Origin of the sequence: Aequorivita sinensis, assembly GCF_006346335.1 — a bacterium.
GTDB classification, from domain to species: domain Bacteria; phylum Bacteroidota; class Bacteroidia; order Flavobacteriales; family Flavobacteriaceae; genus Aequorivita; species Aequorivita sinensis.
In genome coordinates this window covers 346,029-403,699 of sequence record NZ_VDMC01000001.1, presented here as the reverse complement: position 1 = coordinate 403,699, position 57,671 = coordinate 346,029, and the positions used below count along the sequence as shown (strand labels likewise).

54 protein-coding genes (2 of these 54 cut by a window edge) are annotated in these 57,671 nt (G+C 35.0%); 31 read left to right on the top strand and 23 right to left on the bottom strand.

Annotated features, from left to right (window positions below):
• Positions 1–1,285 carry the beginning of a sensor histidine kinase gene (locus FHP04_RS01850; RefSeq protein WP_139854133.1) on the bottom strand. Its footprint begins 1,580 nt before the window's first position, so 1,285 of the gene's 2,865 nt are visible here — the first part of the coding sequence; its start codon is at positions 1,283–1,285; its stop codon lies off the left edge, out of view.
• Positions 1,286–1,332: 47 nt separating this feature from the next.
• On the opposite strand from FHP04_RS01850, the gene radA reads away from it, so the two are divergent.
• The 5 genes from radA to FHP04_RS01825 all read left to right on the top strand — a co-directional run bounded on the left by radA (position 1,333) and on the right by FHP04_RS01825 (position 6,860).
• Positions 1,333–2,694 carry a DNA repair protein RadA gene (gene radA / locus FHP04_RS01845; protein WP_139854132.1) on the top strand — a complete coding sequence of 454 codons (1,362 nt, stop codon included), beginning with the start codon at positions 1,333–1,335 and terminating at the stop codon, positions 2,692–2,694.
• Positions 2,695–2,797: 103 nt separating this feature from the next.
• Positions 2,798–3,934, top strand: a complete 1,137-nt coding sequence (locus FHP04_RS01840; RefSeq protein ID WP_139854131.1) for a M23 family metallopeptidase — start codon at positions 2,798–2,800, stop codon at positions 3,932–3,934.
• Between the two features lie 67 nt (positions 3,935–4,001).
• Positions 4,002–5,366, top strand: coding sequence for an acyl-CoA dehydrogenase family protein (locus tag FHP04_RS01835; protein ID WP_139854130.1), 1,365 nt, complete (start codon positions 4,002–4,004; stop codon positions 5,364–5,366).
• Positions 5,367–5,451: 85 nt separating this feature from the next.
• Positions 5,452–6,306: a cupin-like domain-containing protein gene (locus tag FHP04_RS01830; protein WP_139854129.1), complete on the top strand. Its 855-nt coding sequence runs from the start codon at positions 5,452–5,454 to the stop codon at positions 6,304–6,306.
• 38 nt (positions 6,307–6,344) lie between these two features.
• Entirely contained in the window at positions 6,345–6,860 is a 516-nt protein-coding gene (locus FHP04_RS01825; protein WP_139854128.1) for a DUF6646 family protein, read from the top strand.
• A gap of 3 nt (positions 6,861–6,863) precedes the next feature.
• On the opposite strand, the gene FHP04_RS01820 is transcribed toward FHP04_RS01825, so the two are convergent.
• The 4 genes from FHP04_RS01820 to FHP04_RS01810 form a co-directional block, all read right to left on the bottom strand.
• Positions 6,864–7,343: a regulatory protein RecX gene (locus FHP04_RS01820; RefSeq protein WP_139854127.1), complete on the bottom strand. Its 480-nt coding sequence runs from the start codon at positions 7,341–7,343 to the stop codon at positions 6,864–6,866.
• Between the two features lie 197 nt (positions 7,344–7,540).
• Positions 7,541–9,085, bottom strand: coding sequence for an Rne/Rng family ribonuclease (locus tag FHP04_RS01815; protein WP_139854126.1), 1,545 nt, complete (start codon positions 9,083–9,085; stop codon positions 7,541–7,543).
• A gap of 215 nt (positions 9,086–9,300) precedes the next feature.
• On the bottom strand, positions 9,301–9,435 hold the full coding sequence (locus FHP04_RS14765) for a hypothetical protein (protein ID WP_260402674.1): 135 nt from the start codon (positions 9,433–9,435) through the stop codon (positions 9,301–9,303).
• Positions 9,436–9,460: 25 nt separating this feature from the next.
• A complete protein-coding gene (locus FHP04_RS01810) occupies positions 9,461–9,751 on the bottom strand; it encodes an HU family DNA-binding protein (protein ID WP_139854125.1) in 291 nt (96 codons plus the stop codon).
• A 129-nt stretch (positions 9,752–9,880) separates the two neighbouring features.
• Between FHP04_RS01810 and mutY the strand changes: the two genes are divergently transcribed.
• From mutY to gldD, 4 genes are all read left to right on the top strand, one after another.
• Positions 9,881–10,945 (top strand): A/G-specific adenine glycosylase, encoded by a 1,065-nt coding sequence (gene mutY, locus FHP04_RS01805; protein WP_139854124.1) that lies wholly within the window; start codon positions 9,881–9,883, stop codon positions 10,943–10,945.
• A 112-nt stretch (positions 10,946–11,057) separates the two neighbouring features.
• Positions 11,058–11,513 carry a single-stranded DNA-binding protein gene (locus FHP04_RS01800; RefSeq protein WP_139854123.1) on the top strand — a complete coding sequence of 152 codons (456 nt, stop codon included), beginning with the start codon at positions 11,058–11,060 and terminating at the stop codon, positions 11,511–11,513.
• 21 nt (positions 11,514–11,534) lie between these two features.
• Entirely contained in the window at positions 11,535–12,857 is a 1,323-nt protein-coding gene (locus FHP04_RS01795; RefSeq protein ID WP_139854122.1) for a gliding motility-associated protein GldE, read from the top strand.
• On the top strand, positions 12,850–13,407 hold the full coding sequence (gene gldD, locus FHP04_RS01790) for a gliding motility lipoprotein GldD (protein ID WP_139854416.1): 558 nt from the start codon (positions 12,850–12,852) through the stop codon (positions 13,405–13,407). The genes FHP04_RS01795 and gldD overlap by 8 nt, the downstream gene beginning before the upstream one ends.
• Positions 13,408–13,486: 79 nt before the next feature.
• Here the strand turns inward: gldD and FHP04_RS01785 are convergent, their stop codons facing one another.
• Both FHP04_RS01785 and FHP04_RS01780 read right to left on the bottom strand, forming a co-directional pair.
• Positions 13,487–15,541, bottom strand: a complete 2,055-nt coding sequence (locus FHP04_RS01785) for a M16 family metallopeptidase (RefSeq protein ID WP_139854121.1) — start codon at positions 15,539–15,541, stop codon at positions 13,487–13,489.
• Positions 15,542–15,562: 21 nt separating this feature from the next.
• Entirely contained in the window at positions 15,563–16,879 is a 1,317-nt protein-coding gene (locus tag FHP04_RS01780) for a M16 family metallopeptidase (RefSeq protein ID WP_139854120.1), read from the bottom strand.
• A gap of 280 nt (positions 16,880–17,159) precedes the next feature.
• On the opposite strand from FHP04_RS01780, the gene FHP04_RS01775 reads away from it, so the two are divergent.
• From FHP04_RS01775 to rpmA, 3 genes are all read left to right on the top strand, one after another.
• Positions 17,160–17,618, top strand: coding sequence for a DUF4199 domain-containing protein (locus FHP04_RS01775; RefSeq protein ID WP_139854119.1), 459 nt, complete (start codon positions 17,160–17,162; stop codon positions 17,616–17,618).
• Positions 17,619–17,885: 267 nt separating this feature from the next.
• Positions 17,886–18,551, top strand: a complete 666-nt coding sequence (rplU, locus tag FHP04_RS01770) for a 50S ribosomal protein L21 (protein ID WP_139854118.1) — start codon at positions 17,886–17,888, stop codon at positions 18,549–18,551.
• A 35-nt stretch (positions 18,552–18,586) separates the two neighbouring features.
• Entirely contained in the window at positions 18,587–18,850 is a 264-nt protein-coding gene (gene rpmA / locus FHP04_RS01765; protein ID WP_139854117.1) for a 50S ribosomal protein L27, read from the top strand.
• A 55-nt stretch (positions 18,851–18,905) separates the two neighbouring features.
• On the opposite strand, the gene FHP04_RS01760 is transcribed toward rpmA, so the two are convergent.
• From FHP04_RS01760 to FHP04_RS01740, 5 genes are all read right to left on the bottom strand, one after another.
• Positions 18,906–19,538: a transglutaminase domain-containing protein gene (locus FHP04_RS01760; RefSeq protein WP_158319103.1), complete on the bottom strand. Its 633-nt coding sequence runs from the start codon at positions 19,536–19,538 to the stop codon at positions 18,906–18,908.
• Between the two features lie 178 nt (positions 19,539–19,716).
• Positions 19,717–20,463, bottom strand: a complete 747-nt coding sequence (locus FHP04_RS01755; protein ID WP_139854115.1) for a succinate dehydrogenase/fumarate reductase iron-sulfur subunit — start codon at positions 20,461–20,463, stop codon at positions 19,717–19,719.
• Positions 20,464–20,466: 3 nt separating this feature from the next.
• Positions 20,467–22,470 (bottom strand): fumarate reductase/succinate dehydrogenase flavoprotein subunit, encoded by a 2,004-nt coding sequence (locus FHP04_RS01750; protein ID WP_139854114.1) that lies wholly within the window; start codon positions 22,468–22,470, stop codon positions 20,467–20,469.
• Positions 22,471–22,490: 20 nt separating this feature from the next.
• Positions 22,491–23,147, bottom strand: a complete 657-nt coding sequence (locus FHP04_RS01745) for a succinate dehydrogenase cytochrome b subunit (protein ID WP_139854113.1) — start codon at positions 23,145–23,147, stop codon at positions 22,491–22,493.
• Positions 23,148–23,337: 190 nt separating this feature from the next.
• Positions 23,338–24,513, bottom strand: a complete 1,176-nt coding sequence (locus FHP04_RS01740; RefSeq protein ID WP_139854112.1) for a dicarboxylate/amino acid:cation symporter — start codon at positions 24,511–24,513, stop codon at positions 23,338–23,340.
• Positions 24,514–24,661: 148 nt separating this feature from the next.
• Between FHP04_RS01740 and FHP04_RS01735 the strand changes: the two genes are divergently transcribed.
• The 4 genes from FHP04_RS01735 (at position 24,662) to FHP04_RS01720 (ending at position 27,917) form a co-directional block, all read left to right on the top strand.
• Positions 24,662–25,159 carry a GreA/GreB family elongation factor gene (locus FHP04_RS01735; protein ID WP_139854111.1) on the top strand — a complete coding sequence of 166 codons (498 nt, stop codon included), beginning with the start codon at positions 24,662–24,664 and terminating at the stop codon, positions 25,157–25,159.
• 194 nt (positions 25,160–25,353) lie between these two features.
• The gene (locus tag FHP04_RS01730) at positions 25,354–26,646 is read left to right on the top strand and encodes an aminopeptidase P family protein (protein ID WP_139854110.1); all 1,293 of its coding nucleotides are present in this window, start codon (positions 25,354–25,356) and stop codon (positions 26,644–26,646) included.
• A gap of 109 nt (positions 26,647–26,755) precedes the next feature.
• Positions 26,756–27,070: a DUF3784 domain-containing protein gene (locus FHP04_RS01725; RefSeq protein ID WP_139854109.1), complete on the top strand. Its 315-nt coding sequence runs from the start codon at positions 26,756–26,758 to the stop codon at positions 27,068–27,070.
• 70 nt (positions 27,071–27,140) lie between these two features.
• Positions 27,141–27,917, top strand: coding sequence for an alpha/beta fold hydrolase (locus FHP04_RS01720; protein WP_139854108.1), 777 nt, complete (start codon positions 27,141–27,143; stop codon positions 27,915–27,917).
• Positions 27,918–27,922: 5 nt separating this feature from the next.
• On the opposite strand, the gene thiL is transcribed toward FHP04_RS01720, so the two are convergent.
• On the bottom strand, positions 27,923–28,978 hold the full coding sequence (gene thiL / locus FHP04_RS01715) for a thiamine-phosphate kinase (protein ID WP_139854107.1): 1,056 nt from the start codon (positions 28,976–28,978) through the stop codon (positions 27,923–27,925).
• 189 nt (positions 28,979–29,167) lie between these two features.
• Between thiL and FHP04_RS01710 the strand changes: the two genes are divergently transcribed.
• From FHP04_RS01710 to FHP04_RS01660, 11 genes are all read left to right on the top strand, one after another.
• Positions 29,168–29,497 (top strand): HesB/IscA family protein, encoded by a 330-nt coding sequence (locus FHP04_RS01710; protein ID WP_139854106.1) that lies wholly within the window; start codon positions 29,168–29,170, stop codon positions 29,495–29,497.
• Between the two features lie 105 nt (positions 29,498–29,602).
• Positions 29,603–31,048, top strand: coding sequence for a Fe-S cluster assembly protein SufB (gene sufB, locus FHP04_RS01705; protein ID WP_139854105.1), 1,446 nt, complete (start codon positions 29,603–29,605; stop codon positions 31,046–31,048).
• Positions 31,049–31,066: 18 nt separating this feature from the next.
• On the top strand, positions 31,067–31,471 hold the full coding sequence (locus FHP04_RS01700) for a hypothetical protein (RefSeq protein ID WP_139854104.1): 405 nt from the start codon (positions 31,067–31,069) through the stop codon (positions 31,469–31,471).
• 1 nt (position 31,472) lies between these two features.
• Positions 31,473–32,222 (top strand): Fe-S cluster assembly ATPase SufC, encoded by a 750-nt coding sequence (gene sufC, locus FHP04_RS01695; protein ID WP_139854103.1) that lies wholly within the window; start codon positions 31,473–31,475, stop codon positions 32,220–32,222.
• A gap of 78 nt (positions 32,223–32,300) precedes the next feature.
• The gene (sufD, locus tag FHP04_RS01690) at positions 32,301–33,614 is read left to right on the top strand and encodes a Fe-S cluster assembly protein SufD (RefSeq protein WP_139854102.1); all 1,314 of its coding nucleotides are present in this window, start codon (positions 32,301–32,303) and stop codon (positions 33,612–33,614) included.
• Positions 33,615–33,667: 53 nt separating this feature from the next.
• A complete protein-coding gene (locus FHP04_RS01685; protein WP_139854101.1) occupies positions 33,668–34,882 on the top strand; it encodes an aminotransferase class V-fold PLP-dependent enzyme in 1,215 nt (404 codons plus the stop codon).
• A gap of 87 nt (positions 34,883–34,969) precedes the next feature.
• Positions 34,970–35,416 carry an META domain-containing protein gene (locus tag FHP04_RS01680; RefSeq protein WP_139854100.1) on the top strand — a complete coding sequence of 149 codons (447 nt, stop codon included), beginning with the start codon at positions 34,970–34,972 and terminating at the stop codon, positions 35,414–35,416.
• Between the two features lie 2 nt (positions 35,417–35,418).
• Positions 35,419–35,844, top strand: a complete 426-nt coding sequence (locus FHP04_RS01675) for a SufE family protein (protein ID WP_139854099.1) — start codon at positions 35,419–35,421, stop codon at positions 35,842–35,844.
• A 4-nt stretch (positions 35,845–35,848) separates the two neighbouring features.
• Positions 35,849–36,172 (top strand): SUF system Fe-S cluster assembly protein, encoded by a 324-nt coding sequence (locus FHP04_RS01670; protein WP_139854098.1) that lies wholly within the window; start codon positions 35,849–35,851, stop codon positions 36,170–36,172.
• A gap of 37 nt (positions 36,173–36,209) precedes the next feature.
• On the top strand, positions 36,210–36,713 hold the full coding sequence (locus FHP04_RS01665) for a DUF2480 family protein (protein WP_139854097.1): 504 nt from the start codon (positions 36,210–36,212) through the stop codon (positions 36,711–36,713).
• A 113-nt stretch (positions 36,714–36,826) separates the two neighbouring features.
• Positions 36,827–37,750: a DUF3078 domain-containing protein gene (locus FHP04_RS01660; RefSeq protein ID WP_139854096.1), complete on the top strand. Its 924-nt coding sequence runs from the start codon at positions 36,827–36,829 to the stop codon at positions 37,748–37,750.
• Between the two features lie 87 nt (positions 37,751–37,837).
• On the opposite strand, the gene hflX is transcribed toward FHP04_RS01660, so the two are convergent.
• Positions 37,838–39,049, bottom strand: a complete 1,212-nt coding sequence (hflX, locus tag FHP04_RS01655) for a GTPase HflX (RefSeq protein WP_139854095.1) — start codon at positions 39,047–39,049, stop codon at positions 37,838–37,840.
• A 387-nt stretch (positions 39,050–39,436) separates the two neighbouring features.
• On the opposite strand from hflX, the gene FHP04_RS01650 reads away from it, so the two are divergent.
• From FHP04_RS01650 to FHP04_RS01640, 3 genes are read left to right on the top strand one after another with little or no spacing between them, the layout of a single operon-like run.
• Entirely contained in the window at positions 39,437–41,383 is a 1,947-nt protein-coding gene (locus FHP04_RS01650) for a gliding motility-associated C-terminal domain-containing protein (RefSeq protein WP_139854094.1), read from the top strand.
• 39 nt (positions 41,384–41,422) lie between these two features.
• A complete protein-coding gene (locus FHP04_RS01645; protein WP_139854093.1) occupies positions 41,423–42,340 on the top strand; it encodes a PorP/SprF family type IX secretion system membrane protein in 918 nt (305 codons plus the stop codon).
• Between the two features lie 22 nt (positions 42,341–42,362).
• Positions 42,363–44,255: an OmpA family protein gene (locus FHP04_RS01640; RefSeq protein WP_139854092.1), complete on the top strand. Its 1,893-nt coding sequence runs from the start codon at positions 42,363–42,365 to the stop codon at positions 44,253–44,255.
• A gap of 70 nt (positions 44,256–44,325) precedes the next feature.
• On the opposite strand, the gene FHP04_RS01635 is transcribed toward FHP04_RS01640, so the two are convergent.
• From FHP04_RS01635 to FHP04_RS01625, 3 genes are all read right to left on the bottom strand, one after another.
• Positions 44,326–44,814: a GNAT family N-acetyltransferase gene (locus FHP04_RS01635; protein ID WP_139854091.1), complete on the bottom strand. Its 489-nt coding sequence runs from the start codon at positions 44,812–44,814 to the stop codon at positions 44,326–44,328.
• 79 nt (positions 44,815–44,893) lie between these two features.
• A complete protein-coding gene (locus FHP04_RS01630) occupies positions 44,894–46,279 on the bottom strand; it encodes a DUF5689 domain-containing protein (protein ID WP_139854090.1) in 1,386 nt (461 codons plus the stop codon).
• A gap of 25 nt (positions 46,280–46,304) precedes the next feature.
• The gene (locus FHP04_RS01625; RefSeq protein WP_139854089.1) at positions 46,305–49,064 is read right to left on the bottom strand and encodes a TonB-dependent receptor; all 2,760 of its coding nucleotides are present in this window, start codon (positions 49,062–49,064) and stop codon (positions 46,305–46,307) included.
• Positions 49,065–49,186: 122 nt separating this feature from the next.
• Here FHP04_RS01625 and FHP04_RS01620 point away from each other — a divergent pair, with 122 nt between their 5' ends.
• On the top strand, positions 49,187–50,236 hold the full coding sequence (locus FHP04_RS01620) for an endonuclease/exonuclease/phosphatase family protein (protein WP_139854088.1): 1,050 nt from the start codon (positions 49,187–49,189) through the stop codon (positions 50,234–50,236).
• 75 nt (positions 50,237–50,311) lie between these two features.
• Here the strand turns inward: FHP04_RS01620 and FHP04_RS01615 are convergent, their stop codons facing one another.
• The 6 genes from FHP04_RS01615 to FHP04_RS01590 form a co-directional block, all read right to left on the bottom strand.
• A complete protein-coding gene (locus FHP04_RS01615) occupies positions 50,312–50,752 on the bottom strand; it encodes a hypothetical protein (RefSeq protein ID WP_139854087.1) in 441 nt (146 codons plus the stop codon).
• Positions 50,753–50,894: 142 nt separating this feature from the next.
• On the bottom strand, positions 50,895–53,528 hold the full coding sequence (locus FHP04_RS01610) for a TonB-dependent receptor (protein WP_139854086.1): 2,634 nt from the start codon (positions 53,526–53,528) through the stop codon (positions 50,895–50,897).
• Positions 53,529–53,709: 181 nt separating this feature from the next.
• Positions 53,710–54,933 carry a M23 family metallopeptidase gene (locus tag FHP04_RS01605; RefSeq protein ID WP_139854085.1) on the bottom strand — a complete coding sequence of 408 codons (1,224 nt, stop codon included), beginning with the start codon at positions 54,931–54,933 and terminating at the stop codon, positions 53,710–53,712.
• 121 nt (positions 54,934–55,054) lie between these two features.
• Positions 55,055–55,828, bottom strand: a complete 774-nt coding sequence (locus FHP04_RS01600) for a DUF3108 domain-containing protein (protein WP_139854084.1) — start codon at positions 55,826–55,828, stop codon at positions 55,055–55,057.
• Positions 55,829–55,930: 102 nt separating this feature from the next.
• Positions 55,931–57,091, bottom strand: a complete 1,161-nt coding sequence (hppD, locus tag FHP04_RS01595) for a 4-hydroxyphenylpyruvate dioxygenase (protein ID WP_139854083.1) — start codon at positions 57,089–57,091, stop codon at positions 55,931–55,933.
• Between the two features lie 126 nt (positions 57,092–57,217).
• Positions 57,218–57,671 carry the 3' portion of a homogentisate 1,2-dioxygenase gene (locus tag FHP04_RS01590; RefSeq protein WP_139854082.1) on the bottom strand. Its footprint extends 704 nt past the window's final position, so the window shows 454 of its 1,158 coding nt (coding positions 705–1,158); its start codon lies off the right edge, out of view; it ends in the stop codon at positions 57,218–57,220.

Below are 57,671 nucleotides of genomic sequence, written 5' to 3'. Positions count from 1 at the left end.
TGGCTTTAATCCTGCTAGTTTCAAAAAGCAGCGTACGATCTTCATCTTTATAGATTAAATTATAGACACCCGTGTCTATAACTTTTGGTTTTTTATTTTTGGAATACTCTTTTACATCCTGATTTGTAGAAGCTAACAAAGTGTTCTCAGGAGTTATAAACAAGTTGGTTACAGGTTTATTATCTGTAAAATAACGAACGTTTTCTGGACTCGTAACTGCTATCGCACCGGCATCAGTTGCAATAATTAACTCGTCGTCCCACTGCACAAAATCATTGACAAAGTTCGATGGCATCCCCTGTTCCTTATTGTAAATTTTAAACGAAGTATCCCGAAAACGAATTATTCCTTCTCCGTAAGAAGTCATCCAGTGGTTCCCTTCAGTGTCTTTAATAATACTGTAAATATACTTACTTGGCATTCCTTGCTTTTCGTTATATATGGTAATCTTACCTGATTTCTTATTAAAAACCCCAAAACCATTTCCTTCAAAAGCTAAATAAAGCTCATTTTCATTTTCTTCCAAAATATCATAAACGCGGTTTAAGTCAAATTCGTTAGGGTTGAAATTGTAATTAGTGATTTTGCCTTTATCTATTTTGTTTAGACTTCCGTATGTACCTAACCAAATAATTTTATCATCATCGATTAAGATGGAATAACAAATTTTATTTATTCCGTCTTTGTCACTATATATATTTTCAAGTTTGAGAGTGTCCAGCGTTAATTTGAAAACGCCATTGTTGGAAGAAGTAATAAAAATGGTATTATCGTCGTACCAAGCAGATTTTAATAGAGTAGCATTATTAGTTACATTGTAATTAATATCAAGTTTTTCCCACTTTCCATTTTTATAAGACGCTATGCCTCTTGCAAATACAATGTAAATTGTGCCATCCTTGGCTTCTAAGAAACTATTTGCACTTCCTAAAAATTTAGTCTCAAAAGTTTCACTAAGAACTACTTTTTCATCTTGAATTACACAAACACCTTTGTTTAGGGTTCCTACCCAAATTCTTTCCTTAGAATCTTCAAAAAGGCTAAAGCTTATATTTGAAGTTAGCCCGTTTTCAGTAGTATAGTTTTTAAAAGTTTTTCCATTAAAACAACTCACCCCTCCTATAGAGGAAATCCAAATTCTATCTTTCCTATCTTGAAGTATTGCGTGGGTCTCGTTGCTAATTAAACCATCTTCTACTTTGTAGTTTTTAAATTGAAGCTGCTGAGCAATACTACTCAACGAAAAAACACTTAATAAAAAAAGAGTGAGGAATAAGCGTTTCATTTATAGATGGTTTCTACAGTAAATATATTTAATTTAGCGGAATTATTATGGCTAAAACTAAAACAACATTTTTTTGTCAGAATTGTGGAGCACAATTTGCAAAGTGGCAGGGGCAATGTACTTCCTGTAAAGAATGGAATACAATTGCAGAAGAAGTAATCCAAAAAGCTGAAAAGTTAAGTTGGAAATCTTCTGAAACCACCGCTAAGCGAGTGGCAAAACCGCAACGTATTTCCGAAATTTCAACTCAAGCAGAAGCTAGATTAGATACTCAAAATAACGAGTTAAACAGAGTGTTAGGTGGCGGTTTGGTTCCAGGTTCATTAACGCTTTTAGGGGGAGAACCGGGAATAGGGAAAAGTACCTTAATGCTTCAAATTGCATTACAACTTCCCTATAAAACACTTTATGTTTCAGGAGAAGAAAGTGCGCAGCAAATTAAAATGAGAGCCGAGCGTATTCAACCAAGCTCAGAGAATTGTTTTATTTTAACCGAAACTAAAACACAAAATATCTTCAGAAATATAGAAGAAGTTGCTCCAGACATCGTGGTAATCGATTCTATACAGACTTTACATACAGATCATATTGAAAGTGCTGCAGGTAGTATTTCTCAAATTCGAGAAACTACTGCTGAACTTATAAGGTTCGCAAAAGAAACCGCTACACCAGTAATTTTAATTGGTCATATTACTAAAGATGGCAATATCGCTGGACCGAAAATATTGGAGCATATGGTGGATACCGTCCTGCAATTTGAAGGTGACAGAAACCATATTTATAGAATTCTTCGCGCAAATAAAAACCGTTTTGGAAGCACCAACGAATTAGGAATTTATGAAATGCAGGGCAGTGGTCTTCGCGAAGTGTCAAACCCTTCAGAAATTTTAATTTCTAAAAACGAAGAAGATTTAAGTGGAACTGCAATTTCTGCAACACTAGAAGGAATGCGTCCACTTATGATTGAAATTCAAGCTTTGGTTAGTAGTGCGGTATATGGTACGCCTCAACGTAGTGCAACGGGATATAATGCCAAGCGACTAAATATGATTCTTGCTGTTTTAGAGAAACGAGCCGGTTTTAAACTTGGCGCTAAAGATGTTTTTTTAAATGTAACAGGGGGCATAACAGTGGATGATCCAGCAATAGATTTAGCAGTTGTAGCAGCTGTACTTTCATCAAATATTGATATTGCAATAGACAAACGACTTTGCTTCGCTGCTGAGGTTGGTTTAGCAGGGGAGGTGCGTCCTGTAACTCGAGTAGAACAACGAATTTTAGAAGCAGAGAAACTTGGCTTTACTGCGATTGTTATCTCAAAATATTGTAAAATTCCAAAAAACAATTTCCATATAAATATTATTAAAGTGGCTAAAGTTCACGATGTGGTACACCATCTATTTGGTTGATGATATTCTTGAATGTGAATCGAATAAGCTCGCTAATTGTTTTAAAAAGTGTGCTCAAAGACGGGATGGCTTTTGGTAATTTTTCTATTAACTTAGTCTCGCAATGAATCAAAGAACATTTATTATCTTATTTTTTTTGGGATTACTACTTGCGGGTTGTAAGGAAGATGTTCAAGAGAAAGTAGAAATTTCTGAAAAACCTTTAAAACTCCCTGCGCGTTTAGCTTATGAGCAACAATTTTCTGAAAACGACTCAACTTTTATTCGTTGGAAGGAAGCTTTTCAAAAAGCTAAGCACGACAACCTTCAAATAACGCTTCCGTATTCTGAAAGTGGAGTTTATACCGAAGATGAATTAAATGTTTACAGTTATAACATTCAACTTAAAGAAGGGGAACGAATAGTTGTAGATCTTCAAAAACAAGTTGATTCCAGTTTAGTTTTTATTGACATTTTTGAAGTGAAGAAAGATTCTTTAAGACTGCTAAAAAGCGCTGAAGAATTTGAATCTATGTTTTCAAAAGAAATTGAAGAATCGGGTTTATACAAGCTAATTCTTCAGCCGCAATTAAACATGAAAGGCTCATTTCAGTTAAAAATATATTCTGAACCGCTATATCCATTTCCAGTTGTTGACGGGGTTAATAAAGATATTCAAGGGTTTTGGGCAGACCCACGGGATACGGGAAGTCGTTCCCACGAAGGAGTGGATATTTTTGCCGAGCGAGGAACACCAGTTATTGCAATTACAGATGGAACAATCTCTTCTACAGGAAATGGCGGGTTTGGTGGTTTACAAGTTTGGATAACCGATAAATTAAAGAAAAAGAGAATTTACTATGCCCATTTAGACAGCTTTATAGTTTCTGAAGGTGACAAAGTGAAAATTGGTGATACTATTGGTTTTGTTGGAAACACGGGTAATGCTATAGAGCTTCCTCCACATCTACATTTTGGAGTTTACAAGGAACAAGGTGCTGTAAACCCAATTTCATTTATAAAGAAAACCGAAATCCAAACCATTGATCAACCTTCAATAGTTAATCGAGCTGTGGTTAAAAGGCATATTGCTGAGGTTCGAAAAGGTCCTGCTTCCATTTTTCCACAATTAAGTGTGCTTCGAAAAAATGACACTATAAGCGTATTGGGAAAAAGCCAAGAATGGTTTCATATTCAGTCTTCAAAAGGTTTAAAAGGATATGTATACGAGAGGGAAGTTACTCCACTTTCATCAAATTAACTTTTATTTAGCCATTCACAAATTCACATATTGGTATCTTTAGGAGTCAACTCTTAAAAAAACCACTATGTCTATTTTTAAAAAAATAAAGCAAACAATAAGTTTAATGCAGGATATTGATCTTGATGCCTTGGGGAAACTTTCACAAAAAGTTGATTTACCAGAAATAATGAAAACTGTTGGGGAACTCGATGATAGGCAGTTGGCTGGCTTGATGAAAATGTTAAAACATAAAGGAGGCAAAAAGGGGCAACATAAATTACCTCCTATAGATGGGGATTTTTATGATTTGGCCTTAAAGTTAACACCAGAACAACGCGAGCTACAAATTAAAGTGCGCAATTTTATGGAAGATGAGATAAAGCCAATTGCAAATGAGTATTGGAATAAAGCTGAATTTCCGTTTCAGATTATTCCAAAAATGGCTGAACTAAACATCTGTGGAATAGCATACGAAGGTGTAGGGTCGCAAAATCACCCGTTTTTAATGGAAGGTATTATAGCCATGGAACTGGCTCGAGTTGATGTCTCCATCTCTACATTTTTTGGCGTCCACAGCGGCCTTGCAATGGGTTCGATTTATGTTTGCGGAAGTGAGGAGCAAAAACAAGAATGGTTGCCTAGAATGCAACGTATGGAGCTAATAGGGGCCTTTGGGCTTACAGAGCCAGAAGTTGGTTCGGCAGTGGCAGGTGGTTTAGGAACAACTTGTAGAAAAGAAGGGGATGATTGGGTTTTAAACGGACAAAAAAAGTGGATAGGCAATGCTACGTTTGCCGATGTTATTATTATTTGGGCGCGTGATGAAGCTTCAGACCAAGTAAAAGGTTTCTTAGTGCGTAAGGAAAACCCCGGTTTCAAGGCGGAGAAAATGGAGAACAAAATGGCGCTGCGTACCGTTCAAAATGCTATCATAACCCTAACCAATTGTCGAGTACCGGAAAGTGATAGATTACAGAAATGCGATTCGTTTAAAGACACGGCCAAGGTTTTGCGAATGACGAGAGCAGGAGTGGCTTGGCAAGCCGTAGGATGTGCACGTGGAGCTTACGAAGCTGCATTAAAATATACCAAAAAGAGGGAGCAATTTGGAAAGCCAATCGCTTCCTATCAATTAATTCAAAATCACTTAGTAGAAATGGTTGCCAATTTAACGGCAATGCAAACTATGTGTTTCCGACTTTCAGAATTGCAGGATGAAGGTTTATTAACAGATGAACACGCTTCCCTTGCAAAAGTGTTTTGTAGCATGCGAACTCGTGATGTTGTAAGTCGCGCTCGAGAGGTAATGGGCGGGAATGGAATTCTTCTAGAATACGACGTAGCTAGATTCGTGGCAGACGCCGAAGCAATTTACAGTTATGAAGGCACTAAAGAAATCAACACCCTAATTGTAGGTCGCGCAATTACGGGGTATAGCGCTTTTGTTTAATAATTTATTGATAAATGCTTAAAGTTATATTAACAATCTCCATAGGATGGCTCTAGATTAGTAAATTTGCACTAAGATTAAAGCTATGAAATTAAAGGAAATAGATAGGGTAAAGGCCATTACCAAAGAAGATTTTCTGAAGAATTACTTTAAACCCCAAAAACCAGTTGTAATTGAAAGGTTTATAGAGGATTGGCCAGCTTATACCAAATGGAATTTAGACTATATGGCCGAAGTAGCAGGGGACAAGACGGTGCCTTTGTATGATGATCGTCCCGTAAGTCATAAAGATGGGTTTAATGAGCCGCATGCGGAAATGAAAATGAAAGATTACGTAGCCCTTCTTAAAAAAGAACCTACTAAATACCGAATCTTTCTTTGGAATATTTTAAAAGAAGTTCCACAACTTCAGAAGGATTTTTCATACCCAGATTTTGGGTTGAAACTGATGAAAGGCTTGCCGATGCTCTTTTTCGGAGGGAAGGATTCCTATACCTTTATGCATTATGATATCGATTTGGCAAATATCTTCCATTTTCACTTTCAAGGTAAAAAGGAAGTAATTCTCTTTGACCAAACCCAGAATGATTACTTGTATAAAATCCCTCATTCTCTAATTACGAGAGAAGATATAGATTTTCACGATCCAGACTACACCAAGTGGCCCGCCTTAAAAAAAGCCGAGGGATATATTGCTAATTTAGAACACGGAAATGTGTTGTATATGCCGGAAGGGTATTGGCATTATATGCGTTATATAACACCAGGTTTTTCAATGAGTTTACGCGCCATTGCTAGAAACCCGAAAAATTTAGCTAAAGCAATTTACAATATTGTTATTATGCGTTACTACGATCAATTTATGCGAAAAATTAAGGGTCAGAAATGGATTGATTGGAAAAACGAACAAGCCATTGTTCGCACTAATAAAACACTTTAATAATTGTATAATTAACTATATTCGCCAAAAAATTTAAGATGAAAACATTTGCAACTATAATAGCCCTTTTTTGTTTACAATTAACCTTTGCTCAAGCTTATACTGGGAAAGGAGATGTAAAATTTCAAGTTGGTGCCAATTTACAAAATAACGGTACAGGAGTTATGACTAGTTTAGACTTCGGAATGGGTGAAAACATTTCTGTAGGACTTACTTCTTCTTATCTGCTAGATGTTAAAAAATACATTACACCTGCAGGTAATGAAGAGCCCATAGCAAAATTTGCAGACCGTTTTGATTTAAAAGCAAGGTTTAATGCCAATTTAGGTAATGTGATAAATGTGGATGAAAATTTTGATGTGTATCCAGGGCTTAATGTAAGTTTAAAGAATTTTGGAGGGCATTTAGGCGCGCGTTATTTCTTTACTAGTGGCTTTGGTGTATTCACAGAAATGAATGTCCCTTTTGCAAAGTATAACACCGATACTTTAACACCTGGTGAAAAACTTCACAATCAGGTAACTTTTAATTTGGGAGCTTCTTTTAATTTGTAATATTTATTTATTCAGAATTTCGTTAATTTTAGCGTAAACCAGCTCAGGCTCCCAACCTCGATAAAAGAGATAATCCGCCAACTTTTTGCGCTTTGTTTGAAGATTTTTTTCCGAACTTAATTGTTGCATGCGCTTTTCGGCTAAGGCTTCAAAAGTTTTATAGTATTCAGAATCTGGAATTTCTTTTAGCGCTATTTGTATATTGAATTTTGAAATTTGTCGCATTTTCAACTCATTCACTATTCTATTTCGTCCCCATTTTTTCGTTCTAAACTTTCCACGGGCAAAGGCTTGAGCGAACCTTGTTTCATTTAAAAAATTGTGACGTAATAAGTGGTCTATAATTTCATCTATCGCTAAGGGTATCATACGCATCTCGTAAAGCTTTTGCTGCACTTCCTTATGGCAACGCTCCTGGTAGGCGCAATAGCGTTCTAATCGCCTTTTAGCTTCATCTACGGTGTATGTTTTATTTTCATTCATAATATGAAAGCTAGTGACTTTAAATGCTACTAGGACTTAAGATCAGTTAGATTTCCCTAGCATCTTTACGATAGTTATTCTGCTAATATTGCATTGCAAAGTTCGCAAAGATATCTTACATAGGTCGATTATATAATTAGAAACTTAAAGACACAAAAAAACCCCTTTCGAAGAATTTCTTCAAAAGGGGTTTAAAATTATTTTATCAGTTTTCCATCTTTATCGTGGAAATGATATTCAAGATATGTGTATGCATCTCGAGGTTGAATTTTCACCCATTTTTTATGTTCCAAAAACCATTTGGTTCGGACGCTTGGGAAGCCTTTTGTTAAAAAGGCTGCTATAAAAGGATGTGTATTAAGTGTTATCTTTTTATAGTCTTTTTTGAAAAGGCGTTTTACCTCTTCATTAATTCTATTTATAACGATTATAGGTGCTTCAATCTCGCCATCGCCTCCATTACTAGGATCTTCTTCGCGAGTTTTGATGTTCATCTCTGGCCTAACTCGTTGACGGGTTATTTGTATTAACCCAAATTTACTTGGTGGGAGTATTTTGTGCTTTGCTCTATCGTCCTTCATTTCATCACGAAGGTGGTTGTAGAGCTGTTTGCGGTGTGCGGCGCTTGCCAAATCGATAAAATCTACCACAATTATTCCTCCCATATCGCGTAACCTAAGCTGCCTTGCTACCTCGGTAGCAGCAATTAAATTCACTTCTAACGCTGTGTCTTCCTGTGTTTTTTGCTTATTACTTCGGTTACCGCTATTCACGTCTATTACGTGCATTGCTTCTGTATGTTCTATAACCAAATAAGCTCCTTTACTACCTGTAACAGATTTTCCGAAAGAAGTTTTTATTTGTCGTTCAATTCCAAATTTTTCAAACATTGGAACATTAGAATCATAATGCTTTACGATATTGTCTTTGTTTGGTGCAATCTCCTGCACATAATCTTTTATTTGCAAGTATAGAGTTTCATCGTCGATATGTATTGCTGAGAATGAATCGTTAAACATATCGCGGATTAGAGAAGCTCCTCTATTTAGCTCGCTTAGCACTTTTGAAGGGTGGTGCGCCCCTTGTAGCTTCTTACACATCGCTATCCAGCGTTCCATAAGATTCTGTAAGTCTTTGTCCAGTTCTGCTACTTTTTTGCCCTCGGCTACGGTACGTATAATAACGCCAAATCCTTTTGGTTTAATGCTTTTAATCAAGCGTTTTAACCTGTCTTTTTCTTCGTTACTTTCTATTTTTTGAGAAACAGAAACACGATCAGAAAAAGGAACCAATACAATATATCTTCCGGCTATAGATAGCTCAGAGCTTATACGGGGTCCTTTGGTAGATATGGGTTCTTTTACTATTTGAACCAAGATAGATTGATTGTTTTTCAAGGCATTATTAATGTTGCCATGCTTATCAATCTCTTTTTCGAATGGGAAGTCTTTTAGAGTATAATCTTTTAGTTTTCCTGTACTTACACCTTTAACAAATTTTAAAAGTGAAGATACTTTAGGGCCTAGATCGTGATAGTGTAAAAAACCATCTTTTTCGTAACCCACATTTACAAAGGCGGCGTTTAAACCTGGGACTGTTTTACGTATTTTGGCAAGAAAGATGTCGCCAACCGTAAAATTATTATCCTCATCCTCTTTGTGAAGCTCTATAAGTTTTCCATCCTTTAATAGGGCAAAATCAACTTCTTGTGAACCGGACCTAATAAATAATTCGTAGTTCACGTTACATTAATTTTGTTGTCCCGACGTATAATCGGAACTTATTAAACAATATTTTTTCACAGGTTTTTAATTAAAACCCGGCGAAACCGCACCAAAACCAAAAGAAGGTTGTTGCAATCTCATTTTCAAAGAACGATATTTCGTTTGTTTTATTTGGCAACCACACCTAAATGCAGTTGCCAAATTACTTTTAAAACAGAAAAAGTAGTTTAGAACTACTTTTTCTTCTTATGACGGTTAGCGCGACGACGCTTTTTACGTTTGTGAGTCGCTACCTTATGTCTTTTTCTTTTTTTACCACTTGGCATACTAAAGTCTTTTTTATGTTCCATCCCTTCCTCGAAATTCATCGAGTCGGAACCAAACTGGTTATTACTATTTTATTTCCACATTGGTTTTTACACCTTCAACAAATACTTTTGCAGGTTTAAAAGCCGGGATATTGTGAGCAGGGATTTTTATTGTTGTGTTTTTTGAAATATTTCTTCCAGTTTTTTCGGCTCTAGTTTTAATAATAAAACTACCGAAACCTCTTAAATAAACGTTGTCACCACCTTCAAGAGAATTCTTCACTTCTTCCATAAAGGTTTCAACAGTAGCTTGAACTTCATTCTTTTCCATTCCTAATCTTTCTGAAATCTTAGCTACGATATCTGCTTTCGTCATTATATGTGTATTTTAATTAATTATTCTTTTACTAGAGTTTTTTTGGGTCTGCAAATATACATATTTTAAAATCAATAAATCAAAGCATAATCCTTTAAAATTTAATGGAATATAGATTATTTTTACCCAATGTCAATTTTAAACCCTCACTTTTCCAAAAGGCTAATTTCGTGGTATTTAGATAATAAGCGAGATCTCCCGTGGCGAAAAACAGTAAGTCCATATCATATTTGGCTGTCAGAAATTATGCTGCAACAAACGCGAGTTGCGCAAGGATTACCCTATTATTTAAAGTTTATAAACGCCTATCCTACGGTTCAAGATTTAGCAAATTCACCTGAGGATGAAGTTTTGAAACTATGGCAAGGATTAGGATATTATTCTCGAGCACGAAACCTTCATGCTACTGCGAAAATGGTAACCGAAGATATGAATGGGGTTTTTCCTGATAACTATAAGAACTTATTAAAATTAAAGGGAGTAGGGGAATACACCGCAAGTGCTATTGCAAGTATATGCTTTAATGAACCGCAAGCGGTAGTAGATGGCAATGTTTACCGAGTGCTATCTCGTGTTTTTGGAATATCTACACCTATTAATAAAGGAAATGGACCAAAAGAATTCAAAATTCTAGCCCAACAATTAATAGATAAGAAACAACCTGGCACTTTTAACCAAGCTATTATGGAATTTGGAGCGAGACATTGTGTGCCTAGAAATCCAGATTGCAATAGTTGTATTTTTAATGATAGTTGTGTTGCTTTTCAGAAGAATGAAGTAGAGGAATTACCTGTAAAAATTAAAGCTAAACCCGTAAAGAAAAGATATTTTAATTATCTAGTTGTTCTATCAGAAAACGAAAATACTATTCTTAAACAACGAATCGGAAAGGGAATTTGGCATAAACTTTATGAGTTTCCATTGGTTGAAACTTCAGAGGAAGTCGACATCGAGGATTTAAAAAACCTCCCACAGTTTCAAGATTTTTCAGAAAACTTAGATATTAGAAGTATATCGCTTTTTAATGAAGAGGCAGTGGTTCATAAACTTTCGCACCAACATTTATACACCCGCTTTTGGATAATTGAGACACCTAAAGGTAGTCAAGCCGATATCCCTATTTCTGAAATAAATAATTACGCAGTTCCGGTTTTAATAGAAAATTTTGTTTCAGAATTTTTTGAAAACTACTAAATCTATTTTAGGTTTATAGCTTTCATTTAAATCATTCTATATTAAAACTTAAAAAAACCGTATATTTAGAACACAAGATTTACCTTTGCATAAATTATAAAATAAAGAAAATATGAGTGGAACATTGAACAAAGTTATGTTGATTGGACATACGGGTGATGATGTAAAGATGCATTACTTTGAGGGCGGAAATAGTATTGGACGATTTCCTCTTGCTACAAATGAAACTTATGTAAACAAAACTACAAATGAGCGTGTTACAAATACAGAGTGGCACAATATTGTAGTTCGAAATAAAGCTGCTGAAATTTGTGAGAAGTATTTAAAAAAGGGCGATATGGTTTATATTGAAGGCCGTTTAAAAACTCGCAAATGGCAAGATGATAAAGGATTGGATAGATACAGCACAGAGGTGCATTGTACTGACTTTACGTTCTTGACACCTAAAGGAAGCGGAAACGAAACCCCGCAAAATAATCCAGGACAAAATGTTCAAAAACCACAGGCTACTCAACCATCTCAGGCTGCAAAGTCTATTACTGAAGAAGAGGACGATCTTCCTTTTTAATGTTTAACTAAATTCATCAAATTGGATACAGAACCCCCAGGTTTACTATTATTAATTAATACTTTGGACTTTACTCATATAACAAGTATTGTTTTGCTTGTTGTTTTATTAGGCTGCTCTGCGCTGATTTCGGGTGCCGAAGTGGCTTTTTTCTCTTTATCTTCTTCAGACTTTGAGACGAATAACGAGAAAGCAATTGCTAAAAAACTTGCTATAGTAGAAAAGTTACTGTCGAAACCGAAAAAGCTTTTGGCAACGATTCTTGTGGCTAATAACTTCATAAACATTGCCATAGTGCTGCTTTTCGATTCGATGAGCGATCTTTTATTCTCTAATATTCTAACGAATTACTACGGTGTAGATATTCGTTTTATTATAGAAGTTGGAGTTGTAACTTTTCTAATCTTGCTTTTTGGTGAGATTCTGCCTAAAATTTATGCAAACAGAAATGGGATTTCTTTTGCTGTTTTTATGGCACAACCTCTAAATGTTTTGGATACTTTACTGTCTCCAATTAGTTCTCCTATGCGATCGGTAACATTGTTTTTGCACGATCGTTATGGTAAGCAAAAATCAAATATTAGTGTAGATCACCTTTCACAGGCGCTAGAACTTTCTAATCAGGATACTACCTTTGAAGAACAAAAAATACTACAGGGAATTGTTACTTTCGGAAATACAGATACCAAGCAGGTGATGAAAAACCGAATGGATATTTTCGCTATTAGTGAAGATCAATCTTTTAAAGAGATTCTTCCTGATATTATTCAACACGGCTATTCGCGAATTCCAGTTTACAAGGATAGCATGGATAATATTACTGGCGTATTATATGTAAAAGACTTAATTCCATACACAGATAGAAAAATCCTAGATTGGAAGACTTTAAAACGCGAAGCGTATTTTGTGCCTGAAAACAAAAAGCTAGACGATTTGCTGAATGAGTTTAAGGAAATGAAAATGCACCTTGCAATTGTGGTAGATGAATATGGAGGAACTAGCGGACTTATTTCTTTAGAAGATATTATTGAAGAAATTGTAGGCGAAATTAGCGACGAGTTTGATGATGAAGATCTTATTTTCTCTAAGCTAGACGACAATACATTTATCTTTGAAGGGAAAACACCTCTGAAAGATTTTTACAAGGTGATAAAGCTAGATGACCCTGAAGAGTTTGAAGATAATAAAGGAGAAGCAGAAACGTTAGCTGGTTTCCTACTTGAAGTATCAAAGGGATTCCCTAAGAAAAACGAAAAAATATTATTTCACGGTTATGCGTTTGTAATTGAAGCTTTTGAAGGCAAACGTATAAAACAAATAAAAGTTACAATTGAAAATCTATAAACGTATACTCTCCTCAATAATTCTACTTTTCATATGTGTTTCATGTGAAGATGAGGTTACAGTGAAACCCGCTGCCCAGCTGAGGTTAGATTACCCTATTCCTGAGTACAAAACGGTAGATCCTAATTGTGCTTTTTCTTTTGAAATGAATGAGAATGCAGTTATAGAAAAGAAAGATAATTGCGCTCTAAACATTCAATATCCTAGAATGAAGGCCACAATTTATATGACATACCAGCAGGTAAGAGCTAACAATCTAGATTCATTGCTGCAAGATGCTCAACGTTTAGCCTACGACCATACTATTAAGGCAAATAGCATACCTGCATATCCTTTTGTAAACCCAGATTCTAAGGTGTACGGAATGTTTTATATGATAAATGGAAATGCGGCAACCCAAGCAGAATTTTATGTAACCGATAGTATTCGTCACTTTGTAAATGGTGCTGTGTACTTTAAAGCAAAGCCAAATTACGACTCTGTTTACCCTGCAGCAGAATATCTTCGTGAAGATATTAGAAGGATTATGGAAACGATAGTTTGGGAATAAATAGTAAAACTATTCCATAGAAAAACCGCATTAGAACTAAATCTAATGCGGTTTTTTTATAAAGCTGAATCTCGTTTGATTATTCGAAATCTGAATCAGCTACACCTTCGTTAATTGAAACTTTACTTACTTTAAAAGTTAACTCTTGAGGTCCTGCAGACTGCTTAATTGTGAAAGGGAATTTAATTCCATTTACTTCAGTATAATCGTCATACACAATTGTAGTTGAAATTTTTTGCCCATTCATTTCTTGTGTTGAAACCTCTTTAACTTTCAATCCACTTTCTTTATCGTAAAAAGCTTCTTGTCCTTCTTCTAAAACAATAACATAAGCACCTTCTTCAACGCGATCTAGTTTTGCGTCTTTAGCAGAAAGTTCAGCAAATGGAACAGCTTGTTTTTTTGCAGCTTGGTTTTGCTCGTCTGTATAATCCATTTTTTGTCCTTGTCCTGACATATAGCCTTTTTCTCCATCGAAAATCACTTTTTGAAGGGGAGCACCACCCATAGAAACTATCAATGAAGATTGGTTTTTAGTGGTTTTCTTGATTTCAAGACCTAACTGCATACCTTGCATTTCTGCTCCAGCTTCCATTTTTACAGTCTTAACATCTGCTAAAGCTTTGCGCCCTCCAATTGCATCTATGTATTTGTTTATTACCGATTCAGCAGTTACTCCAGATTCTACAGGCATATTGTAGTTTGGCTCTGTAGTTGGGTTTCCTTCTTTATCAAAATAGTACACAGGAATTTGTCTTCCTTCGTGGTTTTTTAGATTTTTAAGTCCTTCTAATACTTCAGAACCTTTACCTACTACTACAATACGAAGATTACCTGGCTTGTAATACTTTTTTGCTACACGTTGAACATCTTCTGCTGTAACAGCATTTATCTTTTTAAGATATCCAGAGTAAAAGTCTTTAGGAAGGTTTTGAGTGTAAACTTCTAGCGCAAGGTTTGCGATAGTAGACGGGCGCTCAAGTGCCAATACAAAATCACCAACATACTTCGCTTTAGCGTTAGCTAATTGTTGAGCTGTTACTTTATTATCACGGATAAAACGAATTTCTTTTAAAGTTTCCACTACTGCACTATCAGTTACTTCGTTACGTACACTAGTAGTAGCTACAAAACGAGTAATGTTTTTATCTGCTCCTGTACTTGAACGCGCTCCATAAGTCCATCCATTAGCTTCACGAAGATTCATGTTCAATAAACTGTTGAAACCACCTCCTAATATTCTATTTGCAATAAGAACTGCAGGGTAGTCAGGGTCGTTCATCTTAAGAGTAACCAAGTTTTGTACAGCAATTTCACTCTGCACAGCATTTGGCATATCGATAAAGTTAACTTGTGTAAACTGAACATCTTTAGGAGTGCTATACACTACAGAAGGCACTGGATTTTGTTTCCAATCGCTAAGGTGCTCACGAACTAAAGCTTCAACTTGGTTTTGCTTAACGTCTCCTACAACTGCTAAATAAGCATTTTTAGGATTAAAGTAGTTTTCATAAAACTCTTTTACGTCGTTTAAGGTTAATTTTTCAACTTTTTCAATGGTTGTAAATTCTCCTTTTGGGTGATCTTTCCCGTAAATTAATGCTGAACGTAGGTTAGATGCAACTGCTGAAACACTTTTTTCTTGGCTCTTTAAACCGTCGATCATTTTGTTCTTTTCCTTTTGGAATTCCTCTTCAGTGAATAATGGGTTTTTTATACCATCAGACATAAGCTCCATAATTCTTGGGAAGTATTCAGAAAGTGAACTCGCGTAAGCGCTCTCTGAACCAAAAGAAATGTTAGCGCCTAAATAATCTACTTCTTCGTTGAAATCGTCTTTAGAAATGTTTGTTGTACCATTTCCCAACATTGCAGATACTATAGCTTCAACACCCGCTTTTTTCCCAGATGCATGTAATGGGTTGTCAATTACTAGTTGTACACGTACAGCAGGAAGCGTGTGGTCTTCCACAACTAGCACTTTCAAACCATTATTTAGATTAAAAGTACCTGGTTGCGTTACGTTTATTGTAGGAGCAGGGCCTGGTTTAGGTTGTTTACTTCGGTCTATCTGCGCCACTGCTAGCGTAGATACAAAAATACTTGCTATTAATAGGTATATATGTTTTTTCATCTTAAAATAATTCTAAGTTTTTTATTGTTCTGATTTTGGCAAATACTCTAAATATAAGCTCTGGTTCTTGTTTAGGTATTTTCTAGCTGCTTCACGAATATCCTCACGAGTGATGTTTTTGTAGATGTCCAATTCTTTATTAATAAGATTGGTGTCCCCATAAAAAGTATAATAGTTTGCAAGTGAGTTTGCAATACCAGCAACAGTAGCATTAGCCGTTACAAATCTGTTTTTGTAAATGTTCTGAAGTTTTTCAAACTCGCGTTCAGAAATAAGTTCATTCTGTAATCTAACAATCTCTTCTGAAATTTCAGCATCTAAAGTTTCTAGAGGTGTGTTATTAAGTGGAATTGCTAAGGTAATATACGTACCGTAATCCTCTTGGCTAAAGTTAATTGCTGCAACTTCAAGAGCCAATTTCTTTTCGTCAACTAATTTTTTGTAAAGACGTGAGCTTTTCCCATCGCTTAAAATAGTTGAAACCATATCCAAGATATACGCATCACGCTCTTTCATAGAAGGTGTTCTGTATGCTTGAATGATCATTGGAAGCTGAATATTAGGATCGTAAAATTTAGCTTTAATTTGTTGGGTAATAGGATCTTCTTTGATATTTGGCTGAACTACTTCAGCACCTCTAGGAATTGGTCCGAAGTAATCTTTAATCATTTTCTTTACCTTAGGCTTGTCAATATCACCCGCAACTACTAGAACAGCGTTGTTAGGTACATAGAATTTTTTGTTGAAAGCTTGAAACTCCTCAAGAGTTGCAGCATCTAAATCTTCCATTTCACCAATTGTAGTCCAACGGTAAGGGTGTTTTTTAAACATGTTTTCCTTAACGGCTTTAAGGATGTTACCGTAAGGTTGATTATCTACTCTTAGGCGCTTTTCTTCTTTTACAACTTCGTTTTGTGTGTCTACACCAATTTGGTTGATAATTGGGTGAAGCATACGCTCACTTTCCATCCAAAGTCCAGTTTCAACACTGTTTGAAGGAAAAATTTCATAGTAATATGTACGATCGTCTGTAGTGTTTGCGTTGTTGCTTCCACCGTTAGATGTTACAATTTCGAACCACTTTCCACGACCAATATTTTCGGTCCCTTCAAATAATAAGTGTTCAAAAAAGTGAGCGAATCCTGAACGTCCAGGAGTTTCGTTTTTTGCACCCACGTGGTACATCACAGAAGTTACTGCAACGGGAGCAGTATTGTCTTCATATAAAATAACATGAAGTCCGTTATCCAATTTGTATTCTTCAAATTCAACTTGTTGGGCCTTAGCACCAACTAGAAACATAAAGGCGAACAAGACGGTTAGAAATGTTTTTTTCATCGTTTTAAATTAAAGTTTAAATATTCGAAAGTTTAACTTACAAAGTTAATTAATTTTAAGAGCTTTTGGGTTTAATTTAATTTTAAGCTCAGTCGCTAATTTGACGTAGCTTTAAGCAGAATGTTACTATACTATAGATGAAAAATTAAAATTTCAACTAATCTTAGATGTTTTAGTTTGTGAATTTTGAATCTAAGTGTTTAATTTTTAAAAAGTTATATTGATGTTTTGAACTTTTTAATACAAAATTTCGTAACTTTTAGGTTTAAATCCAATCACTATGTTTAAAGTATATTCACGTTACGGTTTTGGAATTGCAGCAGTACTAATTGCCTACTTTCTTATTTTAAAACTTATTGGGTTACACCAATACCCTGTATTGAGCTCGGTAAATGGGCTGATTTTCGGTTTTGGAATTTACATGGCTTTAAAAAAGTACTCTGCATCGGAAACAAACTTCAAATATGAAAAAGGATTTGAAGTGGGTTTGTTTTCGGGAGGAATTGCATCGGTGTTATTTTCAATTTTTATGGCTATATATATGTATCAGATTGATACGGAGTTTTCTTCAGGCATTATGAATAAATGGAATCTTGAATATGATTTAGGAACCCTTATGCTTGTTTTGTCTATTTTAATTATGGGATTTGCAACTACTATAGTTTTAACCCTTTCTTTTATGCAACTTCTTAAAACGTCTTGGAACACTCAAGATGGCAATAGAAATGTAATGAAATAAACGACTGATTGTTAGTGTTTTAATTGGGGTTTTAAATAGAATCCTTAGTAATGTGATGATTACAAACTTGTAAAATCACTTCTTCTTATTGAATTCAATTGTCAATCAGTCTATTAAGCGTGAAAGATTAAATATAAAACGCTTTGTCAATTCCTTTTTTAAAATTATATTTGCAGCCCCCTACGCAGAATTTGTTTTGCTTCGGTGGCTAAAGCTTCCGCAAACGATAGGGAAAACTAAGTTTAACTAATTTATAAACGATTCGCTATGTACGCAATTGTAGAGATAGCAGGGCAGCAAGTAAAAGTTGCGAAAGACCAAAAGGTTTTTGTTAATCGTTTACCAGTAGAAGAAGGAAAATCAGTGTCTTTTGACAATGTACTTCTTATTGGTGACGGCGACAATATTACCATAGGCGCCCCGGCTATAAACGGCGCTCAAATAGGAGCAAAAGTCGTAAAGCACCTTAAAGGTGACAAAGTTATAGTTTTCAAAAAGAAACGCCGTAAAGGTTACCGTGTTAAAAACGGACACCGTCAGGCACTTTCTGAAATTGTAATTGAAAGCATTGTAGCTTCAGGAGCTACACCTGCTAAAAAGGAAGAAGCAAAAAAAGCTGCTCCAAAATCAGAAACTAAAGCACCTGCTAAAAAAGCTGCTCCTAAAAAAGCCGCTAAAGCAGACGATCTTAAAAAGATTGAAGGTGTTGGACCAAAAGCTGCAGAGGCTATGGTTGCTGCTGGATTGGATACCTTTGCTAAAGTTGCAAAGGCAAAACCAGAAGCTATCGCAACTATTCTTTCTGAAGCAAGTTCAAATTTAGCACATTTAGTTACAGACACTTGGCCAAAACAAGCTAAATTAGCTGCTGATGGTAAGTGGGATGAGCTAAAAGAATTGCAAGACAGATTAGATGGTGGGATTGAAAAATAATCTTACTGAAGTATAATATTTAAAACCGAAACAAAATGGCTCACAAAAAAGGAGTTGGTAGTTCTAAGAACGGTAGAGAATCAGAATCGAAACGTTTAGGCGTTAAGATTTTTGGAGGACAGGCTGCTGTTGCTGGAAATATCATTGTAAGACAAAGAGGTAATACGCATCACCCAGGTGAAAACGTATACGGTGGTAAAGACCATACCCTTCACGCAAAAGTGGATGGTACTGTGAAATTTACCAAGAAGAAAGATAACAAGAGCTACGTTTCAATCGTTCCAAACGCTGAGGCATAGTAATATATCTTGTTTAAGATAAAAAAACCTTCACAGAAATGTGAAGGTTTTTTTATTAATGAGAATTTATGTTTTTAAATTCTGAAAAGGATATTGGTTCTTTTAATAATGTATACTTAGGATTTTCAGGATAATGAGAGTATATAAAATCTTCAGGTCTTGTTAAGTACCAAAAGTTATCTGGAGACCCGCCATTGCCATGACTTACCGCCCACGTTAAATCAATTAAATGCCATTTGCCATTTAATTTTACTACATTCCAAGTGTGATGAGGAGTTTTGGTTTGTTTAAAACGGCCAGTGTAATCCTTAGTGTATCCGTGAACTTCTTTAGCTTCTATGCCAAGGTCTGAGCACAAAGATTTAAATAATAGTGCAAACCCTCCACACAAAGCCATTTTGCGTTCTAAAGCGTTCTTAACAACGTTTTCTTCTGAAGTATATATTCTGTTCTGTAGACTCTTACTTCGCATTAATTCATTATCGTATGAAATGTTTTTTGTAATCCAATTATAAATCTCTAATACCTTTTCGGAATCTGATATCGTATTTTTTGTAATTGAATATGCTAATTGCTTTGTAGAAAACTTGGAATCTTTCTTATTTGAGGTAGTTTTTACTTCTTTTTTCCAGACACGAGGACCAATTTGGCTAAAAGTAGTTTGGCTACAACAAATAAAAAAAATCATTAAATAATATATTCTAATCATAAAGAGCTTAGTTCTTATACTTTGAAAACGAATATAAGTGTAAATTATTTAAAATGAATATGTTAAATATTTTTTAGCTTTTCCCTGTAGATTTTAAGCACAAAAAAAACCTCTGCAATTATTGCAGAGGTTTTAGTTATATAAGGTATAATTTACTTTATCCTTTTAAGCTTGCGCTTAGGTATTCGCGGTTCATTCTTGCAATGTTTTCTAATGAAATACCTTTTGGGCATTCAATTTCACAAGCACCTGTATTTGTACAGTTACCAAATCCTTCTTTATCCATTTGAGCAACCATGTTTAATACACGCTCAGTTGCTTCAACTTTCCCTTGAGGAAGCAGTGCAAATTGGCTTACTTTAGCTGCAGTGAATAACATTGCACTAGCGTTTTTACAAGCTGCAACACATGCACCACAACCAATACAAGTTGCTGCGTTGAAAGAATCGTCTGCATCCTGCTTATTTACAGGAATAGCGTTAGCATCGATAGTGTTACCTGAAGTGTTTACAGAAACGTAACCACCTGCTTGCTGAATTCTTTCAAATGATGTTCTATCTACAACTAAATCCTTAATTACAGGGAATGCTTTTGCGCGGAATGGTTCGATAACAATTGTATCACCATCATTAAACATACGCATGTGTAACTGGCAAGTTGTAACCAATCTATCTGGTCCATGAGGTTCTCCGTTAATTTGTAACGAACAAGCACCGCATATTCCTTCACGACAGTCGTGATCGAAAACTACAGGCTCTTCACCTTTATTAATTAATTCTTCATTTAGAACGTCGAGCATCTCTAAGAAAGACATGTCACCTTCTATTCCGTCAATAGGATATGTTTTTAATTCTCCTTTTGCTTTGCTATTTTTCTGTCTCCAGATTTTTAAAGTAAGTTTCATAGTCTATTTGTATGATCTCGATTTAACTTCAATATTTTCGTACTTCAATTCTTCTTTGTGAAGTACTTCTGTTGCTGGATCTCCAGTGTATTCCCAAGCGGCAACGTACATAAAGTTTTCGTCGTCACGTAGTGCCTCTCCTTCTTCAGTTTGATATTCTTCACGGAAGTGTCCTCCACAAGATTCATTTCTGTGTAAGGCGTCTTTCGCAAACAATTCTCCTAATTCAAGGAAATCTGCAACACGCATCGCTTTTTCAAGCTCTGCATTCATTTCATTCAATTCTCCAGGAACTTTTACTTCTTTCCAGAATTCTTCGCGTAAAGCTCTAATTTCGGTCATTGCAGACGCTAAATCTTTCGCATTACGAGCCATTCCACATTTGTTCCACATAATGTGTCCAAGCTTCTTGTGGAAATAATCTACAGAATGAGATCCTTTATTGTTTATCAGCTTTTCTAATTGCTCGCGAACCTTGTTTTCGGCCTCGTCGAATTCTTGAGAATCTGTTGGAATTGGTCCAGTTTTAATGTCCTTTGATAGATAATCACCAATTGTATATGGCAATACGAAATAACCATCTGCTAATCCTTGCATTAATGCCGATGCACCTAAGCGGTTTGCACCGTGATCACTAAAGTTAGCCTCTCCAGTTACATAGCAACCAGGAATTGTAGACTGTAGGTTGTAATCAACCCAAATTCCACCCATAGTATAGTGTACTGCTGGGTATATCATCATTGGGCTTTCGTATGGGTTTTCATCAACGATTTTCTCGTACATCTGGAAAAGGTTTCCGTATTTGTTCTCGATAACCTCTTTCCCAAGTTTTGTAATTTCTTCTTTAGATGGATTGTGGTTTCCGTGCATTGCTGCTTGCTCTTTTCCGTAACGTTCAATAGCACTAGCAAAGTCTAGGAATACAGCTTGACCTGTTTTATTTACACCAAATCCAGCGTCGCAACGTTCTTTAGCTGCTCTAGAAGCTACGTCACGAGGCACTAAGTTACCAAAAGAAGGGTACCTTCTTTCTAAGTAGTAATCACGTTCGTCTTCCGAAAGATCTTTAGCTTTTTTCTTTCCTTCACGGATAGCGATAGCGTCTTCTTTTTTCTTAGGAACCCAAATTCTACCATCGTTTCTTAATGATTCAGACATCAAAGTAAGTTTACTTTGGTGGTCTCCAGAAACTGGAATACATGTTGGGTGAATTTGTGTATAGCAAGGGTTTGCGAAGTAAGCACCTCTTTTATGGATTTTCCAAGCTGCTGTTGCGTTACTTCCCATTGCGTTTGTCGATAAGAAGAATGCATTTCCGTATCCACCAGATGCGATTACTACTGCGTGAGCTGAATGTCTTTCAATTTCACCAGTAATTAAATCGCGAGCGATGATACCTCTTGCTTTTCCGTCTACGATAACTAAATCTAGCATTTCGTGGCGGTTGTAAGGAGTGATTTTCCCTCTATTTATTTGGCGATTCATTGCTGAATATGCACCAAGTAATAATTGTTGTCCTGTTTGTCCTTTAGCGTAAAAGGTACGTGAAACTAAAACACCACCGAAAGAACGGTTGTCTAGCATACCTCCGTACTCACGAGCAAAAGGAACACCTTGTGCTACGCATTGGTCGATGATGTTTGCTGATACTTCCGCAAGGCGATAAACGTTTCCTTCACGAGAGCGGTAATCGCCACCTTTTACAGTATCGTAAAATAAACGGTAGTTAGAGTCACCATCACCTTGATAGTTTTTTGCTGCGTTAATACCTCCTTGAGCTGCAATTGAGTGCGCACGTCTAGGAGAATCTTGGTAGCAAAATGTTTTTACGTTATAGCCTAATTCGGCTAGGGTTGCTGCGGCACTACCACCAGCAAGACCTGTTCCAACTACAATAATATCTATATTACGTTTGTTGGCAGGGTTAACGAGATTTACGTCGTTTTTATGTTTTGTCCACTTATCTGCTAAGGGTCCTTTTGGGATTTTTGAATCTAATACTGACATAGCGTTTAATTTCGTGGTGATTATTGATTAAGGTGTAAATAAATCGCAATGAAAATAAATCCTAAAGGGATAAATATTGCGTAAAACTTCGTGAAACCTTGTAAGGCTTTAGAATACTTGTTATTCCAACCCATACTTTGGAAAGACGAAGAAAATCCATGCCAAAGGTGAAGTGCTAACAATACAAATGAAAGACTGTATAATCCTGTGCGAACAGGGCTTTCAAATTTTTGAAGCAACTCGGTATAATAACGAGTTTCATCTACTGGGTGGCTTTCAACATACTTATGTACGATTTCTGGAAACCAGAAATCGTAGAAGTGAAGACCTAAAAACGCTAAGATTACAGCACCGCTAATAATCATATTTCGCGAAGCCCAAGAAGAGTTTTTGTTTCCTTTATAAGATTTGTAGCTAATTTGTCGTGCACTGCGGTTTCTAATTTCAAGGATAATACCCATTACAAAATGGAAAATAACTCCAATAATTAAAATAGGTTGTGCGATAAACTGAACTACAAAATTATGCCCCATAAAATGAGACAAGCTGTTAAAGGTTTCAGGGTCTAAGACCGATGTAAAATTAATAATAAAGTGTTGCGCCAAAAAAATGACGAGGAACAAGCCCGAAAGAGCCATCGCTACTTTTCGTGCAATTGAAGAGGTTAGTATTGCCATTATTGTTTAATTTCTAGAATAGTGCCACAAAAATACACTTCAAACAGCATGTTGCCAAACATTCTTTGTTGTTTGAAACCTATTTAGAATTGGTTTAAATATCTAATTGTTATTTAAAATCTAAAGTTTGATTATTTATTTCAAAGGAAAACATCTAAAAATCCCATTGTTATACTGTTTTTTTATAGAATTAAGCAACAGTTTTATCTTTCGTGATTTTATCAACTACTAGCGAAATAGCGCCATCGCCAGTAACATTGCAAGCAGTTCCAAAACTATCCATTGCGATATATAGAGCTATCATAAGACCAATCATTTCTTCATTAAAGCCTAGCATAGATTGTAAAATTCCTACCGCAGCCATAATTGCACCTCCTGGAACACCAGGTGCTGCAATCATTGCGATTCCTAATACAAATATAAATCCAGCAAAAAGCGTAAAGCTAAAAGGTATTCCTTGTAAAATCATTAATGCCATAGCACAGGCGGTTATTTTCATAATACTACCAGATAAATGTATGGTAGCACATAGCGGTATAACAAAACCTGCAATTTTTTCAGAAACACCATTTTTCTTTGTTTGTTCTAATGTTACAGGAATTGTTGCTGCAGAAGATTGTGTGCCTAATGCCGTGAAATATGCCGGCATCATAGTAGCTAATAATTTAATTGGATTTTTTTTAACAAGTACACCAGCGATAGTGTATTGAAGCAATAATAATAAAATGTGTAATGCGAAAATCACGCCTATTATGCTTATGAAGACCGAAAGAATTGAAAACACCTTTCCATTAAAAGACATGCTAACAAATATTCCTAAGATAAAAAGTGGAAGTAAAGGCACAATTACATTTTCAATCAATTGCATTATGATTTTCTGAAAATCTTTAACCACAAGCTTTAAACTAGATTTCTCTTGAAAAGATAATCCCAAACCAACGACAAAGGCCAAAACTAATGCCGACATAACATCTAATATAGGAGGAATGTTAATACTAAAGTACGGGGTTAGTTCTTTGCCAGAATCTACAATTTGACCTGCATCATTAACGTGTGATTCTAAAAGAAAAGGGAAAATATTGGATGCGGAAAAATACGTCATAAACCCCGAAAACAGGGTAGATCCGTAGGCGATCAAAGCAGTAATTAACAATAATTTTCCCGCGCCTCTTCCCAAATCAGAAATGGCTGGCATTATTAGTCCCATAATAATTAGAGGAATGGAAAAGCTTAAAAACTGTCCAAAAAAGGCATTGAAAGTGGTGAAAATTCGGTTAACAGATTCAGGTAAGATTTGCCCGAATACAATACCTAATACTATGGCTATAAAAACTTTAAATAGTAAGTTTGTGTAGATGTGCTTCATTAGTAAATGCTGTTTAAGTGCTTTTCTGATTCTTTACAGATAAAAAGAAAGGTGTAAATATACAGCCATTGTAGAGATTGCTTATGCTATTACATTTATTATGTATTTTATTAGTTGCATGAATTTTTAAAAAATTAAATAAATAATTATGAGTAGAGGTTTTGTAAAAGAAGATGATCAAGAGGAAATCCCTATTGTGCCACCAAGAGCAGATTTACCTGAGGGCGTAACAAATTACGTTACTCAAATTGGAATGGATGAACTCTTGGAAGAAAAGCAATCGTTAATTGATGAAAAGGAGAACCTTGAAGTTACAAACGAAAGTGACAGACGAATTGCAGTCAATCACATTAATGCAAAACTTCAACTTCTGCTGAATAGGATAAATACTGCAAAAATTATAGATATCGATCAGCAACCGAAGGATGAAGTGAGATTTGGTGCGCGGTTAACCTTATCAATTGGCAACAACCCAAAGCTGCAGCATTACCAAATAGTCGGAGTGGATGAAGCGAATATTGCCAAAGGAAAAATTTCATTTATTTCCCCGCTTGCAAAAGCGCTTATAAGTAAGAAAGTTGGCGAAAAAGCAGTTTTAAAAATAGGGAATGAAGAGCGTTTTTTTGAGATTGTAGATATTGCCTAATGGGTTAAGATTAGTATAGTTTTAACCTAACTTCTTAAGTAATTAAGCTTATAATATTTAATTTTGGCTTTCAATATAAATTACTTTTTGCTTTGCAATTACACTTTTATTTCACCGGCTAATTTAACTAAGGTTAAAGTTTTTTAAGTTGGTGTAGAAAAAATTCTCAGCAATTATTCTAAAATATAAATTCAATGAAATACGATCAAATTCCAAGTGAACTTTTTGTAAAAAACCGTAAAAACTTTATGGCTCAAATGAAGCCGAAAAGTGTAGCGGTTTTTAACAGTAACGATACATATCCTATTAGTGCAGATAGTACAATGCCATTTCAACAGGCGCGTGATTTGTTTTATTTATCTGGTGCTGATCAAGAAGAGACAATATTAGTTCTTTTTCCAGATGCTCCCTATGAAGAGCATCGCGAAATGCTTTTTGTTCGTGAAACAAACGAACATATTGCTGTGTGGGAAGGCGAAAAGTTAACCAAAGAAAAAGCATACGAGGTTTCAGGGATTAAATATGTTCACTGGCTAAAAGACTTCGATAAAATCTTTTTTGAAGTTATGACTCAAGCAGAGCGAATTTACTTCAATACTAACGAACACTACAGACAAAGTGTAGAAACTGAAACTCGTGAGGATAGATTTATAAAAGCTACAAAAGCTAAATATCCTGCGCATAGTTGGGAGCGTAGCAACCCGATTTTACAGAGCCTGCGTTCAGTTAAGGATCAAATAGAATTAGATATTCTTCAGAAGGCTTGTGATATCACTGAAAAAGGATTTAGAAGAGTTTTAGATTTTGTAAAACCAGGTGTTTGGGAATATGAAATTGAAGCAGAATATATGCATGAATTCTTAAGAAATCGTTCTCGTGGTTTTGCTTACACGCCTATTATTGCAAGTGGAAACAATGCAAATGTTCTTCACTATATCGAAAATAATCAACAATGTAAAGCTGGGGATTTGATACTGATGGACGTTGGTGCCGAATACGCTAATTATTCCAGCGATATGAGTCGTACTATTCCTGTAAGCGGAAGGTTTACAAAACGTCAACGTGAAGTGTACGATGCAGTAAATCGCGTGAAGGATAATGCAACAAAAATGTTGGTACCTGGAAATTATTGGAAGGAGTATCACAAAGAAGTAGGGGAGTTAATGACTAAAGAACTACTTGACTTGAAACTTCTAGATAAGGCTGATGTTAAAAACCAAGATCCAAACTGGCCTGCTTATAAAAAATACTTTATGCACGGTACAAGTCACCACATTGGTTTAGACACACACGATTACGGTGTGCTTTGGGAAAAAATGACAGAAAACATGGTGTTTACTGTAGAACCTGGAATTTATATTCCAGAAGAAGGCTTCGGGATCAGACTTGAAGACGATGTGGTTATTCAAAAATCAGGTGAACCTTATAACTTAATGCGTAATATCCCAATTGAAGCAGAAGAGATTGAGGATTTAATGAATAAATAGGGCAAAGAAATAGGATTTTTAAACCCCAAGACCTGACAGGTTTCTCAAGCCTGTCAGGTTTTTTGTATACGTTGTCTTGTATTTTTTATAATTTTTTATCTTTGGGTTTATGGATTTACCATTGATAATTATTGGCGTATTTCTTATTGTACTCGGGATAGTGGTAAAACATTTCAAGCTTTACTTTCTTATCGCTGGATATAATACCATGACCAAGGCAGAAAAGGAAGAGGTTAATATTGAAAAAGTAGCTTCATTATTAAGATTTGTCTTCGGCGTTATAGGATTGGCATTTATTATTTTAGGGATGGTGGTTTCTAAACTAGAAAATCCTGAAATAGCAAACTATGTCTTTTTTACGGTGATAATTGGAACAGTTGTCTTCTTCATAGTTAAATCTAATTCTTCTGCATATAAAAAATAATATTTACTATAGGACCTTTAAAGTGTTCCTCTTTTTTTTAACGGGCTCTTTATAGGTTTATTTTCACACTATGATTTTAAAAAATAACAACACAGAAATACATTACAACACCTTTGGAAGTGGTCCCGCAATTGTTCTATTGCACGGGTTTCTGGAGAGTTCAACAATGTGGAAAAACCTTATTCCACAATTGTCGAAACAAAACACCGTAATAACACTAGATTTTCCTGGTCACGGGAACAGTGAAGTTATTTCAGACATCCATTCTATGGAGTTAATGGCTGAAGTAGTTGATGAAATTCTAAAAACTTTAAAAATAACTTCAGCGACATTCATCGGTCATTCAATGGGAGGATATATCGCATTAGCCTATGTTGAAAAATTTTCTTCAAAAGTTGAAAAATTAGTACTTTTAAATTCATCACCTGCTCCAGATTCCGAAGAAAGAAAAATTAACCGAAATCGTGCTTTAAAGGTAATTGAGCAAAATGCTTATGCTTTTATAAGTATGGCAATTAGCAATTTATTTTCTGAAACTACACGCGATAAAATTGCTTCAGATATAGAAGAATTGAAAAATGAAGCACAGTCATTTCCGCTTGACGGAATAAAAGCTGCAATAAAAGGTATGCGCGACCGTAACGACCGAAGCGATGTGTTGAAAAACTTCAGCAAAGAAAAGTATATGATTCTTTCAAAAGAAGACTCGTTGCTGCCTGTTGATGAAAATATAGCTTTAGCTAAAAGTTGTGATGCTCTATCCATCATAATTGAAGGAGGGCATATGAGTACTGTTGAAAACTTGGATGAGGTTTTAGATGCTCTAAAAAATATATTGAATATTTAATTCAACTATTCCGAATCTTTCATTGGGTTCCAACCACGTGCAATTAGCGGTATTTTAGTTCCTGCTCGGCTTATAAGATGAGTACCTTCATTTTCATGAGTCATATGTCCTATTACCGTAAGGTGTGGATTGGCTTTTATTTTTGGGTAATCCTCGGTGCTAATTGTAAAAAGCAATTCGTAATCTTCGCCTCCACTTAAAGCTATGGTGGTACTATCTAAGTTGAATTCTTCACAAGTTGTAATTACTTGAGGGTCTAATGGAATTTTATCTTCAAATAAATTACACCCTACTTTTGAATGTTTGCAAATGTGGATTATTTCTGATGATAAGCCATCGCTAATGTCAATCATAGCAGTTGGTTTCACACCTAATTCTTTTAATAAATTAGGAATATCCTTTCTAGCTTCAGGCTTTAATTGGCGTTCCACTAAATATGTATAAGGTTCTAAGTCTGGTTGACTATTTGGGTTTACTTTGAAAACCTCTTTCTCACGTTCCAAAACTTGTAATCCTAGGTAAGCAGCACCTAAATCACCCGTTACAACAAGTAGGTCGTTTTCTTTGGCTCCACTTCTATAAACAGCTTCTCCCTTTTTTACAGTGCCTAAGGCTGTAACGCTAATTAATAACCCTGTTGTTGAAGAAGTAGTGTCACCACCCACTACATCTACATTATATATTTTAGCTGCAGCAGTAATACCTGCATAAAGCTCTTCTAACGCTTCAATAGGAAATCGATTTGAAACTGCAATGCTTACAGTAATTTGGGTAGGCTCTGCATTCATTGCGTACACGTCGGATAGGTTAACAATTACCGACTTGTATCCTAAGTGTTTTATAGGAACATAACTTAAATCGAAATGAACACCTTCTAAAAGTAAATCTGTAGTAACAACTATTTCGTTTTTAGAATTACAAGAAATCACAGCGGCATCATCACCAATTCCTTTTACAGTCGATTTTTGTTTTATTTTGAAGTTTTTTGTTAGATGATCTATTAGACCAAATTCGCCTAAACTTGCAATACTTGTGGTGGAATTATCTTTATTCTCAAACATTCTTCTAAGTTTATTACAGATTTTGGCAAAAGTACGCTTTTCCTATACATTATCGAAAAATGCAAGTAATAATCACGCCTATTACACTATAGGCTGAAGCTATAATGCAATAGTTTTAAATTCCCACTTCGCTATGGTTAAAAGTTCTAATTGATGTATATTTGCGTCTAATTTAGAATTATTCTATATATGATTAAGGTAAGTGATAATGCAAAAAACAAAATTGCACAGTTAATGGCCGAGGATGGCTTTGATATTGCGAAGGATTTTGTGCGTGTTGGAGTTAAAAGTGGCGGATGCTCCGGGCTTAGCTATGAGTTGAAATTTGATCATAATCTAGGTGAAAATGATAAGCTTTTTGAAGAAGCTGATGTAAAAATTGCAGTGGACAAAAAAAGTTTTTTATACCTAGTAGGAACCACACTCGAATATAGTGGTGGGCTTAATGGAAAAGGTTTTGTTTTCCAAAATCCAAATGCGAATCGCACTTGTGGATGTGGAGAATCTTTTTCGTTATAAATAAGTTGAAGTTTACTTATAGAAAAGTAAATTAAATGCAAATGAATTTAAGTAAGTTCTTTATTCTGTATTGAATTTAGAACTACAAATTTTGAATTAATAAAAATGAAATACACCGAAGACGATTTAAAGAAAGAATTAGAAACCAAGGAATATGAATATGGGTTCTATACGGATATAGAATCTGACACATTTCCTGTTGGATTAAATGAAGATGTAGTACGCGCAATTTCTAAAAAGAAAGAGGAGCCAGAATGGATGACAGAGTGGCGTTTAGAATCATATCGTTATTGGTTGAAAATGGTAGAACCAGAATGGGCAAATGTACATTATGAAAAACCTGACTTTCAGGCGATTTCATATTACTCTGCACCAAACAGCAAACCTAAGTACGATAGTCTTGATGAGGTAGATCCGGAATTGTTAGACACTTTTAAACGATTGGGTATTTCATTAGACGAGCAAAAGAAACTTGCCGGAGTTGCAGTAGATATTGTAATGGATTCAGTTTCTGTGGCAACCACTTTTAAAAAGACATTAGCCGAAAAAGGAATTATTTTCTGCTCTATTTCTGAGGCGATTAAAAATCACCCTGAATTAGTAAAGAAATATTTAGGTACTGTAGTGCCACAGAGAGACAACTTTTACGCAGCTTTAAATAGTGCAGTATTTAGTGATGGTTCTTTCTGTTATATTCCAAAAGGAGTACGTTGCCCAATGGAACTTTCTACTTACTTTAGAATTAATCAAGCAGGTACAGGACAGTTTGAAAGAACGCTTGTAATTGCAGATGAAGACAGTTACGTAAGTTACCTTGAAGGCTGTACAGCACCAAGTCGTGATGAAAACCAATTACACGCTGCAGTAGTAGAGTTAATTGCATTAGATGGAGCTGAAATAAAGTATTCTACAGTACAAAACTGGTACCCAGGAGATAAAGAAGGAAAAGGAGGGGTTTATAACTTTGTAACTAAAAGAGGTATTTGTGAAAAGAATGCGAAAATTTCTTGGACACAAGTAGAAACTGGTAGTGCTGTTACTTGGAAGTATCCAAGTTGTATTTTAAAAGGAGATAACTCAATTGGTGAATTCTATTCTATTGCTGTTACAAATGATTATCAGCAAGCAGATACTGGAACCAAAATGATTCATATTGGTAAAAACACTAAGAGTACGATTATCTCTAAGGGTATTTCGGCTGGTAGATCTCAAAACAGCTATCGAGGGTTGGTGAAAATTCATCCAAATGCAGATAACGCGCGTAACTTCTCTCAGTGTGACTCATTATTAATGGGGAATAGCTGTGGGGCTCATACCTTCCCATATATTGAATCTAAAAACAAATCGGCTCAAATAGAACACGAAGCTACTACAAGTAAAATTGGTGAAGACCAAATTTTCTATTGTAATCAACGTGGAATTGACACTGAAAAAGCAATTGCCTTAATAGTAAATGGTTTTGGGAAAGAGGTTTTAAACAAGTTGCCTATGGAGTTTGCAGTGGAAGCGCAAAAACTCTTAGAAATCAGTTTAGAAGGATCTGTAGGATAAACATTAGAAGTTTAAATTATGAAAAAATACTTATTGATATTAACGCTTTCATTAGTGTTTTATTCCTGTAAAAACTCTGAAGGAGATAAAACTTCTGACGAGCTAACAACTCAAAACGAAGAGGCCTTTCCAACGTTTCAAGGGGATTTTATCAACACCGATGGAGCCTTAGTTTTAATGGGATCGAGCTTTATCTATGGCGTTAAGCGCAATGAAGTTTCAGATGAATTATCAAAACGAGTTTCGGCAGTTAAAACTAACGATTTTGATATGGTAGGAGTTATAGTTAAAGGAGTAGTTTCCGAAAATACCGATACCGATACCAATTGGGAAGAAATAATAACAATAAAAGAAATTGTGAAGGTGAATGATTCCCCTTCAGCAGTAGATATTAAATTACAAGAATCAGCAAAGACAAATTGATATGCTAAAAATTAAAGATTTATACGCCGGATTAGAAGGTAAAGATATACTTAAGGGTATTAACTTAGAGGTAAAGGCAGGTGAAGTTCACGCCATTATGGGGCCAAACGGTTCAGGTAAAAGTACTTTGGCGTCTGTAGTTGCAGGAAAAGAAGAGTTTGAAGTAACTAAAGGAGAGATTATTTATGAAAATGAAGATATTTCCGAGTTAGATCCAGAGGAAAGAGCGCATAAAGGTATCTTTCTTTCTTTTCAATATCCAATAGAAATTCCAGGAGTTTCAGTAACAAACTTTATTAAAACGGCTATCAACGAAACGCGTAAAGCAAAGAAGATGGACGATATGCCTGCTTCTGAAATGCTTAAAATGATTAAAGAAAAAGCTGCTATGTTAGAGATTGATAGAAAATTCCTATCTAGATCTTTAAACGAAGGTTTTTCTGGAGGTGAGAAAAAGCGTAACGAAATTTTTCAAATGGCGATGCTTGAGCCAAAACTTGCAATCTTAGATGAAACAGATTCAGGATTGGATATTGATGCTCTTAAAGTTGTTGCTAATGGTGTAAACAAATTAAAAAGTGAAGACAATGCAATAGTTGTTATTACGCACTATCAACGTTTATTAGACCATATAGTTCCAGATTTCGTTCACGTATTAATGAATGGGAAAATCGTAAAATCTGGTACTAAAGAGCTTGCTTATGAGCTTGAAGAAAGAGGATACGATTGGATTAAGGAAGAATTAGTATAACAATTCAAGAATCAAAATTCAAGGTTCAAGATTAACTTGAATTCTGGATTCTGGATTCTGAATTCTGAATTGAAAGAAATGAGTTTTAAAGACAAATTATTATCATCATATATTGCTCTCGAAGATTACTTGGAGTTTGATTCGCCATTACACGATGTGCGTAACAATGCTATAAAAATCTTTGAAGAGAAAGGATTTCCAACAAAAAAAGATGAGGAGTGGAAGTATACTTCACTAAATTCTTTATTAAAAACAGACTATAGTGTTTATTCAAATAAAGAACGCAATGTTGAACTTCAAGATGTACGCAAGTATTTCCTTAATGAAATAGATACCTATAAACTTGTTTTCATAGATGGGGTTTATAGTTCATTCCTTTCGGAAACTACACACGACACCTTAGACGTTTGTTTAATGTCGGCTGCTCTTAACAAGAAAAAATACAAGCCCGTTATTGAAGCTTACTTCAATAAAGCTGCGAAAAGTGATAGTTTAACTGCACTTAATACAGCTTTTACCAAAGAAGGGGCGTATATTCATATTCCTGCACATAAAGAAGTAGAAAAGCCTATTGAGATTCTAAACTTCTCAACTGGCAACGAAGCGGCAATGTTTCTTCAACCAAGAAATTTAATTGTTGTAGGTGAAAATGCTCACGTACAAATTATAGAGCGTCATCAAAGTCTTTCTACTAATGAAGTTCTTACAAATTCAGTAACTGAAATTTTTGCTGAAAAACGAGCTTATGTAGATTATTATAAAATTCAAAATGACGTTGAATCAGCATCGTTAATTGACAATACGTATATTTCACAACAACGTGATACGGTTTGTCGTGTTCATACTTTTTCATTTGGTGGGAAATTAGTACGCAATAATTTAAACTACTTCCAAAACGGAGAGAATTGTGATTCTACATTAAAAGGAATAACTATCCTTAAAGGAAAACAACACGTAGATCACAATACATTAGTTCATCATATTTCGCCTAATTGCGAAAGTCACCAAGATTACAAAGGGCTATTTGCTGATTCATCTGTAGGTGTATTTAATGGGAAGATTATCGTTGAAAAAGATGCTCAAAAGATTGACGCATACCAGCAAAACGACAATATTTTAATTGACGATAATGCCACGATTAACGCTAAGCCTCAATTAGAGATTTTTGCAGACGATGTAAAATGTTCTCACGGATGTACTATTGGTCAGTTTGATGAAGAAGCCTTATTCTACTTGCGCAGCCGCGGAATTGGAATGAAAGAAGCACGTGGTTTAATGATGTATGCTTTCGCAAACACTGTTTTAGAAAGTGTGAAAATTCCAGAATTGAAAGTGCGAATCAACAAGCTTATTGCAAATAAGATTGGAGTAAGTTTAGGCTTTGAACTTTAAGAAATAGTGTTCGTAAGCTAACAAAGATTCAAGAATTAATTAAAAGAATATAAATGTCCTTCGATATCCAAATTATACGTAAAGATTTCCCCATTCTTTCTCGAAAAGTTAATGGGTATCCATTAGTGTATTTGGACAATGCAGCTACGTCTCAAAAGCCACAACAGGTGATTGATGCTATTGTTGATTATTACAGTAACTACAATGCAAATATTCATCGAGGTGTGCATTCGCTTTCACAAGAAGCAACTGATGCTTATGAGGCTGCTCGACATAAAATTCAGAATCACTTTAATGCTAAAGAAGCATTTGAAATCATTTTTACTGCGGGAACAACTCACGGAATTAACTTGGTTGCAAATGGCTTTGCATCATTATTGAATAAAGGCGACGAAATAATTGTTTCTGTTTTAGAGCATCACAGTAATATTGTTCCTTGGCAAATGCTATGTGAAAAAACAGGCGCTGTTCTGCGGGTAATTCCAATGAATGAAGAAGGAGAGTTGCTGATGGATAAATACGCTAAGCTGCTTTCAGATAAAACAAAACTTGTTTTTGTAAACCATATTTCAAACGCATTGGGAACAATTAACCCAATAGAAGAAATTATCGAGAAAGCACATAGTGTAGGAGCTGCTGTTTTGATTGACGGTGCTCAGTCTTGTTCGCATATAAAGCCAAATCTTCAAGAATTAAATGTAGATTTCTATGTTGCCTCTGCTCACAAAATGTGCGGCCCAACAGGAGTTGGAATTTTATATATGAAAGAAGAGTGGGGAAACAAACTTCCTCCATATCAAGGTGGTGGTGAAATGATAGCTGAAGTATCATTCGAAAAAACCACCTATGCCGGACTTCCGCATAAATTTGAAGCCGGTACACCGAATATTTGTGGAGGTATAGCTTTTGGTGTAGCAATAGATTACCTTAATGCAATTGGTTTTGAGGCAATAGAGACTCATGAAAATGAACTTTTAACATACGCGACCAAAAAACTCCTAGAAATCGAAGGTTTAAAAATTTATGGTACAGGACAAAAAACCTCTGTAATTTCTTTTAATATTGAAGGTTTGCATCCGTATGATATAGGGACAATTGTGGACAAACTAGGTATAGCTGTAAGAACAGGGCATCACTGTGCTCAACCAATTATGGATTTTTATAAAATCCCTGGAACTGTTCGAGCTTCCTTTGCGTTTTACAACACTCTAGAAGAAGTTGATGCATTAGTAGAAGCTGTTAAGAAAGCAAAAACGATGCTTTCATAAATGCCTTATAAAAAGTTAATGTACAATTCTAGTAAATTTTGAGTTTGTAACTTTATAAAAGTTTAAACCAATTAAAACAATTATACTATGAAATCACTTGCTACATTATCAATATTGATGTTCGCACTTATTTTTACAAGTTGCGACGAGACTAAAAAAGTTATAGATGTTGCTGGAAGCGTTCAGTTAACAGGAAATTATACTGTTTCAGCTATTAACGGAGAAAAACCTACTGTTAAAGAAGTTCCTTCATTTTCTATGTCAGCATTAGATAACACTTTCAGAGGGGCTACTGGCTGTAACTCGGTGTTTGGATCCTACAACTTAGATTTATATGCAATTAGTTTTAAAGACTTAGCAGTAAGTGAAAGAGAATGTGCTGGGAAAGATATCATGAAGGTTGAGCGTGACTTTTTAGACGCATTAAATAAAACGGGATCATATTCCTTACAAGACGGGGTGCTAACCTTTTATTCAAAAACTGATAGAAGTGTAGTACTTTCAGCTAAAAAAGAAATAAGAAATCAAGAATAAATATGACAATTGAAGCAATACAAGAAGAGTTGATAGATGAGTTCTCAATGTTTGACGACTGGATGCAACGCTATGAGTATATGATAGATTTAGGAAAATCTCTTCCGCTTATTGATGAAGAATTAAAAACAGACGACAAGCTTATTAAGGGTTGCCAAAGTAAAGTGTGGTTAAACTCTGAAATGAAAAACGACAAAATAATATTCACTGCCGATAGTGACGCTATTATTACAAAAGGAATAATTGCAGTATTAGTCCGCGTGTTTTCAAACCAGGAACCACAAGCAATTCTTGATGCGGATACTGATTTTATAGACGAAATTGGATTGAAAGAACACCTTTCTCCAACCCGTGCTAATGGATTAGTATCAATGATTAAACAAATGAAAATGTATGCATTAGCATATCAAACACAAGCAAATAGTTAAACAAATGGAAGAAAAAATAGATATGGCTGAACTCGGCGAAAAAGTAATCGCTGTTATTAAAACCATTTATGACCCAGAGATTCCGGTTGATATATATGAATTAGGACTTATTTACGACGTTTTTATTAATGAAGATTACGAAGTAAAAATATTGATGACTCTAACAACTCCTAACTGTCCTGTAGCAGAAAGCTTACCAATGGAGGTAGAAGATAAAGTTAAGTCGTTAAAGTACGTTAAAGATGCTGAGGTTGAGATGACTTTCGACCCGCCTTGGAGTCAAGAGCTTATGAGTGAAGAAGCTAAGTTAGAACTCGGAATGCTTTAATAAAAAAGTTTTATAATTCATTTTAATTACTTTCTCTGTGGAAGAAATTGTAAATCGCGTAGCGAATAGTAAGCTTATGGTCTTTGATCTTGAGGAGTTTTATCCACAAGGTGAAAGACTTGCTTTTGATATTTCCATTTGGCTTGCAGAAGGCATTGTACTTCGTGAAAAAGAATTTAGAGAGAAAGCCAACGAGCACGATTGGGGTCAGTATCAAAATAAATATGTAGCCCTTTATTGCAGTACAGATGCTATTATTCCAGGATGGGCGTATTTATTGATTTCACTTCATTTATCGCCTTTTGCAAAAAACGTTTCTGTAGGAAGTCTAGAGGAATTAGAAACTGTTCTATTCACCGAAATTCTAAAAGATTTAGACGTTTCTGAATATCAGGACAAACCTGTAATTATAAAAGGGTGTGTAAGTAAACCAATACCTCCAAATGCTTATGTACAAGTAGCGCAAAAGCTTCAGCCTGTAACTAAAAGTATTATGTATGGCGAAGCCTGTTCTTCGGTGCCACTATTCAAGAAAAAGTAATTTTTTTAACAAACAATTGGCAAATCCTTAATTTTAACGCTCTTTTTTGTTAATTTTTTACACAATATGCAAATTAGTAATTATTTTTGCCTTAAATAAAAACTTTAAGATTCATGAAAAAAATTTTACTACTTGCAGCAATCTTATGTGCGCCTCTTGCACTAGTTGCTCAAAATGAAACCAAAGAGGATACTATCCCAAATGGTTGGTCAAGATCAGGAAACATTTCTTTATTGTTTAATCAAGCTGCCTTCAACCACGAGTGGACTGGTGGGGGAAGTTCAAATATTGCAGGAAATCTTGGGTTGAATTACGATTTCAACTATAAGCACGATAAGCTTAGCTGGAACAACCGTATTATTGCAGAATATGGTATGACTAAAAATAAGGACGACAAATATGCACGTAAAACTAATGATCGTCTTGAGTTAAACTCAATCTTAGGTAGACAAATAAAAGAAAGTAACTGGTATTACTCATTCTTCTTAAACTTTAAAACTCAATTTGGTTCTGGTTATGAGTATAATACCGACTTAAACCCAGGTGATGAAGGATACCGTACTGAAGTTTCTAAATTTATGTCTCCAGGTTACTTACAATTTGGTCCTGGTATGATGTGGAAAAAGAACAATAATCTTTATGTTAATATAGCGCCTGCAACTGCACGTTTAATTTTTGTAAATAAAGATTTTACAAATGTTGGTAACAACCCAGTAGCTATCGCAGCATTTAATGAAAACCCATATTTTGGTGTTGAAGCTAACGAAACAACCCGTTTTGAATTTGGCGCTTCAGTTTCTGCTTATGCAAAACTTGATTTGATGGAAAACGTGTCGATGGAAAACTTATTGGCTCTTTACTCAAACTACTTAGAAGATCCACAAAATGTTGATATAGATTATACTATGAATTTATTGTTTAAAGTAAATAAGTATATATCAGCTAACGCTACTTTCCAGGCTATTTATGATGACAACGCTGCTCAAGGGTTCCAAATTCGTGAAGCAATTGGAGTAGGGGTTACTTACGGATTCTAAATAAAAATTTAATTATAAGTTCTTTACAAGAAGGACTTTAAATAAAAAAGACCTGTCAGAAATTTAATTTTTTTGACAGGTCTTTTTTTATTCCTCCTCTGTATATTCGTCGTATAGGAAAGTGTTATAAGGAAAACGAGTGGTGTGAATTTCTCTCACTTTGTCGTATACTAACTTTCGGAATTCATCAAAGTTTTCTTTGTTTAATGCTGAAATAAAAATGGCATCTCCATTAAGTTTCGCCATCCAAGTATGTCTCCATTCTTCCAGAGTATAATGAGCTTTGGTCTTTTCAGTAATTAAATCGTCTTCTTCAATTTCTTCGGGCTCATAAGCATCAATCTTATTAAAAACCATAACAGTAGGCTTATCAGCGCTTCCAATTTCCTCCAGAATTTTTTCAACCGAATCAATATGGTGTTCAAAAGAAGGGTGGCTTATATCTACAACATGCAGCAATAAATCAGCCTCACGCACTTCATCTAAGGTGCTTTTAAAAGACTCTACTAGTTGTGTAGGTAGTTTTCTGATAAAACCAACAGTGTCGGTTAAAAGAAATGGTAGGTTACCTATAACAACCTTTCTTACTGTTGTGTCTAATGTTGCAAAGAGTTTGTTTTCTGCAAAAACATCGCTTTTACTAATTACGTTCATCAAGGTGGATTTCCCTACGTTTGTATATCCAACCAATGCTACACGTACAAGTGAACCTCGATTCCCGCGTTGCACTTCCATCTGACGATCGATTTTTTTTAATTTGTCTTTAAGTAAAGATATTCGGTCTCGAACTATACGTCTATCCGTTTCAATTTCTGTTTCTCCAGGACCACGCATTCCAATTCCTCCACGTTGACGTTCCAAGTGAGTCCACATCCCCGCTAGTCGAGGTAAAAGATATTCGTATTGTGCAAGTTCTACTTGTGTTCGTGCATAGCTTGTTTGTGCTCTTTGCGCGAAAATATCAAGAATAAGGTTGGTTCTGTCTATGATTTTACATTGAAGTATTTTTTCAATGTTTTTTTGTTGTGCTGGGGTAAGTTCGTCGTCAAAAATAGCTACGCCAACTTCATTTTCATTTACGAAGTTTTTAACTTCCTCTAGCTTTCCGGTACCTATAAATGTTTTTGGATTAGGAACATCCATTTTTTGAGTAAAGCGCTTTAGAACTTCCCCGCCTGCGGTATAAGCCAAAAATTCTAACTCGTCTAAATATTCTTCAGACTTTACTTCGTCTTGAAATTTAGTTATTAATCCTATTAGTATAGTTTTCTCGTATGAGATATCAGTTTGTTCAATCATATTTTTTTAGTAGATGCTGTCATTTATTGGTATATATTATAACAAATGTACAAAACACTTGGCAAGAGATTTTTATACTTTAGATGCAATTAACACAAACCATTCATGTTTTTAGTAATATTTTACAAAATAGACAATTAATTGTTGATTATTAGATATGTAACAATAAAACAATAATTGGTATAATTATTATTTATTTTACATTGAATGAGTGAAAGATTATAAATAAACTAACATATATGGTTAATTATCAATGAAGTTTGCTAATTGGACTTAGGAATATAACTCTTTTTTAACAAGAATATAACCTCGGAAATTCTTATATTTCACCTCTGAAAAATTAAGTAAAATCAAATTATTAATTAATCATCACCAACACTAAATTTTATGGAGATAAAATTACCTAACAGTTTTTGGGATTGTCAACATTATTTTAAAGTCAATCTTAAAACTATCGTACCAATAGTATCTTTCTTTTTATTGATGCTATCATCTACATCTGTTTTTGCCCAAGGGGGTGGAACTTGTGCAGATATTCAGCCTTTCTGTGCAGGAAATGACGCACTAATTTTTGCAAATTGTAATGACCAAGATCCTAACTGTAATGCTACGGCAGAAGCAGGGCCAGATTACGGATGTTTGTTTTCACAACCTTACCCAGCATGGTTTTATTTACAAATTGACCAGCCTGGAAATTTAGATTTTGAAATTATTCAAAATACAGCATTTAATTCAAATGGAGATCCTATAGGACAGGGATTAGATGTGGATTTTATTGCCTGGGGACCTTTCCAGCCAGGAGATGATCTTTGTGATTATACTCAGCTACAATCTTTCAATGAAATTGCTTGTAGTTATTCGGCTCAACCAATTGAAAACTTTACTATCCCAAATGCACAAACTGGAGAAATTTACGTTCTAGTAATTACTAATTACAATCGTAACCCAGGCTACATTAAATTAGGCCAAATAGGAGGAGACGGAAGTACAAACTGCGACATCGTTTTTGATTGTTCAGTTACAATTAATGAAGGGGATCAAAATTTATGCGGTGAAGACGAAGTTCTTTTAACCACTACAGTTTCTGGTCCGGTAGAAACTTATGAGTGGTACTTAAACGATGTTTTAATCGTAGGTGCAACTTCAAGTGAATACCTTGCAACTGAAACAGGTGAATACAAGGTAATTGCAAACGGAACTGAGTGTAACTCTCCTGTTGAAGATATAGTAAATGTATCATTCGGTCCTATAGTTACAGCTGAAGCAATTGATATAATTGCATGTGACGATTCGTCCAACGATGGTATTGAAGCCTTTGATCTTGACGGAAATTCTTCTAGGGTACTAGGTAATCAGGACCCTAATGAGTTTACTGTAACTTATTACTTAACTCAAGCTAATGCTGACGCTGGGGAAGCACCTTTAACATCGCCTTATACGAATGTTACTAACCCTCAAACTATATATGCTAGAGTTGAAAGTAATGTTTCTGCGGTTTGTTATGCAACTTCTGAGGTGGAACTTAAGGTTGAAGAAACTGTTGAAATAACTACAGATTTACCAACTTCAGCAGAAATATGTGATGTTGAAGAGTTTCCAGTTTTTGACGCTACTCCTACTAATACTGACATCGATCTTTCGTTAGTTACTTATGAATGGGTTGATCAAAACAACAACGTTCTTTCTACAGAAGCTATTTTTTCTCCTTCTGCAGCTGGGACTTATACGGTAAATATTGGTTATCCTTGTGGAGACACATCATTTACAATTGTGATGAATGTAATTGCATCACCTACTGTTGATTTAGGTGCAGATTTCCAAATTTGTGCTAACCAAACCACAATTCTTACAGCAAACACTGATGTGGAAGGTGTAACTTTTCAATGGTATTTAAATTCAACGCTAATTGAAGGAGAAACTAATAACACTCTTGAAGTTGTAATTGAACAAGGAACAATAGGTACTCAAACTTATACTGTATTAGTATCTAACGATCAATGTACAGCAGAAGACTCTATAGATTTAACATTGTACCCAATTACAAATTGTATTATTTCCGAAGGAATTTCACCAAATGGAGATGGGTATAACGACATCCTTGATTTGAATTTCTTAAATGATAGAACTGGAATTAGAAAGATTCAAATCTTTAACAGATTTGGTACTTTAGTTTATGTGCAAGATAATTATACAAACCAATGGGAGGGTCAGACTACTGATGGAGATGAACTTCCAACTGGAACATACTTCTATGTAATTGATCTTGCTGGAAATGACGCTGTTTATGGAGAACAAGCTACAGGCTGGATTTATCTAAACAAAAAAGCGAACTAAAATTCTACTAAATACTTTTTAACTACCAAATAGATAAAAATGAAAAAACATATATATATCTTAACAGTACTTATGACGGTATTGCTGTTGCAAGAATCACAAGCACAGCAAGACCCTCAATATACTCAGTACATGTACAATATGAACGTGGTTAACCCCGCATATGCAGGTTCTAAAGAAAGCTTATCGCTTACAGCCTTGTATAGAAATCAATGGCATGGATTAGAAGGAAACCCAGTTTCTTTTACATTTTCTGGACACAGTCCAATTGGAAGAAATATTGGATTAGGGCTTTCCGCAATTAGAGATGAAATTGGACCAGTAAAAGAAACGAATGTTTACGCAGACTTTTCTTATACGCTACACTTAGGAAATACAGTAAATTTAGCACTTGGTCTTAAAGCTGGTGCAACTTTCCACGATGTAGGCCTTTCAAGTTTAGAACTTCAGCATCCAGACGATCCAATGTTTTCAGAAAACATAAATAATACTTATCCTAATTTTGGTGCAGGAGCATTCTTATACGGAGAAAATTTTTATGTTGGTCTTTCAGTGCCTAACTTAATGAAGTCTGTTCATTTAGATGAAAATGGAATCAAATACGGATCTGAAACAAATCACTTTTTTGCAACAGCAGGTTATGTATTCCAAGTTTCAGAAGCTTTCAAACTTAAGCCTTCTGTGATGGTGAAATCTGCATTTGATGCCCCTGTTTCATGGGATGCCAACCTGAACTTTTTGTTCTTTGACATGATTGAAATTGGTGGGTCTTACAGAGTAGATGATTCTTTTAGTGCATTATTCGGAGTAAATATTACACCTGATCTTCGTTTTGGATATGCGTACGATCACGTAACTTCTGATCTAAAAATTGTAGGACCAGCTTCTCACGAGCTTATACTAACATTCGATCTTAATTTAAAACCAAAAGTTTTACGTTCACCTAGATTCTTCTAATAACTAACTAATTTCATTTAATATGAAAAATATATATATAATATTTTTATTAATGGCTGTAAGTACCTCGACGCTTACCGCCCAGAATTTTAAAACCAAGACAGCCGACGAATTTTACGAAAGGCTACAGTATAACGACGCCATAGATGAGTATCACAGACTTGTAAAAAGGGGTGATGAAAGCACTTATGTATTAGAGCGTTTAGCAAATAGTTATTACAATATTAATGACACTAAAAATGCTGAAATTTTCTATAAAAGAGTTGTAAAAAGACTTGATGCAGATCCAGAGTCTGTTTATAATTATGCACAAGTACTTAAGGCCAACGGGAAGTTTTCAGAATACAATAAGTATATGAAGGAATATGCAAAGCTGAGACCTCAAGATTCTCGTGCTATTGCCTTTATGCAAGACCCAAATTACCTTCCTCGTATTGCAGATGAAAAAAATCAAAAATTTGAAGCTGTAAATTTAGAAGAGATAAATACAAGGTATTCAGAATTTGGTGGTACTGTTGTAGATAATGAACTTTATTTTTCATCAAGTAGAAATATACTTCGTAAGAATTATGACTTAAACGATGAACCATTCTTAGATTTATACAAAGCAACTATTGAAAATGATGTTGTAAAAAACGCAAAACTTTTAAACGATGAAATAAATACTAGATTTCATGAAAGTTCTGTAGCTATTACTCCTGATGGTACACGTATGTATTTTGATAGAAATGATTATTTCAATGGGAAATACAAAAAAAGTGAACAAGGGATTAATGAATTAAACATCTTTTATGCTGAAAAAGTAAATGGCGAATGGGGAAATATTCAGTCTGCGCCATTTAACAGTAAAGAATTTTCTTCTAGTCATCCAGCAATTAGTCCAGATGGTAAAACGCTTTATTTCTCAAGCGACCGACCAGGTGGAATGGGGAATGCTGATTTGTATAAAGTAGCTATCAATGAAGATGGAACTTTTGGTGAACCTGAAAACTTAGGTGAAGGAATTAATACTGAAGGTAGAGAGGTTTTCCCTTTCGTTGATGCGAACGGTACTCTTTATTTTTCAAGTGATGCTCATTTAGGTCTTGGAGGATTGGATGTGTTTTCTGCTCCAGCTAAAGGAAATGGATTTGGAGAAGTTAAAAATTTAGGCTTAGGTATTAATAGTAGTAGTGATGATTTTGCTTTTTCTTTTAATCCTGAAACAGAAGAAGGGTACGTGTCTTCTAACCGTGCAGGTGGAAAAGGAAGCGACGATATCTATAAAATAAAGAAAATTGAATCTTGCGATTTACCTATAAACGTTTTAGTGGTAGATGCTTCTACAAATGAACCTATTTCTGATGCTAGAATTGATCTTTACGATAACCGTGAAAATAAATTAAAGAGTCAAAACACAGATGCTGATGGAAACAGTGAAGTATTAGTTGTTTGTGATCAAGATCACGTTGTTCAAGTGTTTAAAGAAGGATATGAAAGCAATGCTGAAACCGTAGCTGGATTTAATGAAGGTGAAGAGAACATTACAATTGCACTTCGTCCTATCGATGATATAGTTGAAGGAAACATTGTGAAACTTAATACTATTTATTTCGATTTCGATAGACACAATATAAAACCACAAGCTGCTTTCGAACTTGATAAACTTGTAGAGTTGATGAAGAAAAACGAAAATATGGTTATTAAAGTTGAAGGACATACTGATAACCGTGGAAGCGCTGCATACAACTTAAATCTTTCTGATAGAAGAGCTAAGAGTACTGTACAATATGTAATTTCGAAAGGAATTTCTAAAGACAGAATTAGTGGTGAAGGCTTTGGTGAAAGTAGACCAGCTGTAGATTGTGGTGGTAATTGTACAAATGATGAACATCAACAAAACAGACGTTCTGAATTCATTATCCAAAAAAGATAATTTTTAGATAACTTAGATAAATAACCAACCAATTTAAAAGCCCTTACAATTAAATATTGTAAGGGCTTTTTTATATTTTAAATTTATAGTAAGCAGCAGGTAAACCATGATAATTACCATCGTAATCCCATTCGAACCCTTGATTCATCAAGATTTTCTGAGATGCTACATTTTCAGGATCTATAATTGCGACTAATTTGTGAATATCCTCAATCTGCTTGCCCAAGTTTACCATGCTGTGTGCAATTTCAGAACCATAACCTTTGCCCCAAAATTCAGGCATTAGCAAATATCCTATTTCTGCTTCATTTTTCTTTGTCATCTCGAGCTTTGCATGCCCTACAAAACTTCCATTACTTTTAAGGGTTACTTTAAACCTTCCGATAATTAAATTTTTCACATTATCACTTAGCATATTCTCAAACCTTTCTCGAGCTTCACTTTCTTCATCTGGACGGCCAGTAACCATTTTCATTACATCGATATTACTCACCAATTGAAAGTAATCTTCAAAATCACTGAAGGTGTAATGATTAAAGATCAATCTTTCGGAAATCATAGTAAGGTGCGTTTAAATGAATAGTATAAAGTTATAGAATTGAAATTTAGCATTTCTGTATTCGATAACTTCTTTAGGTTTATTCAATTACAGAAATATTATCTATTTGATAGGTGGTTGTTATACCATTCGACGCCCCTAAATACTGAAAACCAATATATACTATTTCCCCTGCATATGTCGAAAGATCAATATCTCCAGAAGGCGTGAATTCCGCGCCGTAGCCATTGGAATTTCCAGCGGATATGTCTGCATCCAAGCTTGTCCATTCTGCGGTTAAAACGTCCCCATCGAAGTCTGTGGCTATTTTTATAGTTAATGCTTCTCCATTATAGAAGCCGTCATTGGTGTCGAAAGTGAGAATCGGGGACGAATCGCTTGGTAATCGTATACCAGGTGTTACCAACCAAACTTCGTATGGACTTTCACCAGAATTATATGCTGAGGTTTGTGTGTAATTATTGGAATTAAACTCCATTACTTCAAATACTCTCGTTCCGCCATTTACATTTACATTTGTCCAACCTTCAATGTCTAAAGGAATTCCAGCACCTGAATTGTGACTTTCAAAGTCTTGAAAAAAAGGCAGATCAAATATTTCACCATTTCCGCTTAAATTACACCTTTCGTTATTCATATTCACATCATCAATATCGCGGATAAATAGCTGTACATCATTATTAAATCGACTTAAAACAGCAGTTATTTCTCCGTTTCCTTCGGGGAGCAATAATCCTTTGAAATCGGAATATCCGCTAGTTCTTAGCACTATAGTTTCTTCATCACAATTTTCTAACTGTCTGTTTACACTATAGGTGTTTCCTGGATTTCCGTAATGCGCAATTCCCGCGAGGCCTTCAGGAAATTGGACATTTTCAAATTTCACTAAGGTGTTAAGAAATACTTCGTTTGTATCATTGTCATTTGCTTGTGAAATGGTAATTGTCTGCGGCTGAATTTCAACTTTCTCAGTAGAACGCAAAATTCTATCTTCAAAATCTTCGACATTTATTCGTCCAACTTCATCTCCATCAAGAATCCCAATCGTGGGTAGTCCAGCATATTCACCGATATACAAGCCATCAACACGAAAATATATCTTTCGTCCAGGTTCATATTTTGTATATAAATTTGTTGCTTCAGTAGAAATTGCCACTCCTGCATTTGGATTTTCAGGTAAATCCTGAATAACTAATGACTTATAGAAATTACCAGTTTCATCGCTTGAGATAGCATAAGCTGCTAAGTATAACTCTCGTGAAGAACCTTCACCAGCTTCGATAATTTTTGGTTCGTATCCTCGATAAATTCTTTTAATAGTTTCAATAGTGGTATTTACATCAACATTCGGCTCTTCTACATTTATTTCGGGAACATTATAATCATCGTCTTGAACACAGGAGGCTCCTATTATCCCTAGAAGGAATAAAAGGCTTATTAGTTTTATGTTTTTTAAATTTTTCATAATTAAAAAAAATTACGGTTCTTAATCAAAATCGGACGTAAGCATTTATATAATAAGTAGTTCCGTATCCATACCAGTATTTTGATCCAAATACGGGTGTGTCATTGGCAGTGTCTGCAGATAGGGTTCTAAAATTTGAATTTCTACCTTGCTCAAAGCCACCTGTTTTATACTGCTTATTTAAAATATTAGAAACTACAGCAAAAAATCCGACGTATTTACCTTTAACTCTCCAGGATTTTCCGCCTACTATGTTCACCAACATATATGGGTCGAACTTTTCCTGTTTTAGTAATTGTCGTGCTTTTTCTGGGTCATAATCGTTAAAGGGCATTCCGTCATTATCTAAATAGAAATTTTCGGTGCGAGTAAGAGGAGATATATTGATATATGCCTGATTGAAGTAATTAGCAGTAGCTCCAAACCACCAAAATCTTGGATCGCGGTATTCAAAACCTAATTGATAAGCTTGTTGAGGTCCTCCGGCAATTTTATAATTTTTAAGAAAAGATTTTCCAAAAAAGCGGGGCTCATCTAAGTCATCTGAAGTGATGTAAAGATCCGGATTACTATTGTAGGTATTTTCTCCATATGCGGCGGCGGCTTTTAATTTAATAGTAGGTGTAACTTGAGCTTCAATACCTAATTCAGCTCCTATATTTTTCTTTTCTACACCAGTAAGCACTTCTTGCACAAAAGCTGTAGTAGAAGATCTCCCAGGAACTGAAATTCCGTCGGCATAATAAAAAGAAATCTCTGAGCCATCTTGCCTTAAAGTGTAGTATCCCGACAAACGCGCTTTTATAAATGGAAATCGCAATATGTAATTGCCATCGACATTTATGTTTTTCTCTTCTGCTAACCCAATTACAGTACTATTGTTTTGGCGTGAATTTGAAAATGAATTACGTATTGTAGGAGCACTTGTGAAATAAGCCGTGTTTAGTTCGAGAGCGTGCCTTGCAGTTAATTTATAGGTAAATCCAGCCTTAGCGCCATAAGTTGTAAAATTTAATTTCTTGCTTTTCCCAAAAGATTCATTTGTATCAGGATAGGAACCGTTGCGATATAGACCGTTTCGTTGATAATTAGTTTTCCCTGCTTTAGCTGCGAAATAAAAGTCTACTGCTGAATAGGAAAACTGTGCTTGAACGAAACCATTGTAATCAGTAGCATCAATTTCATAATTGTATTTGAATTTATCACCTACACCAATTAGTCGATTTGGATTATTTAAATCGTTTTGCGCTGCATCACCTGAATTAAATGTATCCACATCTAAATACTCATTACCGCCTAAAAGATCCTTCATACTGGCGAAGTTGCTAGATTTTAAATTTCTATAATTAAATGAAGCATTTATTTCAATATAATCGGATAGACGAGAGTTTAGTATTGTATTTGCTACGAGCTGTGTATCATCGTTTCTGTCTTCGTATAAATAATATCTGGATGTTCCTCCGTAAAGAATATTTGTTTCATACATATTAAGCCAATTAACCTGTCCATTATTTACAAAGCTTGAATAGGCTCTATAAGCTCCCTCATAATCAGGATTGTTAGGGTCCGATAAAAAGTAGCTTGGAAGATTTTTATAGTAACTTGGGTCTGGATTAGGAACATTGTCATACCCTAAGCGGCTATTTCCTGTTTTTCCAAATTGATAACCAATATTAGTGTTCAGTTCTGTTTTTGGAGAAATATTCCAGAAATGATTCAGCATTATAATAGGCTCTTCCACTTCTCTAATTCTAGAATTTCGGATTTCACCATCTTGTTTTCCCCAATATGAATTATACTGATTTCCTTTTAAATCGTATACCTCTTGGGTGTTTGGAGAAGATTTGCCACGCCTGTTGGGTGTGTAAAAAGCAGTTAAATTCAAGCTGTGATGTTTACTCAACTTCTTTTCAACAGAGGCAAAAAATGAATTTGCATCGTACAAAGTTCCATTTATATAACCTTCATCGCCATAGCGTCTTGCTATTAGCACAGTATATGCCCAACCATTTTTGGATAAACCACTGTTATATGAACCAATAATACGCCCGCGGTAACTACGGTTACTAGATGCGTAGGAAATGCGTCCTCCCTTACTGTATTGAGACGCTCGCATTATAATGTTTGTTGTGCCAGCAAGGTGTCCAAAGTTATATTCGTTTGCAGACATTCCCATTGAAAACATCTGATTGCGCTGTACATCATTCAACCCGCCCCAATTGCTCCACTGCGGTCTTCCATTGTAGATTTTATTCATTTCTAAACCATTAATCAATAGCTTTCCGTGTTCAGAACTATAGCCTCTTGGACGGAAAAATGTAGTACTAAAATCATAAGAAGCCGCATTTAGGAAAACATCTTTTGATGCTTGAAGTAATCCTGAAATATTATCTGATGTACCTTCGTCTTCGTCTAATTGGTCGTCAGACAGGTTTATAACTCCAATTTCAGATTCAAGTGCGTCTAGATCTACTTCTAAAAGAATAGCTTTTAAATGTATAGATCTATCAATTTGAATTATTATTGGAATTTGTATGCTTTTATAGCCTGGTTTGGAAATTTTTATAACTTGTTCCCCTTCTGGGAGATTTTTTTGTAGAAAAGTGAATTCTCCCGCTGAATTTGTTACAGTACTAAAATCACTGTTTTGAATGTTAACTATAGCTTCAGATATAGGTTCGCTAGAATAAGTATCAACAACTTTTCCAGAAATGGAATTGTCTTGCGAATAGGCTGAAAACCCTGCAAATAAAGCTGCAAAAAATGTTAAAAATATATATTTCATCCTGCTTAAAGTTATTTGTCATGGTTCTTTCTCTTAGTTTAAATAATCAAATATAAATTAATTTTATAACTATCACAAATTCAGTAACTTAGACGAGTATTAATGTGTGCTAAAAGTTTATTATGAAGTCTCTACTTTATACGTTGATATTTTTTATTTTTATTAATTCTGCTTCGTTTGGTCAGAATAATAAAGAGTTTAAAGTTTTAACTATAGCATTTTACAATGTTGAAAATCTTTTTGATTATGAAAATGACCCCTTGACTTTTGATGATGATTATACTCCTGATGGCAAGAACAATTGGACCAAGGAAATATACGAAGCTAAAATCGCCAATATTGCTAGGGTCATTTCTGAAATAGGCGCAGATCAATCAGGAACATCGCCAGCGTTAATAGGGTTATGCGAAATAGAGAATAGACGAGTTTTAGAAGATCTTGTGAACCATAAGCATTTGTTGAAAGACGATTATGGAATTGTTCATTTTGATAGTCCAGACCGTAGAGGGATTGATGTCGCCCTTCTTTACAAGAAAAAATTGTTTACTCCAATTAACTATGTAGCTAAGGAATTATTAATTTATGACGATGTGGATACTAGTAAACGTGTGTATACCCGTGATCAATTATTAGTAAGTGGAATGTTAGATGGTGAAAAAATTAGTGTTATTGTTAACCATTGGCCTTCGCGTAGAGGTGGTGAAGAGAGAAGCCGTCCCAAAAGAATTAGTGCAGCTAAACTTAATAAGAAAATTATAGATTCGTTATTTAGTGAAGACCCTTATTCAAAAATTATAACTATGGGGGATTTTAATGATGATCCTATAAACCCAAGTATTAAGAAGACCCTCAAGGTGAAGGGTAGAAATAAAGATTTGAAACTGAAAGAATTTTACAACCCAATGGAGACATTATACAAAAAAGGTCAGGGGACACTTGCTTACCGGGATAATTGGAATTTGTTTGATCAGATAATTATATCTACCGAATTAACTATAAAAGATTATTCATCGTATAGATTTTATAAAGCCGGGATCTTCAATAAAAATTATTTAATTAATCAACGAGGTCGTTATAAAGGGTATCCTTTTCGAAGTTTTTCTGGTGGGTTTACTGGAGGATATAGCGATCATTTTCCGGTATATATTTATTTGATTAAAGAAAAAAATTAAATCGATTAACGCTATTTGTAAAATAAAAAAGGCACTCTTAATTAAGAGTGCCTTGTGTTTTTTTAGAAACTTTTATTAAAACCATTGTGACCAAGGAATTCTACTTAGCATAAGTACTAATCCAATTGTGTAAAATATAGCAAGTGTTTTAAATTTTTTGTTTGAAAGTAAATTCTTTTTGTGTTTTGAATAACCAATTGTTATAAATAGTACAGTTAAAATCATCATCATTGGATGCTCAACTGCATATAGTCTAAAAGTAGAATCTTTCATAACAACACCCATCCCATTGTTTGTGATGTTTTGTAAACCTAATGGAGAAGTAACGTAAAGTACAATTCCAATAAGTAATTGGATATGGGTAACTATTAATGCAAAAAGAGAAATTCTAAAATCTTTTGCACCGTATTCTCTTTTTGAAAAGAATCCAGCCAATGCGTTAATAGTTGCTAGTACTACAATTAGTAGCACTAAGTAAGCCCAATAAGAATGAATAAAATGTAGAGTATTAGCCATAGTTTTTTTTATTTTTTTCAAATATAAGATTTATACCCTTTTAAACCTTCTTTTGCGTTCTCAATTATTTGCAGATTGAAATATCAAGGAATAAAAAATGCCCCGAATTCCGGGGCATTTTCATTATGTATAATACTGAGTATTAGAAGTCGTAACGTAGACTTGCGTTCCAAGTTCTTCCGTTACCGTAGTAGTATCCGTAAGAATCTTTTTGGCTTAAGTACATTTCGTTTGTAGCGTTATAAACGTTTGCACGGAATGTTAAGTCACTTCCTCCAAAATCAAATTTGTAAGAAAGACCTGCGTCTAATACGCTATAAGCATTTAAACGATCAGCTTGGTAAACTTCATTTTTGAAAGCAGCTTCAGTTACATCTCTTGCGTCAACGAATCCGTAAAGATCAGTATAGATGTTATAATCTGCATCTACGCTAAGTCCATCTACAATAGTGTATTTGAAACCAAAACCAAATGATGTTTGTGGTGCATTACCAACTTTAGTACCAGTTAAGTTAACGTTACCTTCTTCAAGTAATTCGTTAGTTTCACTAGCTCTAGTTTGGAATGGAGAATCTCCATCGTATTTCCAATTACCAATACTACCAAACGCTCTAATCATGAAGTCGCTAGAGTAACGGTATTTACCTTCAAATTCGAATCCTTTATGAACTTGTGTGATACCAGTAAACTTTTGGTAACGGTCAACTTGTTCAATTGGGTTAGAGGAAGTTTCATCACCTTCAATAAATCCACCAGAAAGGAATCTGTTACCCCATTTTGTGTAGTAAGCATTTAAGTCTAAAGAGAAGTTTCCTGAACGTAGTCTATAACCAGCCTCAACTCCTAAAATCTCTTCGTTGTCGATTTCGTTTTCTCCATCTAAGATGTAGTTAGAGTTTCTGATATCATCAAAGATATTATCTAGGAATGGTTGTCTTGAGTAATATCCAGCATTAACAAAAACCGTATTGTTTTCGATAAATGTGTAACCCATACCTCCTTTGATGTTGTATCCAGTTTTGTTAACCTTTGCAGATTTACCAAGACCGTCTACACCTTCTACTTCTTTACCAGTAGCACGACCTTCTCTTTGGTAGCTTTGAGTTGATACAGCTCCTTGAACAAAAGCAGAGAAGTTGTCAATCTTATATTCAGCTTGTCCGAAACCACCGATGTAGTTGATGAATTCTGAATAATCGTAGTTAAAACGCTGTCCTTCGTCAGCAGAGTTGAATAGCGCAGACCAAGGGTTTGCTTCGAAAGTTTCGTTAATTACGTAATCGCTATCTCTTAAATCGCCGTAACCGAAGTTATCAGCATATCCTTGAAGACCTAAAAGGTCATTCATTTGGTACCAGTGGCTACCTTTGTAGAAACGAGTATCAACACCTACATTGAAAGTGAAGTTATCACTTACAGCAGTTTCAAGGTTTGTAAGGAAACCATACCAGTTGTGGTTGTTTACTGACATTCTTCTTGCCAATGAACCATTTCCATAACCTCCGATTCCGTTATCAGCACCAGCGATATTAGCTTCTTCAATAGCATCGAAATCTACATTTCCATTGTTGTCATAGATAATGTTTCTTGAGCTTCCAGCAGGGCCAGTTCCTCCACCACGTCCCCAAGATGCATAAAGCACAGAAGATAAGTTAGTTTTGTCGCTAATTTCCCAATCCCAGTTAAGGTTAGCAATTGGCTTGTGGTAGTAGTTTCTTCTTAATGTAAATCTTTCTCCATTATAGAAACCAGAGTTACTGTTATATCTTTTTCCGTATAAATCGTAATCTTCTAACGACTTAGAGAAGTTTTGGTCATGGAATTGTGGAGCACCAGTTAACAATAAGTTGAAAGAGTGCTTATCGTTTGGTACGTATCCAACACCAATAAAATAGTTTTGTCCTTGTCCTGCAGTACCATCAGAATACTTTCTGTGTGCTTGCCAGTGGTCAATCATAATGCTATAAGCCCACTTTCCTTGTAAGCCAGAATCGTAGCTAAAAGTACCTTTAAAGTAGCTGTCGTTACCAGTCATAAAACGAGCAAAACCACCTTGTTTTCTTCCTGCTGCACGAGATACAATGTTTACAGTTCCACCTACTGACGAAATAGCCAGTTTAGAAGAACCTAAACCTCTTTGTACCTGAACTGCGTTTGCAACATCAGACATACCAGACCAGTTAGACCAGTACATTCTTCCGTCTTCCATACCATTAATTGGCTGTCCGTTTAAAAGGAATGCAGTGTTTGTTTGGTCAAATCCACGTAAGAACATTTGTGAATCTCCAAAACCTCCAGCTTGGTTAGATACGTAAACACTAGGCGTACTTTTAATAGCCTCAGGGAATTCTACGTTACCTACAGCTTTAGCTTGAATTTCAGCAGATGTAATTGTAGATACGGCAATAGGTGTTTGACGATCTCTCGCCATGTCGATAATACCTTTACCTACAATCACAACTTCTTCAAGTGCGTCAGAGTCTACAGTAATTTTAACTGTACCTAGGTTTGCAGAACCTCCTACAGCGTTATATTGTGCTTTTTGAACATTGTAGCCAATATATGAAATAGTAAGTGTACCCGTTTTAGATGATGTCTTCAAAGTGAAGTTTCCGTCGAAATCGGTGATGGCACCATTTGTTGTGCCGGTCTCAACCACGTTAGCACCAGCTAACGGACTGTTAGTTTCAGAATCGACTACCGTACCGGTAACCGTTGTTTGTGAAAAAGCAGCAATGCTGCCAAGGAAAAAAACAATAAGTAATAGTTTTTTCATGAATTTAAATTTTAGGTTTAAAAATTTCGGCAAAAATACAATCTTATAGGGGTTACTACCAACTATTTTCATTAAGAAATAGTTAAGAGAATATTTCTGCTGAATAAAGATAAAATTTAAACTATAATACCTTGAGGATTTGCATGTTAGTTAATAACAAGGTTATTAACATTTTTAGAGTTTAAAAGACGATGCAGTCTAATTGGTCTTTAACTGGCATCAGATTTGCAAAATATTCTTCGTGTAAAGCTTTAGGAAGTGGTTCAGAAAATGGAGTGTCGTCTTTAAACGGATCTACCTGTTTTCCATTTTTCCAAAATCTATAGCACACATGAGGGCCACTTGTATTTCCTGTCATTCCAATCCAACCAATTACATCTCCTTGGCTTACGTGTTGTCCTACTTTTACCTTTCGCGCTTTCATATGCAGGTATTGGGTTTCGTAAGTGCCGTTATGACGTATTTTTACGTAATTCCCATTTCCGCCTCTGTATTCAGATTTAGTAACTACACCATCGGCAGTAGCTAAAATAGGGGTGCCTACAGGAGCTGCAAAATCGGTTCCTTTATGAGGTCTAAGCTTAAAGCCGTAATACTTAATACGTCTGTTTAAATTGTATCGAGAAGAAATTCTGCTAAATTTTACAGGTGATTTTAAGAAAGCTCTTTTAAGGTTGTTCGCGTTTTCGTCATAGTAACCTGAAATTTTACCAAGAGAATCCGAGCCGTATTTGAAAGCATACAATGGCTTTCCATTGTGTTCAAAATAGGCTGCTTTAATTTCCTTTAAACCCGCAGGAATTGTATCGTCTATATAACGTTCGGTATATATTACTTTAAAACGATCTCCTGCCTGTAATTTAAAAAAGTTTATCGTCCAGGCATAAATGTTTGCAAGTTGATCGGTCATATATGGACTTAAATTCTGTTCTTCCATAGTTGCCGAAAGTGAACTTGTAATAATTCCTGAGGCTTCTTTTTCTTCGTATCGAACAGGTTTTTGGCTATTGTAAATAGTAAGAGAGTCTCTAAAATCAACAACAGCAAAATTAATTTTATTGCTTTCGTAAATAAAAACTTGTGTTTTATTAAGTGAATCTTTTGAATTTAGAAGTACATAAGGTTTCCCTACTCTTATTCTACGCACATCAAAACTATCTCTAAATTTAGTGGCAACCTGCATGATTTTATCCTGCGAAATTCCATTTGCGCTTAGGATATCGCCGAAAGTATCGCCTTTACGTATGGTGTCTCTAACAACATTAAAGTCGTTTAAGATATATCCATATTGTTCGATAATAGGGTCTTCTTGTTTTTCAACTACTTCATTAACATCGTCTTTTGTATTCTCACAAGCGGTAGTGAATAAGACAAGGGATAATAGTGCTACAATTAGGTGTTTCAATTCTGGGGAAATTTTTCTGTATTATTCTTTAATTAGGCTAACTCATTTTGTAGAAAAATATTGAATAGTTAATCAAAAAATTTACGCTATTCAATATTTTCTGGTTAGCGAAAAATAAAAATTACTTCGCTAATATTTTAAAGGAGTGTTGTAATCCTTTAAATTCAGTTAATGTCGCTTTTAAAGAACCAACTGCTAAATCGGCTTTGATTAACAACGGAATTTTGTTGTTATCGTCACTAATCCAAACAGTTAAACTTTCTTTTTCTTTAAATACTCGACCAGATTGTACATAAGGTCTAAATATTAAAGTGCGAACGGCCCCAAAATTAGTATCTAAAACTTCTTTACCAAGGAATTTTAGCCTGAATTTAAAATTTTCTTTGTCAAAAAACATATTCATTTCAACAATATCACCTTCTTTGATGTTTTCAGTGTCTAATTTGTTTCTGAGATAATAAAAAGCTGAAATCATATCTTGTGTTTCTTTAGGGAAAGAAAACACAGAAGTCTCGTTGTGCTTTTTGTCGTTTACAGTGGCTTTATTTGTGTTGTGGTTAAAGTCTATTTGAACATCTTTGGTATAACCACCTTCATCAATTTTTCTGATAAAGCGGTAAGGGATATCCTTTTTCTTATCTATATACGATTGGTAATCGTCTTCAACTTTAAAAAACCACTTTGAAAGTCCTACAGTTTTACCATATCCACGAACATGGTAAACTTCCTTGCCGTTTAAAGTAGCATTATTAACATTTAGAGTTGCATAACCTGCTGTTACAAATCCGTAATGAACTCGAAATTTAAAGTATTCGCCATCGCCATATGCTCTCTCTTGTGCAGAAAGTAAAAATGTGTTTCCAAAAATTAATAAAAGGACGATTAGCTTCTTCATAAAATGTGACTTTAGATGTTTTTATTATATGAATTACAACATCTGTTCCAAAAAATAAACCCCACCATATAAAGACGATGGGGTTTAGATAAAGTTACATTTTTATAATGTTCCTCTTTGAGCTTGCTCGCGCTCGATAGATTCAAAAAGAGCTTTGAAGTTTCCAGCGCCAAAACCTTTTGCTCCCATTCTTTGAATGATTTCAAAGAATAAAGTAGGACGGTCTTCTAATGGCTTGGTAAATATTTGAAGTAAGTATCCATCTTCGTCAGCATCTATCATAATAGATAGTTTTCTCAGCTCGTTGATGTCTTCTTTCATCATTTTCATATGGTCGCCTAAACGCTCTGGAATAGCATCGTAATATGCTTGTGGTGGAGGAGGTAAGAATTCAACCCCTCTTTCTTTTAACTGACTTACAGTTTTAATGATATCATCTGTTGTTAATGCTAAGTGTTGAACTCCTGCATCTTCATAAAAGTCTAAATATTCTTCAATCTGTGATCTTTTAGCTCCTTCTGCTGGTTCGTTGATAGGGAACTTAATACGTCCGTTACCATTACTCATTACCTTACTCATTAAGGCAGAATATTCTGTGTGAATTTGTTTGTCGTCGAATGATAGGAAGTTAACAAAGCCCATTACATCCTCGTACCATTTTACCCAAACGTTCATTTGATTCCAGCCTACGTTTCCTACCATATGGTCGATGTATTTTAAACCAGTTGGTGTTGGATTGTAGTCGCTTTTCCACTCACGGAAACCAGGTAAAAAGGTTCCGTTGTAATTTTTACGCTCAACAAACATATGTACTGTTTCACCATAAGTGTAAATACCACTACGTACTACTTCTCCGTTTTCGTCTTTTTCCACGGTTGGTTCCATATATGGTTTAGCACCGCGTTTTGTAGTTTCTTCGAATGCGCTTCTAGCATCTTCTACCCAAAGTGCAATTACCTTTACACCATCACCGTGTTTTACAATATGGTCGTTGATAGGGGACTTGCTATTAAGAGGTGTAGTTAAAACTAGTGTGATTTTATCTTGCTTAAGCACATAGCTTACCGAATCACGAGATCCTGTTTCAAGACCTTTATATGCATATGATTGAAATCCAAATGCTGTTTTATAAAAATGGGCACTCTGCTTTGCATTACCCACATAGAACTCTACGTAGTCTGTACCTAATAACGGCAGAAAGTCTTCTGCGCCTTCAAAAATCTTTTCTAGTCCATACTCGACCGACTTTACTTCTTTGCTCATAATTTAATTTTCTAAAAATCCTATTATTTATTAATCGAGAAGATTCTCTATGAGAGTTTCTTCTTGTAAATTTCATTAATTGACTTCAAATGTACTATATAATAAAATATAATTACAATTGAAGGGTTACTCTAACCAACTTTTGTAATAGGTGCCATCAGATAGTTTTAATCCATCTTCAGTAACCTTTAGAGGTCTAAAAGTATCTACCATAACGGCAAGTTCTTCCGTTTCAGTTTTTCCAATACTTCTTTCGGCTGCACCTGGGTGTGGGCCGTGAGGAATACCCGCAGGATGTAAGGTAATTTGACCTGCTTCAATATCGTTTCGGCTCATAAAATCTCCATCTACATAGTATAACACTTCATCGCTATCAATATTGCTGTGATTATATGGAGCAGGAACACTTAATGGGTGATAATCATAAAGTCTTGGAACAAAACTACACACCACAAATGCACTTGTTTCAAATGTTTGATGTACTGGTGGCGGTTGGTGAATACGCCCTGTTATAGGCTCAAAGTCGTGTATTGAAAAAGCATAAGGGAAATTATATCCATCATAACCAACAACATCAAAT

Bases quoted from the DNA above. Each gene is read 5' to 3' on its own strand.
- FHP04_RS01835 (WP_139854130.1), top strand. From the start codon at position 4,002: ATGTCTATTTTTAAAAAAATAAAGCAAACAATAAGTTTAATGCAGGAT.
- FHP04_RS01640 (WP_139854092.1), top strand. From the start codon at position 42,363: ATGAAAAATATATATATAATATTTTTATTAATGGCTGTAAGTACCTCG.
- rpmA (WP_139854117.1), top strand. From the start codon at position 18,587: ATGGCTCACAAAAAAGGAGTTGGTAGTTCTAAGAACGGTAGAGAATCA.
- FHP04_RS01780 (WP_139854120.1), bottom strand. From the start codon at position 16,879: ATGAAAAAAACATTTCTAACCGTCTTGTTCGCCTTTATGTTTCTAGTT.
- FHP04_RS01650 (WP_139854094.1), top strand. From the start codon at position 39,437: ATGGAGATAAAATTACCTAACAGTTTTTGGGATTGTCAACATTATTTT.
- sufC (WP_139854103.1), top strand. From the start codon at position 31,473: ATGCTAAAAATTAAAGATTTATACGCCGGATTAGAAGGTAAAGATATA.
- FHP04_RS01600 (WP_139854084.1), bottom strand. From the start codon at position 55,828: ATGAAGAAGCTAATCGTCCTTTTATTAATTTTTGGAAACACATTTTTA.
- FHP04_RS01730 (WP_139854110.1), top strand. From the start codon at position 25,354: ATGAAATACGATCAAATTCCAAGTGAACTTTTTGTAAAAAACCGTAAA.
- FHP04_RS01785 (WP_139854121.1), bottom strand. From the start codon at position 15,541: ATGAAAAAACATATATACCTATTAATAGCAAGTATTTTTGTATCTACG.
- FHP04_RS01660 (WP_139854096.1), top strand. From the start codon at position 36,827: ATGAAAAAAATTTTACTACTTGCAGCAATCTTATGTGCGCCTCTTGCA.
- sufD (WP_139854102.1), top strand. From the start codon at position 32,301: ATGAGTTTTAAAGACAAATTATTATCATCATATATTGCTCTCGAAGAT.
- FHP04_RS01710 (WP_139854106.1), top strand. From the start codon at position 29,168: ATGATTAAGGTAAGTGATAATGCAAAAAACAAAATTGCACAGTTAATG.
- FHP04_RS01720 (WP_139854108.1), top strand. From the start codon at position 27,141: ATGATTTTAAAAAATAACAACACAGAAATACATTACAACACCTTTGGA.
- thiL (WP_139854107.1), bottom strand. From the start codon at position 28,978: ATGTTTGAGAATAAAGATAATTCCACCACAAGTATTGCAAGTTTAGGC.
- FHP04_RS01610 (WP_139854086.1), bottom strand. From the start codon at position 53,528: ATGAAAAAACTATTACTTATTGTTTTTTTCCTTGGCAGCATTGCTGCT.
- FHP04_RS01680 (WP_139854100.1), top strand. From the start codon at position 34,970: ATGAAATCACTTGCTACATTATCAATATTGATGTTCGCACTTATTTTT.
- FHP04_RS01760 (WP_158319103.1), bottom strand. From the start codon at position 19,538: ATGATTTTTTTTATTTGTTGTAGCCAAACTACTTTTAGCCAAATTGGT.
- mutY (WP_139854124.1), top strand. From the start codon at position 9,881: ATGTCAATTTTAAACCCTCACTTTTCCAAAAGGCTAATTTCGTGGTAT.
- FHP04_RS01630 (WP_139854090.1), bottom strand. From the start codon at position 46,279: ATGAAAAATTTAAAAAACATAAAACTAATAAGCCTTTTATTCCTTCTA.
- FHP04_RS01685 (WP_139854101.1), top strand. From the start codon at position 33,668: ATGTCCTTCGATATCCAAATTATACGTAAAGATTTCCCCATTCTTTCT.
- FHP04_RS01745 (WP_139854113.1), bottom strand. From the start codon at position 23,147: ATGGCAATACTAACCTCTTCAATTGCACGAAAAGTAGCGATGGCTCTT.
- sufB (WP_139854105.1), top strand. From the start codon at position 29,603: ATGAAATACACCGAAGACGATTTAAAGAAAGAATTAGAAACCAAGGAA.
- FHP04_RS01775 (WP_139854119.1), top strand. From the start codon at position 17,160: ATGTTTAAAGTATATTCACGTTACGGTTTTGGAATTGCAGCAGTACTA.
- FHP04_RS01750 (WP_139854114.1), bottom strand. From the start codon at position 22,470: ATGTCAGTATTAGATTCAAAAATCCCAAAAGGACCCTTAGCAGATAAG.
- FHP04_RS01725 (WP_139854109.1), top strand. From the start codon at position 26,756: ATGGATTTACCATTGATAATTATTGGCGTATTTCTTATTGTACTCGGG.
- FHP04_RS01735 (WP_139854111.1), top strand. From the start codon at position 24,662: ATGAGTAGAGGTTTTGTAAAAGAAGATGATCAAGAGGAAATCCCTATT.
- FHP04_RS14765 (WP_260402674.1), bottom strand. From the start codon at position 9,435: ATGAATTTCGAGGAAGGGATGGAACATAAAAAAGACTTTAGTATGCCA.
- FHP04_RS01820 (WP_139854127.1), bottom strand. From the start codon at position 7,343: ATGAATGAAAATAAAACATACACCGTAGATGAAGCTAAAAGGCGATTA.
- FHP04_RS01675 (WP_139854099.1), top strand. From the start codon at position 35,419: ATGACAATTGAAGCAATACAAGAAGAGTTGATAGATGAGTTCTCAATG.
- FHP04_RS01800 (WP_139854123.1), top strand. From the start codon at position 11,058: ATGAGTGGAACATTGAACAAAGTTATGTTGATTGGACATACGGGTGAT.
- FHP04_RS01740 (WP_139854112.1), bottom strand. From the start codon at position 24,513: ATGAAGCACATCTACACAAACTTACTATTTAAAGTTTTTATAGCCATA.
- FHP04_RS01635 (WP_139854091.1), bottom strand. From the start codon at position 44,814: ATGATTTCCGAAAGATTGATCTTTAATCATTACACCTTCAGTGATTTT.
- FHP04_RS01755 (WP_139854115.1), bottom strand. From the start codon at position 20,463: ATGAAACTTACTTTAAAAATCTGGAGACAGAAAAATAGCAAAGCAAAA.
- radA (WP_139854132.1), top strand. From the start codon at position 1,333: ATGGCTAAAACTAAAACAACATTTTTTTGTCAGAATTGTGGAGCACAA.
- FHP04_RS01840 (WP_139854131.1), top strand. From the start codon at position 2,798: ATGAATCAAAGAACATTTATTATCTTATTTTTTTTGGGATTACTACTT.
- FHP04_RS01825 (WP_139854128.1), top strand. From the start codon at position 6,345: ATGAAAACATTTGCAACTATAATAGCCCTTTTTTGTTTACAATTAACC.
- FHP04_RS01670 (WP_139854098.1), top strand. From the start codon at position 35,849: ATGGAAGAAAAAATAGATATGGCTGAACTCGGCGAAAAAGTAATCGCT.
- FHP04_RS01830 (WP_139854129.1), top strand. From the start codon at position 5,452: ATGAAATTAAAGGAAATAGATAGGGTAAAGGCCATTACCAAAGAAGAT.
- FHP04_RS01620 (WP_139854088.1), top strand. From the start codon at position 49,187: ATGAAGTCTCTACTTTATACGTTGATATTTTTTATTTTTATTAATTCT.
- rplU (WP_139854118.1), top strand. From the start codon at position 17,886: ATGTACGCAATTGTAGAGATAGCAGGGCAGCAAGTAAAAGTTGCGAAA.
- hppD (WP_139854083.1), bottom strand. From the start codon at position 57,091: ATGAGCAAAGAAGTAAAGTCGGTCGAGTATGGACTAGAAAAGATTTTT.
- FHP04_RS01615 (WP_139854087.1), bottom strand. From the start codon at position 50,752: ATGGCTAATACTCTACATTTTATTCATTCTTATTGGGCTTACTTAGTG.
- FHP04_RS01625 (WP_139854089.1), bottom strand. From the start codon at position 49,064: ATGAAATATATATTTTTAACATTTTTTGCAGCTTTATTTGCAGGGTTT.
- FHP04_RS01810 (WP_139854125.1), bottom strand. From the start codon at position 9,751: ATGACGAAAGCAGATATCGTAGCTAAGATTTCAGAAAGATTAGGAATG.
- FHP04_RS01645 (WP_139854093.1), top strand. From the start codon at position 41,423: ATGAAAAAACATATATATATCTTAACAGTACTTATGACGGTATTGCTG.
- FHP04_RS01700 (WP_139854104.1), top strand. From the start codon at position 31,067: ATGAAAAAATACTTATTGATATTAACGCTTTCATTAGTGTTTTATTCC.
- hflX (WP_139854095.1), bottom strand. From the start codon at position 39,049: ATGATTGAACAAACTGATATCTCATACGAGAAAACTATACTAATAGGA.